Source organism: Nostoc favosum CHAB5714, from assembly GCF_020829495.1.
GTDB classification, from domain to species: domain Bacteria; phylum Cyanobacteriota; class Cyanobacteriia; order Cyanobacteriales; family Nostocaceae; genus Nostoc; species Nostoc favosum.
Window position 1 is genome coordinate 114,209 of the sequence record NZ_JAIVFQ010000006.1, and the last position, 57,671, is coordinate 171,879.

The 57,671-nt window shown below is 42.5% G+C and carries 52 protein-coding genes and 4 pseudogenes (1 of these 56 cut by a window edge); 19 read left to right on the forward strand and 37 right to left on the reverse strand.

Translation table 11 applies throughout. The features are described 5' to 3' along the window. Positions 1–152: 152 nt before the first annotated feature. The 6 genes from argB to LC586_RS06890 form a co-directional block, all read right to left on the reverse strand. Positions 153–1,046: an acetylglutamate kinase gene (argB, locus tag LC586_RS06865; RefSeq protein ID WP_229483844.1), complete on the reverse strand. Its 894-nt coding sequence runs from the start codon at positions 1,044–1,046 to the stop codon at positions 153–155. Between the two features lie 1,098 nt (positions 1,047–2,144). Beyond that, complete coding sequence (locus tag LC586_RS06870; RefSeq protein WP_229483845.1) at positions 2,145–4,391, reverse strand: TolC family protein; 2,247 nt, start codon at positions 4,389–4,391, stop codon at positions 2,145–2,147. Positions 4,392–4,494: 103 nt separating this feature from the next. Next, the gene (gene kaiC, locus LC586_RS06875) at positions 4,495–6,057 is read right to left on the reverse strand and encodes a circadian clock protein KaiC (RefSeq protein WP_229483846.1); all 1,563 of its coding nucleotides are present in this window, start codon (positions 6,055–6,057) and stop codon (positions 4,495–4,497) included. A 330-nt stretch (positions 6,058–6,387) separates the two neighbouring features. Beyond that, a complete protein-coding gene (gene kaiB, locus LC586_RS06880) occupies positions 6,388–6,714 on the reverse strand; it encodes a circadian clock protein KaiB (protein ID WP_229483847.1) in 327 nt (108 codons plus the stop codon). 82 nt (positions 6,715–6,796) lie between these two features. Further along, entirely contained in the window at positions 6,797–7,378 is a 582-nt protein-coding gene (locus tag LC586_RS06885; RefSeq protein ID WP_229483848.1) for a circadian clock protein KaiA, read from the reverse strand. After that, positions 7,347–7,550 (reverse strand): hypothetical protein, encoded by a 204-nt coding sequence (locus LC586_RS06890; RefSeq protein WP_229483849.1) that lies wholly within the window; start codon positions 7,548–7,550, stop codon positions 7,347–7,349. The genes LC586_RS06885 and LC586_RS06890 overlap by 32 nt, the downstream gene beginning before the upstream one ends. Positions 7,551–8,143: 593 nt before the next feature. Between LC586_RS06890 and LC586_RS06895 the strand changes: the two genes are divergently transcribed. Together LC586_RS06895 and LC586_RS06900 are read left to right on the forward strand one after the other, a co-directional pair. Beyond that, a complete protein-coding gene (locus LC586_RS06895) occupies positions 8,144–11,380 on the forward strand; it encodes a hybrid sensor histidine kinase/response regulator (protein WP_229483905.1) in 3,237 nt (1,078 codons plus the stop codon). Between the two features lie 27 nt (positions 11,381–11,407). Beyond that, a complete protein-coding gene (locus LC586_RS06900) occupies positions 11,408–11,566 on the forward strand; it encodes a hypothetical protein (protein WP_229483850.1) in 159 nt (52 codons plus the stop codon). 371 nt (positions 11,567–11,937) lie between these two features. Here the strand turns inward: LC586_RS06900 and LC586_RS40530 are convergent, their stop codons facing one another. The 4 genes from LC586_RS40530 to LC586_RS06920 form a co-directional block, all read right to left on the reverse strand. Next, positions 11,938–12,108: a GGDEF domain-containing protein gene (locus tag LC586_RS40530; protein WP_309143366.1), complete on the reverse strand. Its 171-nt coding sequence runs from the start codon at positions 12,106–12,108 to the stop codon at positions 11,938–11,940. Continuing rightward, positions 12,086–12,346 carry a hypothetical protein gene (locus LC586_RS06910; RefSeq protein ID WP_229483851.1) on the reverse strand — a complete coding sequence of 87 codons (261 nt, stop codon included), beginning with the start codon at positions 12,344–12,346 and terminating at the stop codon, positions 12,086–12,088. Before LC586_RS06910 ends, LC586_RS40530 begins: the two co-directional genes overlap by 23 nt. 240 nt (positions 12,347–12,586) lie before the next feature. After that, a complete protein-coding gene (locus tag LC586_RS06915) occupies positions 12,587–14,551 on the reverse strand; it encodes an ArnT family glycosyltransferase (protein ID WP_229483852.1) in 1,965 nt (654 codons plus the stop codon). Positions 14,552–15,283: 732 nt separating this feature from the next. After that, positions 15,284–15,910, reverse strand: a complete 627-nt coding sequence (locus LC586_RS06920) for a hypothetical protein (RefSeq protein WP_229483853.1) — start codon at positions 15,908–15,910, stop codon at positions 15,284–15,286. Positions 15,911–16,307: 397 nt separating this feature from the next. Here LC586_RS06920 and LC586_RS06925 point away from each other — a divergent pair, with 397 nt between their 5' ends. The 3 genes from LC586_RS06925 to LC586_RS06935 all read left to right on the forward strand — a co-directional run bounded on the left by LC586_RS06925 (position 16,308) and on the right by LC586_RS06935 (position 18,082). Then, the gene (locus LC586_RS06925) at positions 16,308–16,592 is read left to right on the forward strand and encodes a hypothetical protein (RefSeq protein WP_229483854.1); all 285 of its coding nucleotides are present in this window, start codon (positions 16,308–16,310) and stop codon (positions 16,590–16,592) included. A gap of 123 nt (positions 16,593–16,715) precedes the next feature. Further along, positions 16,716–17,048, forward strand: coding sequence for a DUF565 domain-containing protein (locus LC586_RS06930; protein ID WP_229483855.1), 333 nt, complete (start codon positions 16,716–16,718; stop codon positions 17,046–17,048). Between the two features lie 26 nt (positions 17,049–17,074). Next, entirely contained in the window at positions 17,075–18,082 is a 1,008-nt protein-coding gene (locus LC586_RS06935; protein WP_438822874.1) for a glycerate kinase, read from the forward strand. Positions 18,083–18,406: 324 nt separating this feature from the next. On the opposite strand, the gene LC586_RS06940 is transcribed toward LC586_RS06935, so the two are convergent. The 14 genes and pseudogenes from LC586_RS06940 to LC586_RS07005 form a co-directional block, all read right to left on the reverse strand. Continuing rightward, a complete protein-coding gene (locus LC586_RS06940; RefSeq protein WP_229483857.1) occupies positions 18,407–18,985 on the reverse strand; it encodes a tetratricopeptide repeat protein in 579 nt (192 codons plus the stop codon). 532 nt (positions 18,986–19,517) lie between these two features. After that, positions 19,518–20,153, reverse strand: a complete 636-nt coding sequence (locus LC586_RS06945) for a restriction endonuclease subunit R (RefSeq protein ID WP_229483858.1) — start codon at positions 20,151–20,153, stop codon at positions 19,518–19,520. A 128-nt stretch (positions 20,154–20,281) separates the two neighbouring features. Beyond that, entirely contained in the window at positions 20,282–21,670 is a 1,389-nt protein-coding gene (gene hisS, locus LC586_RS06950; protein WP_229483859.1) for a histidine--tRNA ligase, read from the reverse strand. Between the two features lie 126 nt (positions 21,671–21,796). Continuing rightward, on the reverse strand, positions 21,797–22,243 hold the full coding sequence (locus LC586_RS06955; protein ID WP_229483860.1) for a DUF3598 family protein: 447 nt from the start codon (positions 22,241–22,243) through the stop codon (positions 21,797–21,799). A 129-nt stretch (positions 22,244–22,372) separates the two neighbouring features. Continuing rightward, positions 22,373–22,522 (reverse strand): annotated as a pseudogene (locus LC586_RS06960) (carboxyvinyltransferase); the annotation flags it as partial. A gap of 36 nt (positions 22,523–22,558) precedes the next feature. Next, the gene (locus tag LC586_RS06965) at positions 22,559–22,720 is read right to left on the reverse strand and encodes a hypothetical protein (RefSeq protein ID WP_229483862.1); all 162 of its coding nucleotides are present in this window, start codon (positions 22,718–22,720) and stop codon (positions 22,559–22,561) included. Continuing rightward, positions 22,707–22,943, reverse strand: a complete 237-nt coding sequence (locus LC586_RS06970) for a type II toxin-antitoxin system VapB family antitoxin (protein ID WP_229483863.1) — start codon at positions 22,941–22,943, stop codon at positions 22,707–22,709. The genes LC586_RS06965 and LC586_RS06970 overlap by 14 nt, the downstream gene beginning before the upstream one ends. A 39-nt stretch (positions 22,944–22,982) precedes the next feature. After that, the gene (locus tag LC586_RS06975) at positions 22,983–23,327 is read right to left on the reverse strand and encodes a type II toxin-antitoxin system RelE family toxin (protein ID WP_229483864.1); all 345 of its coding nucleotides are present in this window, start codon (positions 23,325–23,327) and stop codon (positions 22,983–22,985) included. Next, positions 23,320–23,559: a type II toxin-antitoxin system RelN family antitoxin gene (locus LC586_RS06980; RefSeq protein WP_193921614.1), complete on the reverse strand. Its 240-nt coding sequence runs from the start codon at positions 23,557–23,559 to the stop codon at positions 23,320–23,322. The genes LC586_RS06975 and LC586_RS06980 overlap by 8 nt, the downstream gene beginning before the upstream one ends. 29 nt (positions 23,560–23,588) lie before the next feature. Next, a complete protein-coding gene (locus LC586_RS06985; RefSeq protein ID WP_229483865.1) occupies positions 23,589–23,873 on the reverse strand; it encodes a restriction endonuclease subunit S domain-containing protein in 285 nt (94 codons plus the stop codon). A 438-nt stretch (positions 23,874–24,311) separates the two neighbouring features. After that, positions 24,312–24,728 carry a hypothetical protein gene (locus tag LC586_RS06990; protein WP_229483866.1) on the reverse strand — a complete coding sequence of 139 codons (417 nt, stop codon included), beginning with the start codon at positions 24,726–24,728 and terminating at the stop codon, positions 24,312–24,314. Next, complete coding sequence (locus tag LC586_RS06995) at positions 24,718–26,136, reverse strand: aldehyde dehydrogenase family protein (protein WP_229483867.1); 1,419 nt, start codon at positions 26,134–26,136, stop codon at positions 24,718–24,720. Before LC586_RS06995 ends, LC586_RS06990 begins: the two co-directional genes overlap by 11 nt. A gap of 116 nt (positions 26,137–26,252) precedes the next feature. After that, complete coding sequence (locus tag LC586_RS07000) at positions 26,253–27,308, reverse strand: nitrilase-related carbon-nitrogen hydrolase (protein WP_229483868.1); 1,056 nt, start codon at positions 27,306–27,308, stop codon at positions 26,253–26,255. A 39-nt stretch (positions 27,309–27,347) separates the two neighbouring features. Beyond that, positions 27,348–28,121, reverse strand: a complete 774-nt coding sequence (locus tag LC586_RS07005) for a red chlorophyll catabolite reductase (RefSeq protein WP_229483869.1) — start codon at positions 28,119–28,121, stop codon at positions 27,348–27,350. A 196-nt stretch (positions 28,122–28,317) separates the two neighbouring features. On the opposite strand from LC586_RS07005, the gene LC586_RS07010 reads away from it, so the two are divergent. Continuing rightward, positions 28,318–29,247 (forward strand): NmrA family NAD(P)-binding protein, encoded by a 930-nt coding sequence (locus LC586_RS07010; RefSeq protein WP_229483870.1) that lies wholly within the window; start codon positions 28,318–28,320, stop codon positions 29,245–29,247. 331 nt (positions 29,248–29,578) lie between these two features. Here LC586_RS07010 and LC586_RS42530 read toward each other — a convergent pair whose 3' ends face one another. After that, positions 29,579–29,962, reverse strand: a complete 384-nt coding sequence (locus tag LC586_RS42530; protein WP_438822875.1) for a hypothetical protein — start codon at positions 29,960–29,962, stop codon at positions 29,579–29,581. 59 nt (positions 29,963–30,021) lie between these two features. Here LC586_RS42530 and LC586_RS42535 point away from each other — a divergent pair. After that, a pseudogene (locus LC586_RS42535) lies at positions 30,022–30,186 on the forward strand (alpha-2-macroglobulin family protein); the annotation flags it as partial. On the opposite strand, the gene LC586_RS07020 reads toward LC586_RS42535, so the two are convergent. Beyond that, a complete protein-coding gene (locus LC586_RS07020) occupies positions 30,133–30,354 on the reverse strand; it encodes a type II toxin-antitoxin system HicB family antitoxin (protein WP_229483871.1) in 222 nt (73 codons plus the stop codon). The pseudogene LC586_RS42535 and the gene LC586_RS07020 sit on opposite strands and share 54 nt — an antisense overlap. A gap of 175 nt (positions 30,355–30,529) precedes the next feature. On the opposite strand from LC586_RS07020, the gene LC586_RS41835 reads away from it, so the two are divergent. Continuing rightward, a complete protein-coding gene (locus tag LC586_RS41835; RefSeq protein ID WP_369010516.1) occupies positions 30,530–30,730 on the forward strand; it encodes a hypothetical protein in 201 nt (66 codons plus the stop codon). 104 nt (positions 30,731–30,834) lie between these two features. Here LC586_RS41835 and cbiE read toward each other — a convergent pair whose 3' ends face one another. After that, complete coding sequence (gene cbiE, locus LC586_RS07030) at positions 30,835–32,043, reverse strand: precorrin-6y C5,15-methyltransferase (decarboxylating) subunit CbiE (protein WP_229483873.1); 1,209 nt, start codon at positions 32,041–32,043, stop codon at positions 30,835–30,837. 119 nt (positions 32,044–32,162) lie between these two features. On the opposite strand from cbiE, the gene LC586_RS07035 reads away from it, so the two are divergent. Continuing rightward, positions 32,163–32,384, forward strand: a complete 222-nt coding sequence (locus LC586_RS07035) for a hypothetical protein (RefSeq protein WP_229483874.1) — start codon at positions 32,163–32,165, stop codon at positions 32,382–32,384. Beyond that, positions 32,362–32,607 carry a ParE family toxin-like protein gene (locus LC586_RS07040; protein ID WP_229483875.1) on the forward strand — a complete coding sequence of 82 codons (246 nt, stop codon included), beginning with the start codon at positions 32,362–32,364 and terminating at the stop codon, positions 32,605–32,607. The genes LC586_RS07035 and LC586_RS07040 overlap by 23 nt, the downstream gene beginning before the upstream one ends. Here LC586_RS07040 and LC586_RS07045 read toward each other — a convergent pair. Continuing rightward, complete coding sequence (locus tag LC586_RS07045) at positions 32,587–33,669, reverse strand: AAA-like domain-containing protein (RefSeq protein ID WP_229483876.1); 1,083 nt, start codon at positions 33,667–33,669, stop codon at positions 32,587–32,589. The genes LC586_RS07040 and LC586_RS07045 overlap by 21 nt on opposite strands. Positions 33,670–33,785: 116 nt before the next feature. On the opposite strand from LC586_RS07045, the gene LC586_RS07050 reads away from it, so the two are divergent. From LC586_RS07050 to LC586_RS07060, 3 genes are all read left to right on the forward strand, one after another. After that, a complete protein-coding gene (locus LC586_RS07050; protein WP_229483877.1) occupies positions 33,786–34,007 on the forward strand; it encodes a hypothetical protein in 222 nt (73 codons plus the stop codon). 884 nt (positions 34,008–34,891) lie between these two features. Then, entirely contained in the window at positions 34,892–35,503 is a 612-nt protein-coding gene (locus tag LC586_RS07055) for a S1 family peptidase (protein WP_229483878.1), read from the forward strand. After that, positions 35,398–36,078: a tetratricopeptide repeat protein gene (locus tag LC586_RS07060; protein WP_229483879.1), complete on the forward strand. Its 681-nt coding sequence runs from the start codon at positions 35,398–35,400 to the stop codon at positions 36,076–36,078. Before LC586_RS07055 ends, LC586_RS07060 begins: the two co-directional genes overlap by 106 nt. A 400-nt stretch (positions 36,079–36,478) precedes the next feature. On the opposite strand, the gene LC586_RS07065 is transcribed toward LC586_RS07060, so the two are convergent. Continuing rightward, the gene (locus LC586_RS07065; RefSeq protein WP_229483880.1) at positions 36,479–36,814 is read right to left on the reverse strand and encodes a XisI protein; all 336 of its coding nucleotides are present in this window, start codon (positions 36,812–36,814) and stop codon (positions 36,479–36,481) included. Beyond that, positions 36,802–37,218, reverse strand: a complete 417-nt coding sequence (locus tag LC586_RS07070) for a XisH family protein (protein WP_229483881.1) — start codon at positions 37,216–37,218, stop codon at positions 36,802–36,804. Before LC586_RS07070 ends, LC586_RS07065 begins: the two co-directional genes overlap by 13 nt. 416 nt (positions 37,219–37,634) lie before the next feature. Between LC586_RS07070 and LC586_RS07075 the strand changes: the two genes are divergently transcribed. Continuing rightward, the gene (locus LC586_RS07075) at positions 37,635–38,768 is read left to right on the forward strand and encodes a trypsin-like peptidase domain-containing protein (protein ID WP_229483882.1); all 1,134 of its coding nucleotides are present in this window, start codon (positions 37,635–37,637) and stop codon (positions 38,766–38,768) included. A 288-nt stretch (positions 38,769–39,056) separates the two neighbouring features. On the opposite strand, the gene LC586_RS07080 is transcribed toward LC586_RS07075, so the two are convergent. The 3 genes and pseudogenes from LC586_RS07080 to LC586_RS07090 form a co-directional block, all read right to left on the reverse strand. Continuing rightward, positions 39,057–40,265 carry a 4-hydroxy-3-methylbut-2-enyl diphosphate reductase gene (locus LC586_RS07080; RefSeq protein ID WP_229483883.1) on the reverse strand — a complete coding sequence of 403 codons (1,209 nt, stop codon included), beginning with the start codon at positions 40,263–40,265 and terminating at the stop codon, positions 39,057–39,059. Between the two features lie 602 nt (positions 40,266–40,867). Beyond that, entirely contained in the window at positions 40,868–41,701 is an 834-nt protein-coding gene (locus LC586_RS07085; protein WP_229483884.1) for an SGNH/GDSL hydrolase family protein, read from the reverse strand. 201 nt (positions 41,702–41,902) lie between these two features. Further along, a pseudogene (locus tag LC586_RS07090) lies at positions 41,903–42,166 on the reverse strand (ammonium transporter); the annotation flags it as partial. 237 nt (positions 42,167–42,403) lie between these two features. On the opposite strand from LC586_RS07090, the gene LC586_RS07095 reads away from it, so the two are divergent. Beyond that, positions 42,404–47,098 (forward strand): GAF domain-containing protein, encoded by a 4,695-nt coding sequence (locus LC586_RS07095; protein WP_229483885.1) that lies wholly within the window; start codon positions 42,404–42,406, stop codon positions 47,096–47,098. A gap of 110 nt (positions 47,099–47,208) precedes the next feature. Continuing rightward, positions 47,209–47,490 carry a peptidase gene (locus tag LC586_RS07100; RefSeq protein ID WP_229483886.1) on the forward strand — a complete coding sequence of 94 codons (282 nt, stop codon included), beginning with the start codon at positions 47,209–47,211 and terminating at the stop codon, positions 47,488–47,490. 149 nt (positions 47,491–47,639) lie between these two features. Here LC586_RS07100 and LC586_RS07105 read toward each other — a convergent pair whose 3' ends face one another. Beyond that, positions 47,640–50,903, reverse strand: a complete 3,264-nt coding sequence (locus LC586_RS07105; protein ID WP_229483887.1) for a beta strand repeat-containing protein — start codon at positions 50,901–50,903, stop codon at positions 47,640–47,642. A 463-nt stretch (positions 50,904–51,366) separates the two neighbouring features. Next, entirely contained in the window at positions 51,367–51,567 is a 201-nt protein-coding gene (locus tag LC586_RS07110; protein ID WP_229483888.1) for a hypothetical protein, read from the reverse strand. A gap of 147 nt (positions 51,568–51,714) precedes the next feature. Here LC586_RS07110 and LC586_RS42540 point away from each other — a divergent pair, with 147 nt between their 5' ends. Next, entirely contained in the window at positions 51,715–51,789 is a 75-nt protein-coding gene (locus tag LC586_RS42540) for a sigma-70 factor domain-containing protein (protein ID WP_229483907.1), read from the forward strand. A gap of 180 nt (positions 51,790–51,969) precedes the next feature. Here the strand turns inward: LC586_RS42540 and LC586_RS07120 are convergent. Both LC586_RS07120 and LC586_RS07125 read right to left on the reverse strand, forming a co-directional pair. After that, a pseudogene (locus LC586_RS07120) lies at positions 51,970–52,308 on the reverse strand (hypothetical protein); the annotation flags it as partial. A gap of 882 nt (positions 52,309–53,190) precedes the next feature. Continuing rightward, on the reverse strand, positions 53,191–53,913 hold the full coding sequence (locus tag LC586_RS07125; protein WP_229483889.1) for a cyclase family protein: 723 nt from the start codon (positions 53,911–53,913) through the stop codon (positions 53,191–53,193). Positions 53,914–54,371: 458 nt separating this feature from the next. Between LC586_RS07125 and LC586_RS07130 the strand changes: the two genes are divergently transcribed. Together LC586_RS07130 and LC586_RS07135 are read left to right on the forward strand one after the other, a co-directional pair. Beyond that, complete coding sequence (locus tag LC586_RS07130; protein ID WP_229483890.1) at positions 54,372–54,719, forward strand: hypothetical protein; 348 nt, start codon at positions 54,372–54,374, stop codon at positions 54,717–54,719. A 551-nt stretch (positions 54,720–55,270) separates the two neighbouring features. Continuing rightward, on the forward strand, positions 55,271–57,671 hold the 5' portion of the coding sequence (locus tag LC586_RS07135; protein WP_229483891.1) for a P-loop NTPase family protein. The gene runs 140 nt beyond the window's last position; 2,401 of the gene's 2,541 nt are visible here — the first part of the coding sequence; it begins with the start codon at positions 55,271–55,273; its stop codon lies beyond the right edge, outside the window.

Below are 57,671 nucleotides of genomic sequence, written 5' to 3' on the forward strand. Positions count from 1 at the left end.
ACGAAAAGACTTGTGTTCTGAACGAAAAGACTTGTGTTCTGAACGAAAGTACTTGTGTGTACACCGTAGGTAAAGAGATGAGGCAGATGAGGAAGAACTTTTTACTCCAAACTCTAAACTCCTAACTCCTCACTCCTCACTCCTAACTCTTACTACGTAAACTGCGAACCCAAAATCATTGTCCCAATTCCAACATCAGTAAAGATTTCGAGTAACAGGGCGTGGGGAATGCGACCATCGATGATGTGTGCTGCACGGACTCCTTGAGCAAGCGATCGCACACAACAACTGACTTTGGGAATCATCCCACCGCTAACTATACCATTGGCAATCAACTCGCGGGCTTCACGAATATCTACTTTTGGAATCAAAGTAGATGGGTCTTTGTAATCTTTTAAAATTCCACTGGTGTCAGTCAGTAAAATTAACTTTTCTGCTCCTAGTGCAGCAGCGATTTCTCCTGCTACAGTATCGGCGTTAATGTTATAAGCTTGCCCGGTTTCGTCTCCGGCGACGCTGGACACTACCGGAATATAGCCATTGCTAGCGAGGGTGTCCAAAATCTTGATATTCACATTGCTGACTTCCCCCACAAAACCGATGCCTTCTTGACCTTGGGGACGGGCTGTAAATAGATTACCGTCTTTACCGCAAAGTCCTACAGCCAATCCACCAGCTTGGTTAATTAGCGCGACAATTTCTTTGTTAACTCGACCAACTAAAACCATTTCTACCACATCCATTGTGGCAGCATCAGTGACTCGCAGACCATTCTTAAATTGTGGTTCAATTCCCAGCTTATCTAACCAACTGTTAATTTCTGGGCCACCGCCGTGTACTACAATTGGACGCAAGCCCACGCAGGATAAGAATACAATGTCGCGGATAACTTTGTCTTTGAGTGTGCTATCTTTCATCGCTGCGCCACCATATTTGACAACAACAGTGCGACCGGCGAATTGTTGAATATAAGGTAGTGCTTCGCTTAGTACACGCACACGAGTGGCTTCAGCTTGCCTGATGTATTCAGAATCGTTGACCGTCATGAGGAGCCGCCGTTAAGAGTTAAAACCTATTCCAGTCAGTGTAGAAGACTTTGTAACCTGTAACAATGTCTCATAGCTGCGAAAAGCAAAATAAGCTTTTTGTATAAATATTACTCACAAAAACCTACTTTTAAAATAGAAGATTAGGTGCGAAGTAATTGAACAAGGTTGCAAACAGGTTGTCTACTTACTGTTAGACATTCTGCGTAGGCGTAGCCCGCCGTAGGCATCGCTTTGTCAATTTTTCCCTCCCATGCTATCAACAGTATTAGGACTAGCCCTTTCAAGGTGGTATAACTTACGCATTGACAAAAAATACCAAATATGAATCAAGGTGAAAAACCATATCTTTCGTAAGGGCACAGCATTGCTCATTGGTGTCAACAAAAGCCTAGAAATAGGTTAACTGTTGGCTTCCTAACCCGCCTAGAACTAAAGTTCAAGGCTAATAGTTAAAGTCTACTGAAGTAGACTAAAGATTTTTGCGGATATTTAGTAATCTTTAGATTACTTTTGCTATTAGCAAGGAACTTAAGTTTCTTGCGGGACATAACTTTTACGTTAAGTTGACACGTATGAGCAATGCTGTGCCCCTACAGCATGGTCTATTTACGATCGCAGGATAATTAAGAAAAGCCTGAAAACTTCCTCAAGCTCGTTAATTCACATCAGAATGCATTTGTACAGTGCGTAAGTCCTAGGTGGGTAAAAATTTTGGTCAAAAAATTCCTTTTTAACTAGTTCGGTGGGTTTAAGTCCCCCGGTTCAATAAAAATTTTGTTTTGTGTTGGGGTTAAATCCCCATTACAAAACAAAATTTACGAACTTGTACTGAGCGACTTGTGCCGACTTGTGCCGAGCGACTTGTGCCGAGCGAAGCCGAGGTAAGTCGAGGTAGCGAAGCCGAGGTAAGCCGAAGTATTACGAATTACGTTAGCGTAGCGGTAGCGATAGCGCAGCGTTAGCGAGTCATCGAGCGTCGGAACGAGCGTCATTACGAATTACGAATTATTTAAGTCCCGTAGCTTTTTTACTAAAAAGCCTCATTGAAAAATGAGGCTTTTAGAATTTTTAATTTGAGAGATTAAGTCAGCAGTACTAGCGTAGTCCTCTGAGTGTAACAGACCGTTGTAACTGAGCTAAAGCACGGTTGTAATCCAAAATTGCTGTGACTCGATTACCTTCAGCTCTTGTGAGGTCGTTTTCAGAGTTAATGACATCAGTTTGAGTGCCTACACCAGCTTGGAATCGCAAACGCGCTAAACGTAGAGCTTCCCTAGCTTGTTCTAAAGCGGTATTAGCGGTTTGAACATTCTCCAAACTAGATTGCTGGGTAGAAAAAGCTTGTTCTACCTGAAAGCGAATTTGGTTGCGCTGTTCGGCAAATCGAGTTTCTGCGAGCGCAATATTAGCTCTTGACTGATCTGCTCTTGCTCTTGCTGCTCCTCCATCAAACAAATTTAGGCTTGCCCTAACTCCCAATGAATAACCATCAGTAATGCTGACACCATCATCGAACTGATCTAGTAGGTTGTAGCTGGCTACCAAACTAACTTGAGGGCCTAGCTCCCCAAGGGCTTGCCTACGTTGTTGTTCGCTGATATTACGTTGTGCCAAAAACTGTTGCAGTTCGGGACGATTTTGAAAAGCTAACACAATACTTTGTTCTAGCGTTGGGTTCCAAAGACCAGCCAATTGTACAGGGTCAGCGGCACTGATATTCACCGCTTGTGCCAAACTCAACCGAGTTGCTAAACGACGACGGGCTATTGCCTGCTGGGATCTAGCAAGGGTTAGGTCTTGTTGGGCATTTGCTAAATTAACCTGCGATCGCAACACATCAAACCGTGTACCAACCCCAGCTCGCTCTAATGCTTCTGCATCACGCAAACTAGCCTCAGAGTTCTGCACAGCCGATTCAGCGATACGTACTTGTTCATCTGCTTGTTGCAAATTGTAGTAGTCTGTGGCAACATTCAGGCGGATTTCCTCAGACTGAGTTTCTACAGCCAACTCATTGAAACGTACCTGTTCTTCAGCCGCTCTGATGTTAGCTTGTACTCTCCCAGAAGTGTAGATGTTATATGACAGTTCTGCTTGACCAGAAAAAGATGTACCAGCTTCATCTCCTGGCTGTGGTATGCCCGTCTGTTGTTCTCTTTGTTCCAACTGAAGCTGAGTATTAGCAGACTGAGTGCGAGTAATATCCGAACTAAGATTAAGAGTGGGTAATAAGGCAGCTTGCGCCTCCCGTAGGGCAGCTCGATTGCGTTCTAGCTCCAATAGAGACACCTGTAAATCCCGATTATTCTGCCGTGCTAGCTCCAAAGCCTGTGCCAAAGTAATCGGCTGATTTGCTTGAAGTGTCACTTCCGCCGGTTTGGTAGGAAATTGCAGGGGATTTGAGCTAGGAATCAGGTTCTGTGGAATTTGCACCGGCCCTGACGGCGCAGGAGTTACGGTTCTCGGCACAGTGGAAGGTTGCACCGAACCCCCTGGCACAGGAATTATGGTTTCCGGCACTGTGGTCGGTTGCACTGAACCCTCTGGTGCAGGAGTTACGGTTTCCGGTGCAGTGGGAGTTGGCGTTGATTCTGTCGGAATCGGGTTATTACTCTGAGCAATGCGTAAGCCAGCAGCATTTTGTTGTAAGCAGGTACTTGAGGCCAGTAGCAAAGCGGCTGAGGAATCAGTTTTGCTTTTCCCTAACTCCTGTGGACATTGTTGCGCTGACAACAGTTTTGCTGATCCTACACCTGTAGCTGAAGTTTGTAAAAATGTCCGCGACTGAGTAACAGTATTTATCTTTTGAACCACTGGCTGCTGTGCAGAAGACAGGGACAAAATTTCTTTTTGGACAGAAGAGGGTTTTAAAGTGTAGTTGGGAACTACTATGCTCTTTGATTCCTGCCCATAAGCATTTGAATTACTGTTTTTTTGGTTATTTTGAGCAGAACGGCTGACAGCAAGCTGTTGGGAAGAATTAGAGGTAGGTGTCAAACTGAAAAATCTACCTTCATTTTTCTTAAGTACTTGTTTTATCGGCACAACAGTATTTTCAGCCGTAAACACTGGAATACTGTTATTACTTAAAGGCTTCATACTAAGTTTAGTGAAACCGAAAGCAGGTACTAGGGTTGGAACACTAACATTTGCACCGTTATGCAGTTGCGTATTCATGATGCCCCCAACTAAGTCTTGACCATAAGTGGAAGTCAAAACACTAGGAGAAGAGGCCAGCCGTACCCCAGTTAGTTTTACAGTCCCAGCCCAAGTCGGCTGAGTTGTTAAGACTGCTGCTGTCACACCAGGCAATAAGCTATGGAATAATTGCTGTCCTTTCACCGCATCCCTCACACGAAAATCAATCTAGCGGCAGAAAACCTTTCTTCACCACAGAATATAGCACGATACTAAATTTAGGAAAGAATATACTACGATACTAAATTTAGGGTTCGGAACTCTGTTTGTCTTCAAAACGTCTAACAATGCGAGAAAGTTCCGCCTTTTCATCGATACTAACGCGAGTAGGAGCACCGCTAATAATCCGTTCGTAGTTTCGGAATGAATCTTTGATATCGGGCCCGTCAGCAGTAATATTATACTCACGAATGCCCTTATCGTGCCAAGAGCCTCTCATTTTAAATACGTTAATTGCCCGCGACATTTCTCCCCGAATTTCTACGTACTGGAGCATCAAAATTGTATCGGTGATCGTGGAAATATGAGAGTCAGTAATGGAATGCGCTCCCAGAAATTGATCGGTTGTGTTAGTAAAGAAACCAGTAATTTCTTCTTGTTTAGCATAACCCGTCACACCAATCACAAACTGCCGAAATGCATTATTGCTCACTCCTCTCGCTAGTGCTGAGAGTGAATCAATGGCGATGCGGGCTGGTTTGAAGACAGCAATTTCTGATTTAATAATTTGTAAGTGGTCTTCTAAACCAGTTGATTCGGGATAGGTACAAATTATTTTGAGTAAACCTTGATCTTCTAATTCCTCAAAATCAATTCCCCAAGAGGAAGCATTTCGAGATAGTTGGGCGCGTGATTCTTCGTAAGCAAATAATATTGCCTGTTCTCCATTGAGACAGCCATCTTGAATAAACTTACTTACTAACAGGGTTTTGCCAGTCCCTGTAGCTCCTGTTGCCAAAATAATCGAATCTTTAAAGAAACCACCACCGCACATTTCATCTAAAGTTTTGACACCAGAAGATACCCTGACATTAGAAGATCGTTGAGTCAAGCGCATTGCTCCCAGTGGGAAGATGTTAACCCCTTCATTAGTAATCGTGAAGGGATATTCGCCTTTCATGTGAGTTGTGCCGCGCAACTTGAGAATTTCAGTTGTGCGACGGCGGCGTTCTCCTTCTAAAACGTTGCGAACAATTACTACATTATCGGAAACAAATTCTTCCACTCCAAAAGAGGCAACGGGGCCATATTCTTCGCTACGTTCAGTTGTAATAATAGTGGTGACATTGAGTAGTTTCAGACGGGCTACTAGGCGAAAAATCTCGCGCCGGACTACTCCCATCGCTTCATACTGCTGAAATACTGCTGTTATTGAGTCGATTGAAACTCGTTTAGCTTTGTATTTGCGAATCGCATATTGCAATCGCTCAATTAGTGCAGACAGGTCAAAATTCCCAACTATATCCTGTCCTTCAGGATCGGGAGATGCATCAAGAATAAACAACTTGCCTTCCTCAATTAGGCGTGGCAGGTTCCACCCAAAAACATGAGCATTTTTAATAATATCACTGGGTGATTCTTCAAAAGTAACAAATACTCCTGGTTCGTCAAAGTAGGTGATGCCGTTATAGAGAAACTGAAGAGAGAATAAAGTTTTGCCTGTACCGGAAGTGCCACTTATCAAGGTAGTTCTACCAATTGGTAAACCACCATGACTAATATCGTCAAACCCTTCGATCATCGTGCGAATTTTTTCTACACCTCCAATTTTCGGTGTCTTTTTTGGTTTTAGTTGCTCGGTTTCACTCATTGTTTGATAACAAAAGGGTATTAAATAATTCGTAATGACGCTCGTTCCTCGCTACCGCTACGCTAACGTAATTCGTAATGGGCTTCTCTTCGAGACGCTAAACGCGAACGCCCCGCAACGCTTTCGTCAATTTTGTTTTGTATTAGCGAAGCGTTAGCGAGTCCGCGAGCGTCTGGGGATTTAACGCCAACACAAAACAAAATTTTTATTGAACCGGGGGACTTAAACCCACGGAACTAGTTAAAAACTGTTTTTTATGACTAAATTTTTGACTCTATTTTGGCGAGGCTATTTGTAAACATGGCTCCCCTACATAGTTAAAACTTTCGCTCATTCATTATTTTCCTCTTCAAAATCTCCTTCACTCAGTTCTTCATAAAGCAAATCTAACCCAATCAATACTCTTTCCCTATCTGAAAGATCCCCGATAATTTTGCGAACGGGTGGAGGCAAAATTTTAGATAATGTTGGCGTCGCCAATATTTTATCTTCTTCTGCCAGTTGCGGGCTTTTCAGTACATCGATCACTTTTAAAGCATAAACACCTTTAAACTCCTGCTCTAAAATATTTTTGAGTGTTTTTAATGCCCGGACTGAATTAGGGGTATTCCCTGCTACGTAAAGTTTGAGAACGTAGGTTTTTCTGGCTTTATCCATATACTTACAAGCTAGTCATGAGAATATAAATACAATATTTGTTTGCCCATTGTCGGTGGCTAACAACATCGATAAGTTTAATTTATCTAGAAATTGAACTTCTATAGAGTTCGCACAGGTGAGCGAGGATATCTATCAACGTTAGACGGTAATCAAGTAACGCTTCATTGCTCCTTCCTTCTAATTTTAGCTGGTTAGAAAATTCTTCAATTACCTCCATGTGAATTTCAATGATTTGAGGCACAGGAATATTCGCATAAAATATAGTATTGATAAATTTATCAATTTTTTCTTTGAGTGTTTTATCTGTGGTAAAATAGTTTATAAGAATCAGGCTATAATCTGATTTAAGGTGTCTTAATAATCCTTGCCTTTCTGCTGGAGTCATCTCCTGGAAATGCTGTTGGCTTTTTTGGGTGTGACTGGCAAATACATAAATGTACTTGTCAGTGGATGCTTGATTTGGATTTTGTTGGAGCCAATTTGGTAAATAGTTTATTTTTCCAGAGGTAGTTGCAGCAACGGGTAGATAGCAAAACTGAGCAATAATCGCGTCAATAACTTTCCATACCCATCTGCTCCAACCTTTTTGGTTGTCTAAGTCAACTAGATTATTTAAATATTTCTTAACATCAGGTTGCAGAATCAATATCGGTAATAACATTTATTCTTAAATCTATCTCATTGATCGCCTTGACCAAGAAACGTGGGCTGATCAGTTTGGCTAACGCTTCTAAGGGAATACTAGGTGTGCAGTAAACTGGTGATTCCACCCCAAAATAAGGCTCTATGTTAACAGGTAGTGCTAGCACCGCAAGGCGGAAGTCAAAAGTCAAAAGTCAAAAGTCAAAACTTTTGTATATCAAGGCTTTTACTTGTTTAAAATGGTAGCTTGATTTACGCCTTGCGGTGCTAGCCACTCAACAACTAAGTGCAGCAACTGAGTAATTGGACTTAGTAGGTCTTTGATGATGAGGTATCTGTCGGCATAGCAAGACACAGTAGCTGATTTATTATTTGCATATTTACGTATGTAAATAGATAGATTTTTTTATTTTGCTCCTTGATAAGATACTTAAACGAACTTAAAGGATTGTCCCATTCTAAATCATTATAATTCCTCAAGGTTCTAAAGCGATTCTTTGGGGCCATAATTGTTTTAGCTGTCGCTATCGATGAGGAGTTTAAATACCAGTAAGACACTGGGGAGGCTAGTTGCTAGAACTTAGAAACGTCGCCTCTTGGAAAAATATAAAGGACGCAAAAGTGCCCGTGAGGGGAAATTCCGTTTTTTTTTAATGGCGTTGAAATAACCAGAGTTGCTTATATGAGTCTTCTTAGAGGATATGGCTTCAGGCGAAAACACCATCAACAGTTGACAGATGGAAATGCCGGAGGGTTCCACAGGAAGAATGACCCCAAAAGCCCTATGTTAATGCTAGATTACCCGCTTTATGACTTTCAGGCAACCGTACCTAGCTGCTCCCAAACAAGTTCTCTGGCAGTGGTGTTGGAGATTTTTGAGCAAGAGCAGTGCGATCGCTTGGTAGTATTGAATCAACAGCAATCCCCCATCGGATTGCTGTATTCTGCCCGTTTAATCCAAAAATTATTAGTACATAGTGACGATAAAAATCTAAATTTACATCAATCACTCTCTATCTGGGGTCAAGGTTTAATTGAGCCAATACAGACAATATCAGCTTCTGAGCGTGTAGAGCAATTAGGCTTGCACTTGTGTTATGCACAAGCCGAAAAACAGCAGAACTTAGATTGGGCGCTGATTGACTCTGATGGTCAATATTTGGGGCTGCTGGATAGTTCACGCCTGTTGCGATCGCTGGCTAAGGAACGCATGGCTGGGTTACAAAGTTCAGCCATCGAGAGGTCGTCTGGTGAGCAGCCGCCAAATGAACCCAAGTCATTGGGACACCAGCCACTGGTACAGTTGCTAGAAAGACTGCCTTGGCCTTTGATGTTGCAAACGGGGACTGGCGAGGTAGTAGCACGAAATCCCGCCTGGTGGGAGCAATTAGGAGCCTTGAAAGATCCAGAAGGAGTTAGGCAACAGGTGGAGGCAATACTTGTCCCTAAGCTTTCCGAAAAACCAGAATATGTCAGCCAACGAGCAATCAAGGTTTATCCCAATGGTAGGGAGAATGGGCATGGTGGTGAAGAGGAACTGACCCAGCAAGAAGCATCACCAGATGCTGTATACAGTCGCTGCTATTTGGATAGTCAAGTAGGTACTTGTACTTGCGTTGTCGAAGTGCAAAATGGTCAGGAGCGAATCTGGCAATTTGCCAAAATTCCCTTAGATAGTCCTGAGTTTCAAGTCATGAGTGCTGAAGCTGAGGTTGCACTCAGCGAGGATTTGTGGTTAGTTTTAGCTACTGATGTGACTGAGCAGCAGCAGCTTTGCAAAGAATTGGCAGCAAAGAATGCTGATTTAATTCAACTAAATCGGTTGAAGGATGAGTTTTTAGCTTGTATTAGTCATGAACTCAAAACTCCCTTAACTGCCGTTTTAGGATTATCGCGGTTGCTGGTGGATCAGCAGTTGGGAGAACTCAACGAGCGTCAAGCCCGTTATGCAGGACTGATTCATCAAAGCGGACGCCACCTGATGAGCGTGGTTAATGACATTTTAGATTTGACCCGGATGGAAACGGGACAAATGGATTTGACGCTAACTCCGGTGAAAATTCAGGCTGTGTGCGATCGCGCCTTATCAGATGCTAAAGCTATCCACACTCAAACTACCAAAACTACATCTGCCTCGCCAACTCAAAACGCCCGTTCATCTGCTCCCCAATTCTGTCTTTCCATTGAACTAGGTTTAGACCAGATAGTGGCAGATGAATTGCGCTTGCGCCAGATGCTAGTACACCTACTTTCCAACGCCTTTAAATTCACCGAAATATCTGGTGAAATCGGGCTACGGGTGAGTCGTTGGGAAGGATGGATTGCCTTTACGGTTTGGGATACAGGCATTGGGATTCCTGAACACCAGCAACACTTAATCTTTCAAAAATTTCAACAACTAGAAAATCCCCTCACCCGCCAATTTGAAGGCACTGGTTTGGGGCTGGTATTAACCCGGGCCTTGGCTCGTCTCCACGGAGGAGATGTCAGCTTCTTATCGCGTGAAGGAAAAGGTAGCCAGTTTACACTACTTCTGCCGCCCAGTCCCCCGAAAACAGGCTTTTCGGAACCAGATATGGGAATCAAAGAAGAGGAAGAAACGCGACACCAATCGACACGGGAAAACTCAGCCGCCGCTCGTTTGCATGTTACTACGTCCACACAGCATCATCCCGCCAGTTCGCAACGGTTGGTTTTGGTAGTCGAGGCAGTAGCCAGATATATTGAAGACTTGACCGAACAACTCAAAGGTTTAGGATATCGGGTAGTAATTGCGCGATCGGGGACAGAAGCAGTCGAAAAAGCTCGGCGTTTGCAACCAATCGCCATATTTTTGAATCCGTTACTACCCCTGCTATCAGGCTGGGATGTGCTGACTTTACTGAAATCTGACACCGCAACCCGTCATATATCTGTAATTGTGACAGCGACGGCAGCCGAAAAGGAGCAAGCATTTGCTAACCGAGCCGATGGTTTCTTAAGCTTACCAGTAGAGAATCACCTTTTAGCACCAGTTCTCGAAAAATTATGTACTTCACCAGCAGTTTTGCCGCAAGGGTTAAACAACAGCGCAATTATCCCAACTAAAACCCCACTGCGAATTCTCAGGTTGGTGAATCCCCAGTTGGAATCGGTCAATCCCCACCCCTCACTTCGAGAACACCGGGTGATTGAAGTAGATGACCTAGATCAAGCAGAACTTTTGGCGCGGGTATGGCAGTTTGATGTTATTTTGCTAGATGTCGAAAGTACCACCGCCCAAATTTATCTGCAAGAACTAATTCAGCACCCACGTTTGGCGGCTATCCCACTAGTTACTTGCGATGTCGCAACCACCCTAATAGCTTCAAAAATACCAGAGTTATCTGTATTTCCTTACTTAACACCATTTGCTAAGGACAACAGCAGTCGCACTGAGAAAGCAGATGCCTTACTATCAGTATTGGAAATTGCTTCTGGGATTTGCTGTCCTGCTAACATCTTGGTAGTGGATTTAACAATGCTGCGTGATTTACCACAGGTAAGACGCAAGCAAGTTAAGGCTTCTCGGACAGCAAAAAATTGCTCAATTAGCAGTGAAACTGCTGAACGGGGGTCTGAGTGGTTCCAAGCTTTAATTCAGTACCTACAAACAGCAGGCTTCAAAGCGGCGATGAGTCCCTGTTGGGCAGAAGTGTTACAACAAATTCGCCACCAAAGCGTTGACTTACTGCTAATTTGTTTAGGAGAATCCGCTATCCACAAAGACGTACTAAAAGCACTGAAAACATTGGGAGATTCGCCTGACAAATTACCACCAATTTTAGTACTGAATCAGCGATTAAATCATCCAGAAACCAGTTTCCAGCCTGGGGTAGCTTATAAGGAAATTGATAAGCAGAAGAAGAATGGTTTGGAATCTATAGAAACTGTTGTTGGTGCGATCGCTACTCAAATATTACCGCGATCCATATCAATGGAAGACCTCTTAAACCAGATCAATCACGCTTTAGCTGTCAACGGTTACAATCACAAATGTTAATGATTATTGAGAAGAAAATTGGTGGCGATGTCTACGACGGTCACTGAGCCAAGTCGTTGGCGCAGCCTAAGAAGAGAAGTGCGGGCTATGACGCTCGATGACTCGCTACCGCTACGCTATCGGCGTCGCTATAATTTCTGTTGCTGGGTGGTAAATATCCAATGTGCTAAAAAAGCAATACCTTGACCAAATAATTACTAATATCATGTCCGCTTGATTACTTATTAAACCTGAAGAACCCCACCCCGCCAAAGCTGTGCTTTGTCTCCCCTCCCCGCAGGCTCTTAGGGGTTGGGGGTGGGGTTGTTTTATTATGGGTAATTATCCGAACTTGATATAATTCGTAATTCGTAATTCGTAATTAAATGGGTATAGCAGCCCACACTGAAATCAAAGATTTCAGTGGTCAACAATCAGTGGAGGATACAGAGCCAACACTGATTGTAACTACGAATTACGTTAGCGAACGCGAGTGCGTCTCGTAGAGAAGCGTTAGCGACGTTCGCGTAGCGTCTCGCAGAGAAGGAGCGTCATTATCAATTACGAATTATTTTGACTCAGTTACTTACAGAATATCGATCTCGTCCCTGCTGTTTCGCAGCATAAAGGGCTTTATCTGTCAAGGCAATCAGTGTATCTGGTAAATTTTCCGGTATCGGAATGGTACTGGCAACCCCAAGACTGACGGTTACAATCTCACTTACATCAGAGCTTGAGCCTCTGTATATCGGTTACACTGACCTGGGAATCCCGATCAACAGCTGCCTTTAAGCGAACGATACTCTCACGAACTTCTGGATCAAACAGAAATGTGCCTAAATGTCCAATGTCTTTGAGTCGCCCTGTCATTTGGTGCATAATCAGTTGAGAGGTTGTGGAGTAGAAGTAATACACACTCGCACTGGTCACACCCACAGATAGCGCTGCGATCGCTAGACCCAGCTTGACTCCAAATAACATTTTCATAAACAGGTATCTATCTGCTCTTGATGTTAGATTATAGTTCCCCCAATTGCCATAAAACTTGCGAAGCTGTCAACCTAATTCATAATTAATAATTACTAATTCATAATTGCAATTATGAAGGGGCATAAAAGGGCGCACTGATTGTAGACCACTGAAATCTTTGAATGAGCGTGCTTGCTCTGAACCCATAAAATTTATGAATTATGAATTATGAATTAATAATTATTTGGTCATTTGCCGTTATGATATGTCTATTTTTTCACTTTTCTTTTTCTTAAAAGGAACTCGAACCAAGTTATAAGCACCCTTGGTTGATAAATTCTTGTAATCATCTGGCTGTAAGTCCATTTGTAAAAACTTTTTCTGTTCAGCCAACAGCAGCACCGAGGCAGGTTTTAGTCCTTTGGCAGCCTGGTTTTTGATATGCTCTATAGCCTCTTGGGGAAGTCCTAAATAATTTACATGAATGTGGCTGTAAAATACCACACTAGGCTTTTTGAAGCCAAGCATGATCAATTCTTCATTTGGTTGTTTTGCTTCTAGAATGACCGCAGACAACTCCCTTAAGGGTAATTGACGTTCTCGATCAATAAAAAACGAAGCAGGCGTTAAGACAAAAATTAAAAACGCCACAAACCCTATTAAATTAATACCGAGAACCTGGTTCCATTGGCGATTTAGTAATAAACCTGCAACTAAAACGGCACAAACCAGCCACATTACCCCGGCTATTACTGGTAAACCAGTTCGTTGAATTAGTTCGTGGAAGTTACTTATAGCTGGATCAGTACCTAATATGTGGGTTATGTTAAACAGTGCTGTAGCTAGAACTGATAAAAAGACTACATTCACCCAACCACTCACCCGGAGAAAAGAGGGTGAGATGGGAGGAGTGGGAGAGGAGGAAACAGGAATTGTTTGCCTAGCCTCTGTATCCTGGAAAAAGTCGCTCCACAATAGGGCTACTAGGATGGCTGCTGCTGGCATTAAAGGCAACACATAGCTAGGGAGTTTGGTAACAGCAATGCTGAAAAAACCAAAAATGCTAGCAAACCAGAACCAGGCGAATAAACCAAATTGCTGAAAACGTTCAAGGGATCGCCAGTGCGATCGCTGCCAAAACTTTAATCTTACTATAGAGAGTGGTAAATACACTGAGTAAGGCGCAAAACCCAGCAGCACTACTAAAAAGTAAAAATACCAAGGTGCTGAGTGACCATTAACGACTTCTGTAAAGCGTTCTAGGTTGTGATAACCAAAAAAGGCATTAATATAATTCCAGCCATTGCGCCAAATTACTAAAGCATACCAGGGCACTGATAAACCTAAAATTATCAATACACCCACGAGAAGGCGCATTTCTCGCAACACCTCTCGAAATTTTCCCACATAAAGCAAAAATACGGCAACAATTAACCCTGGTAACACAATTCCCACTGGGCCTTTAGTCAAAATTGCGCCAGCAATCAGCACATAAAAAGCTAAATACCACTTATTAGGGAATGGGGCATGGGGCATTGGGGATTGGGCATTGGTTATTCTTTCTCCCCCTGCTCCCCCTGCTCCCCCTGCTTTCCCTGCTCCCCCTGCTCCCTCATCTCCCCCCACTCCCCACTCCCTACTCCCTCCCTTACCTGCGTAGCCTAGAAAGAAACATAACAAAGCTGATGCGATACATCCGGTGAGCAGCATATCAGAGACACCGGTTCTCGCCCAAATAATAGTTTCGGGATTGAGTGCCATGAGCGCTGCTGCTATAAAAGATGTTAAATAGCGGCGAGTAGGACGTGAAACTTGCTCTAATTCGTCTTGTTTAGCGAAATACCACTGTATGGTGTAAAAAGCTAAACAAACTAAGGCGAATGCTGCGATCGCTGAAGGAAGGCGTACTGCCCACTCATTCACCCCTATAATTGCGTAAGCGATCGCTTGACACCAGTAAATTAAAGCAGGTTTATCGAAACGAGTGTCACCATTGAAAAATGGGGTAATCCAATCACCTGTGACGAACATCTGGCGGGAAGCTTCGGCAAAAAGCGGCTCTGTCTCATCAATCAAGCCAATATTGCCCAAATTCCACCCAAAAGCTGTCCAGCCAATCACTATCAACCACAAAATCGACACAGTTCTACCAAGGGCTGGATTCTTTGCTATTTTGTTGAACCACTGATCAACAGTGTGCTTAACACTCAATTTCATGCTCATTAGTCAATAGTCAACAATCACTACTCAATAGTCGTTGGTTATCTATCTTTTGTTCTTGGAAGTTTTCAATTCAACAATTTTCCTCTCCTCAGTACTCTACACTTTTTCTTGTTCAGTAACGTTAGTTGCTCTAATTCACCAAAGAAACTTCTCCAACACGTTAGTACACTGTGTTGAAAGTTTACCTAACAAAGGCAGAGGGCAGGGGAAAGAAAATATATTTTTTGCTCTCTGCCACAGGGTTTAGAGCAAGTAAATTGATTATTTATGACTTACGTACTGTACAAATGCATCGTGATGTGCATTACCTATATTGAGGAAGTTTTCAGGCTTTTCTTAATTATCCTGCGATCGTCAATAGACCATGCTGTAGGGGCTAAGCTTTTGCTGTGCCCTTACGAAAGATATGGTTTTTAACCTTGCTCCATATTTTGTATTTCTTGTCAATGCGTAAGTCCTAATTTATAAAAAACAAAAAAATATGTATTCATCAAGTAGGCGCAATAAATACGGTGCAAAGCCTTTTTGCCTCCAGTCCTTCTTAAATCCTCTAAATTTATTTATCGGAAATTAAAGGGTTTAAGACCCCAACCATTACACGTAGCGCAGTTTCAGTTGGGGTTTAAATCCCCATCTGAAAATGTCTAAAATGCTTGAATTTTGAATGCGTGAATTTTGAATTGTTAAGAGGATTCCTCTTGCCTCCTGCCTCCTGCCTTCTGCTTCCTTGGACTATGGACTCAGCACTAGTTGCCATTCTCTGGTTTGGGAATTCCATTTAGGTAATTGAGTTTCGCCGACAACATAGGGGCCCCAGTAACGACGGGAACCATCTTGTGCGAAAGCAACTAAAATATCTCCCTTCTCCAGCTTTAAATTATTCTGAGGTAGGGATAAAATCAGTCCCTTCTCACTACCTTCTTGGGGAGCAAAATCCCAATGTGCCGGTACATCATAGTTAGCCTGTTTAGTCCCAGAGCCTTTTGCGAGCGACTGTCGCGCCAATAAGGCCAACCGTACAGGCTGATTTGTTTGATTGCTCATTCGCAAAGTTCCTTGATTGTTGCCTTTGCTTGCTGATTTATCACGCTCTGCCAAGACAGGATAAGTATTCTCTCTAATACTATGTTCTACTTCATTGGTTGGGGTATTTACTGGAGTAGATAGACTAGCAGAAATACCTTTTTGAGGTAAAACAGAAGTTGTCTCCCACTGGGTAGTTTCAGTTGGCAGTTGTGAAGATGTATCTGGGTTTGTGGACTCAAAGGATACATTCACTCCAAAGTATCCCACCAGAGCAATAAGCAGTCCCAAGCAAGAAGCTGTAATACCGACGTTACGATATACTGAAGATTTCATATTGATAGTTATTAGAAATAAATATTTTGTCTAGGCTTGACCAAATAGTAGCCTATTATCACAAAAAGCAATCATAGAAAGTAGCCTAATATAGACTTTCCTCAAATTGGGGATACCAATGTATTATTATAAGTATCATTTTGATTAGAAAATATTTGGAGAAAATTATTTCTTTGATGTTTGATAAACTTGGGGTACAAACACCCATTGCTTTTTGTCTTGACACTAGACTTAGATAAAAACAAAAAAATTAGATACCGAGCCAGCCAATTCATTTGAATAAAAAATAAAAGTTTCCTGAAACCGCTAACGGACTCAACAAGGCGTCTTTTGCCAAACTTAGATAAATCTAACTGGTATATTTTATCTCTCACTATCCAGAAGCCACCTTAAGAGAATGTTTGGAAAGTCTTTGGATATCGTCAATCCCCGCCAGTTTGCACAATTGGAAGGCAGCACGGTGAGTCCAGGTAAAGGAGGCGAGTTTCCTAAGGTAGGGAACTGGCTTTTCCGTTGGCTCTTGGGTAACTACCTCAAGCGAGTGTTTACCCTCAAAAAAGGGAACTTTGAGTCATTTTCCCCCTTTTTAAGGCTAGCTTGGGGCATCAAACTAAATATTTATATCCAAATATCCTCTAAGAAACTGTACTTCCCTGAAGATGATAAAATTGGCAAAATTTGAATAAACACTGGAATCCCAGTAAGTATCTACAATATTAACAAACAAGCTGATGCTAAAACCAATATCCTCTTTAATATAAGAGATATTTCAAGATATCTTGACTTTTCCCCAGAAGCCCTTGTAATGCAAAACACTCGTCTCAATAACTTATTCGATGCCATTGGTACACGCTTGGGGCAATGGTTTTTAAATCCTTGGCGGCGACTATCGTTGCAAATCATTAGTTTTTTGTTTGGTTTTTTTCTGGGAAACGCAGTTTCCACTACAGCCGGTCAAGAGGGTGTGTTGGATATTGTGGTAGCTGCTTTTTTAGTACTGTTGACGGAAGTTACCAGTAGGATATTTTATAGTCCCAGGTTTTTGTCAAGGCGATCGCTCTTGGTAGACTCACTAAATCTCCTGAAAGTGGGTTTCATCTACAGCCTGTTTCTCGAAGCCTTTAAGCTGGGATCGTAGGATGGGAGATGAGGGAGATGAGGAAGATGGAGAAGCAGGAAGCAAGAGAAGCGGCGTTAGCAGATGGGTTGAGGGCAAAAGCTTTTGGAATCACGCCGGAAAATGTCGATGAGGTGATAGAAAAGCGATCGCATTTACTAAAATCTGTTCTCCCAGCTTTTAGTCAATTATGCCAAACTACTTTTCAAATCGAACCCAAGGAAATGTTACAAGTATTGTGGGACTTGTGGCTGCCTTTGGGAATCAAACTAGCATCGCAGCGCCAACAGTTAGAACGTCCTCTGATTCAAGGAATATTGGGAGGACAAGGCACTGGTAAAACCACAATGTCTAAAGTTCTCAGCTTGATTCTCGATCATTTGGGATATCGGACTGTGAGTTTGTCTTTAGATGACTTGTATAAAACTTACAGCGATCGCTTACTTTTAACCCAGCAAGATCCCCGTTTAATTTGGCGCGGCCCACCAGGAACCCACGATGTAGATTTAGGCTTAAATGTACTAGATCAAATCCGCCAGTTGCAAAATCCTGTGATGGTTCCCCGCTTTGATAAATCTGCTTTTGGAGGTGCTGGCGATCGCACTACTTCCGAAATGGTGACAAATGTAGATATTGTACTATTTGAAGGTTGGTTTGTAGGTGTGCGACCAATCAGCGCAAATATATTTGATACTGCACCGCCGCCAATTGTCACAGATGAAGATAAAGCATTTGCCCATGATATGAATCGTCGCCTCCACGATTATTTACCATTGTGGGAGAGATTAGACAGCTTAATTGTGCTATACCCAACTGATTATCGCTGTTCTTTGGAGTGGCGCAAACAGGCGGAACAGCAGATGATTGCTGCGGGTAAGTCGGGAATGAGCAATGCAGAGATAGAGCAATTTGTCAATTATTTTTGGCGATCGCTTCACCCGGAATTATTCATCAAGCCGTTGGTAAAAGATGCAACAGCAGTTGATATGGTGATTGAGATTCATGCTGATCATAGCTTTGGTGAAGTGTATTGCGGATTAATTCGTAATTCGTAATTCTTAACTTCTTAGGACTTACGCACGAGTTACGGAATAACGAACCGCAGAGGCGCAGAGAAGCCAGTGCGCCCTTGCGGTTAAGAGACTTGTTCGCGCAGCGTCTCCCCTTGGGAGAAGCAACTGGCGCGACACGGAGAAATCAGAGTTTGAGAGAGTTTTTGCGTAAGTCCTACTTCTAACTCTTAACTCTTAACTCCTAACTCCTAACAAAGTCTGGGGGTTTAACTCCCCCGCTTCGTCATCGGCAAGTTTCGCGGCTCTTGTCTTTATCCCCGTTGCAAAACTTAATTACGAATTACGAATTACGAATTACGAATTATTTTAACGGCTATGGTTTTGACGCAGATTTAGAAGCGTTACTAATTTCTTCTGCTCCCCTAGGGCAATGCCGAGATTAATGTAAGCAAAAGCATATTTGGCATCTAGTTGAATTGCTTTTTGATATGCTGCGATCGCAGCATCTAATTTCTTTTGGTTACTCAGCACATTGCCTAGACCGTTGTAAGCAGTAGCCGAGTTAGGCTTGAGTTGCAAGGCTTTTCGGTGAGATGCTAATGCCTCCTCTTGTTTACCTTGAGCATTTAGCACGTTCCCTATACCAACGTAAGCTTCTGCATCATTAGGGTTGAGTTGTAATGCTTTTTGGTGCGCTGCTAATGCTTCATCTATTTTCCCCTGTCGTCGCAAAGCATTCCCCAAATTGTTATAAGCTTTGCCATTATTGGGTTCAATTTGTAAAACTTGACGCCAAATTGTCTCCGCTTGGGAGTTGTTACCCACTGTTTCGGCAGCTTCGCCTTGTTGAAATAGCTGTTCGACACTGTTTTGAGCAACTACAAACTGGGGTGTTGTAGCCAGAGATAGAGTTAAAAATAAAGTAGTAAATATACGGTTGTGCATAATCATGCTAATAAGTTCTCAGATTTTATCAGGACTCACGGAAAAATCGTCAAAAACCGGATGAATCTTTAATACATAATTGTGAGCGAGTGTTTGATACTCGCGGACGAGTCTTTAATACTCGTGAACGCGGTTTGCAGTTGAGTTCAATATAGACCTAACCCGCAGTCCTTTCGCTTGTAGGGCTTGTCATTACCCAGATTTTTTGTAACAGTCAAAGTATTGCGCTGACCCATATCCCGCCCAGAACTTAAGTTCTGGGCTAATAGCTCAAGTCCACTCAAGTGGACTAAAATTTTTGTTGAGTCCTCTTGAGAGGACTTAAGCTATTAGCCTTGGAATTCTATTCCAAGGCGGGATAGCAACGAAGTAAGAGATTAAAAAAATGTTGGTAATCACAAACCCTACTAGCGTTGGGGAGTAAGGCTCAAAGCCTCTCTCTTTGTAGGAGACAGGAATGGAAGTGAGGTCAAAGTCTATTACATACAAAAGCGATCGCTTAAATAATTCTTACCATGCGATATACTTTTTCTTAAAGCTGACAAATTGTTTTTAAAACTTGTAGCAACTGACTTGAACGCTCTCTTTCCATTAAATTTAATTCTGGCAACAGGTAATAAATCGGGGGATTTCCTTGTTCGATATAGACAAACTGATAACTTCTACCATTAGTCGTTAATCCCCAAACTGATTTTTGATTATCTAAATTTTTATAAGAGTATGTGAGTAGCTGAGGTAAACCTGTTGATATATCAATCTGACTATTTTTAGATTCAATTAACAGTACCCAAAAATATGTTTTAGGTTTTGTCTGTTTAGCTTTACTAATAGCTAAAATATCAAATCTTCCTTTAATTCTAATATCTTCATCTTCAACTTCAATATCAGCAATATTCTCCTCTAAAAGAATCTCGATAGGATAGCGATAAAAACCAGCTAATCTTAGCAAAGGGGCAACTGCAAGAAACTTTACCTGACCTTCAGAAACTTTACCTGCTGTAAGATAGCGTCGAAAGTCATTTCTAATTTGCAGAAGTTCCTGCTGTTCTGCTTCCGTGAGAGGTTCCAGAGATAAGTAGTTAGAAAATGAATCACTGTATTGTTCTTGAAAGTCAAACAGACGCTGAACTTCTTCTAAGGATAAATTACGAGCGTTGAGAATTGTCATATATTTTTGCTTGATTATTGATCTAGTGATTGAGATTCATGCTAATCATAGCTTTGGTGAAGTGTAGTGCGATCGCACTTAAGAACGTGGATTTAAATTTTTGCAGTTTATCTTATTATCAACGTTTATTAGGCAAGCCTTCTTTTAACTTCTTCAGCCAAATCTACTAGTAGCACTTCTACTTGCTCACCTGTTTTCAAATCTTTCAGCGAGGACTTTTGCGCTGCTGCTTCCTCGGAACCAATAATTACACAAAATTGAATTCCTTGTTTATCGGCTAGCTGAAATTGTTTACCCAAGGGACGCTTATCAAAGTTAGTGATGACATTAATTCCAGCCTGACGCAGATGTTGCGAAACTTTTAAATAAGTTGGCATTAAATCTTCTTGCATATTCACTACCATCACCTGGGCTGGTGTAGCAGCTAAGGTACTAAGAATACCAGCTTTTAACAAGCGACTAATTAAGCGAGTTAATCCTATAGAAATACCTACACCAGGCATTTTCTCACCCAAGAATACCCCAACTAATTCTTCATATCTCCCGCCAGAACAGATACTACCTAAGGCTTCATGTCCTAATAAGGTTGTTTCGTAAACTGTACCAGTATAGTAATCAAGTCCACGGGCAATGGATAAATCAATACAGAAACGATTTTCGGCAACTCCGAGATTACGCACGCCTGCAATTACCGTTTCTAATTCGCTAACTCCCAGGCTTAATTGCTCGGTTTCTGATAAGTTTTGGGCGAGATACTTAAGTTTATCTAATACTTCATCAACGGAACCATCTATTTTAATAAAATCAATAATTTTTTGAGTCTGTTCTCCTGAAACTCCCTCTTTTTCTAACTCTTGTTTTACTTTATTCTCACCAATTTTCTCTAAATTATCAACAATACAAATACACGATTTAATTTTATCTTCAGTAATTCCTACTGACTTAAAAAACCCTGTAAGAACTTTCCGATTATTGATGCGAATCAAAAAATCACCAATATTTATTGCTTCAAATATCTCAGTGATAATTGCAGGCATCTGAGCATCATAGAGCAAGCTGAGTTCACGACGAGCAACTACATCAATATCGCACTGGCGAAACTGACGAAAACGCCCATCTTTCGCCCGTTCACCCCGAAAAACTACATCCATTTGGTAGCGGGCAAAGGGAAAGGTTAATTCATTTAGGTGACGGGCAATATAAGCCGCTAAAGGAACTGTTTGATCAAATTTTAAAGCTCTTGCTTCCGAACCAGTTTCACCCGATTTATCTCTCTCGGCTTGCCGATTTGGTGGCAGGATGGGGTCAATGCCATAGATGATATTGTCGCCTTGATTTCCTTTAGCTTGCAGCACTTCTAAACGTTCTACAGCAGGTGTTTCGATGGGCGTAAATCCATAGCTTTCAAAAACTCTACGGATGATATCTAGCAAATATAATTCTAGACGCTTTTCGCTAGGCAGAAATTCTGGGAAACCACTAGGAGTAGAAAAGTTTATTTTGTCACCTTTTGCCATGCGTGTACCTTACTAAGTTGAAATTTGAGATGAAAGCTTAACTACTGGAAGCCGTGGCTACACAAACTTTCGTCCGCCTGCGCGGACTGGAGAATAATGAATGATTATCTCTGAGCGAATAAATTACTATCTTACCCGTTCTTCTTGAATTAAGGTGCGTTGAAAGATTTGATTGTTCTTAAACCAATGCCAAGTGCGGGCACGGTTGTTATTGTCAGGACTAATGTAGATCATTTCGTATAAGCTCATTTCTGGGTTTGTTTTATAACTAAACCACAAAATAACAATCGAATCATCGGCTTCCCAGGCTTTTCCGTCTATGCGATCGGTGTCAAACCAAAGTTTATTATCTTTATAGATTCCTGGAAATTCATATTCTTCTCGTTTCCCATCAGACCATTTGTAGCGATTAATCTGGTAGTAGGGATGAGGGCCATTTTCTGGAAATTGACAAGTTAAGTGAGACTCATACTTGTCGAGGATTTTTCCGGTTGTATCAATTACTGTATAAGTTCCTACCCAATCTCCTTCATGACGGACAAGCACGGGCATTCCTTCTCGAATATTTGACATTGCAATTCACCTTTTATTGTTCTAACATCTGGAAAAATCGAGTAAAGTAATCGGGAAAAGTTTTCGCTGTACAACCAGGGTCTTTTATTACAATGCCTGGAACCTTTAAGCCAGTGACAGCAAATGCCAGTCTTCACTAAATAAGGCATTTTCTAAAATCGAGTCACCTGGCGCTAAGGCCGCGACGAGTAATGCCCGATTGGTAATACTTTTAGAAACAGGAATCTCTACCGTGGCATCTACTGGGCGATTCAGAACAGGGATTGCAATGGTATCCATTTTAAATCTCTGTGCAGATAGTCAGCTACAACTTAATTATGTTCGCATATTATGAGTGGGGACTGGGAAGGTTGTCAAAGACGGCTTTAATGATTGCTGACCTAACTTGACGCGAAGCATAACGAATTCCGTTTGTAGCACTTGCCCGTTGCGATCGCGGAAGACGACTATCCAAACTGATGTATCAATCAGCAGCATGACGAGTCTCGCGCAGAGCTTTGTGGTCAAAGTCTGGGGCAAACTGAATTTGTCCAGCGAGGTCGAAAAGGTTTTTTTTGCGGCGCGATGCTTCAGAGGAGCCACTTCGTGAACGCACAAGTTCTTGCAGAGCAAAATTCACTAGTTCTTCTTGAGTAGTGAAGTTGGTGAGTTGTAAGGCTTCGTTAAGGAGAGATTCATCAAGGTTAAGGGTAATTTGCATAAATATGAGTTGAGATAAACACAATATTCTGCTCACATTTTAATCCGATTCTGTAATGATGCTCTGAATGTCATTTGCGGCAATATCGACTTGTTCAGATTTTGCATAAATAGTCAGCAAAATAATTCCCGTTGCTGTCTTGACATAGTAAATCAGACGATAGCCACCGCTTTTACCTTTTTGAGTGTCGCTATTTCGGACTCTTAACTTGAAGACCGCATAACCAACACCAGGTATTTGATCTCCTGGCAACTCTCCCTGTTCAAGTTGTTCGATGACGGGTTGTATATCATTCCGAATACTGCGATACTTCTTGGCAAGAGCGCGTAGATTTCGGTTGAATGTTGGCGAAGCTTCAACTTGAATGAAAGGCTGTTCAGTCATTTTCAAGCCCTTCCCAAAGTTGAGCCACCGGGATAGTTTGCCCAGTCATGGCTTCGTGCCAAGCTTGCCGGAAATCTGCTAAGACTTCTGCTTGAGATTGATCGTTCAGAACTTCCTCTTCTGGAATTAGAATAATAACTTCTACGCGGCTGTTTTTATCTGTTATGAGAGGATGATCTAAAGTTAGTTGTCCTTGCTCATTAATCGTTGCCATGACTTTAACTGCTTTCATTGCTAATCCAAGATATTAAGTAGTAGTGGTTAGGTTAATTTCCAACCAATAAGGCTATTGAGGTAAATTGACAGATAAACCGGGTCAAGTAAATCAGTTCTAAGAATAGTGACGTGGTTATCTGGCAAAGTTTCTTGTTCGTAGAGATAAGGCGCACAGCGTCCAATTGTGCCAATACCTGTACCGTTGATTAGAACATCATCAGTTTGAATTGTAAGCGGATTATTGGTTTCTTGTAGATAAGCATAGCGATTGTCTGTCAGGATTACTTCACCTTCTCGAACGTGCTTGGAGTTAACAACAAGTAAACCCAACTCATGCTCGTCTTCGTTCTCGATATATTGAGGTTGTTTTCCTCGTTGATTGAGGGTGAGTAAATCACCGAGGGGCGTTAGTTCAACTTTCTCTTCAAGTCGTTCAATGAGTTGATCAAATTTTGGCTGGTAATACTCCTTCCCTGCGTTCGCGCAGCGTCTCGTTGGCGAAGCCTCTCGTAGAGAAGAGAGGGAAGGGGAGTGAGCATGAAAGCCTTTCTCTTTTTAGGAGCTACGGTGTACACACAAGTGTTCTAGAGTTGCCCCACAGCGTTTAGATCCCCCCAACCCCCTTAAAAAGGGGGGCAAAAGCCCTTCAAAGTCCCCCTTTTTAAGGGGGATTTAGGGGGATCTTCGACGATTTTGTTTTTCTACCAAGATGTGTGTACACCGTAGCCTTTTAGGAGAAAGGTCATTTCAACGAATGGACTCGTGTTTTCAACGAATGGACTTGTGTTCTGAACGAATGGACTCGTGTTCTGAACGAATGGACTCGTGTTCTGAACGAATGGACTCGTGTTCTGAACGAATGGACTCGTGTTCTGAACGAATGGACTCGTGTTCTGAACGAATGGACTTGTGTTCTGAACGAATGGACTTGTGTTCTGAACGAATGGACTTGTGTTCTGAACGAATGGACTTGTGTTCTGAACCAAAACTATGAAAATTCTTCCAGGTGCTTTGGTTATCGTAGACGAAACTGTGGCAGAAGCGATCGCCTCTGGTAAAACAAATATTTTGAACAGAATGAGAATGCGATGCCAACTCTTGGAGACGCTTTGCGAACGGCGGCAAGCTACGCCATTGGTTACGGTAATGAGTTGCATAGTGATGATGGCATTGCTCATTCCCCATTCTCAAACCACCAAGGGTCATTAGTAGCGTTAGTTTTAATCAAAATAGCTTTTTTTCGCATGAACCGTTTCAGCGCTGCTGCACCCATGCGTGACCCTCCCAAACCGGAGAATTTGAAGGCGTTTTTCTCTCCCTCGTGCATGATAGCGGTGAGTGCAGCATCGTTGATACTAATAGCACCTGCATCTATCTGTTGGGCAATTTCTAAGGCTTCGGCTTCCGAGGCAAAGACAGCAGCACTCAATCCATAAATTGAGTCGTTCGCTAAAGACACTGCTTCCTCTACTGTGGAAAAAGGCATGATTGGCATAATGGGGCCGAATGTCTCTTCGGTCATGACTTTCATGGAATGATTAACCTGGGTGAGAACTGTCGGACGACACCACCAACCCCCACCTAAGTCTTCAATGACACCGCCGCAGTGAATTACTGCTCCCTTTTCCACTGCATCTAGGAGATGGTCGCTAATAATTGCTGCTTGTCTTTCGGCGATGATGGGGCCAATTTCTCCACTTTCGACTGTGGGGTAGGCTAGCCCAAGGCGATGGGCTTTGGCTACTAGTTGATGGTAAAACTTGTCAAATATTGATTCAGCAACATAAATTCGCTCAATTGATAAGCACGACTGTCCGGTGTTGACGACGGAACCCCACAAGATTGCTGAGGTTGCTAATTCTAAATTGGCTGATTCTAAAACGATCGCAGGGTCTTTTCCTCCTAATTCCAAAAAAGCCGGTATAAACCGTTTAGCAGCCGCTTCTGCTACTTTTCGCCCTGTTGCAACACTGCCTGTAAAGCATACCAAATCTACATTCTCAATCAAAGCAGATCCAGTTTCGCCTGCTCCTTCAACAAAAGTTAATACGTCGCGCAATTCAGGAACGGCGCTGATTGCTATTTTCAGTGGTGCTACGAAGCGGGGAGCAATTTCACTGGGTTTAACAATGACAGCACAACCCGCCAGTAATGCCGGAATGGTATCAATGGTAGACAGCAACAGGGGAAAATTCCACGGGCTAATTATCCCAACTAGGGGGTAAGGAACGGATGTTTGTTGCAGTGCGATAAAGGGAATTGCTGTGTTTTTTGCAGAGTCTTGCAGCAAGTCCGGCGCTAACTTACACCAGCGATCGATGCTAGAGAGGAAGGAGTCTATTTCTAATACTGAGGTCGATAATCTTCCTGTATCATTTACCAAAGCCTCCGTTAAGCGATCGCGTCCTGATAATATCGCTTTTTTCCACTGCTGTAAGGCTTCAATTCTCCCCTCTAAACCCAGTTGCTGCCAGCGAACTTGCGCTCTGCGGGTGCGCTTACATTGCTGTGCCAGCAGCCTTGGGGGCGGCGGGATAATTACGTAGTCAAATTTGCCAGTTCGAGGATTGCGGACTTCTATTGGTTTTGTCATTTGTCATTGGTCATTGGTCATTAGTCATTTGTCAATAATTAATAGTTATTCTTCCCCTGCTCCCCCTGCTCCCCCTGCTCCCCCTACTCCCCATGCCCAATGCCCCATTCCCTGATTCAAATTATCCCCAGTTTGGCTAAGCGCTCAATGGTGGCTTGCTGCGTTTGGAGGAAGTGTTTGCGGTCTACTTCTCCCTCCAGCATAGTATTAGCTGGGTAAAAGTGTGATTGGCGATAACTTTCGGCGTATAGTTCAAATCGTTGGCGTGAAAGTAAATTATTTAACCCCGGTCGGCGGCGATCGCGCCGTAATGCTCCTAAATCAATCTCTGCAAATGCTGCCATGCTCTCACCTGCACCTGTTTCTGCTAATACTATTCCACGATGGTCAATGATTTTAGAACCACCATCAGCCGAAGCAATGGGGATAGCAATATTAGCGATACCTGCGGTATTAGCTGAAACTACATAAGCCATATTTTCGACGGCGCGAGTGATTTTTGCCGCATCTTTGGGTGTGAGGTTTTTGTTATATACTTCCGAGGTGGAATGGACAAAAATCTCCGCCCCTCGCATCGCCAGACACCGCGCCACTTCTGGATACAAAATTTCTTCTGATGCTAAAGCTGCCAAATTACCGATCTCCGTTTTGGCTACGGGGAAAACTCCCTCTAAACCATAGCAGTCAAGATATTTATCCCAAACATCATGGGGTGTGGGAGCAAATAAGGAATTTAGCCGCCGATATCGTAAGACAATTGAGCCAGAGGGGTCAAGAATAAAGCAGGTTTGGAAGTACAATCCGGGAAAATTGGGGTCAACTTCGTAGGCGTTACCAGCCAAAAAGATTTTATGCTTTTGGGCAATTTTACCCAGTGCTTCATACTCAGCACCAGCCATTTCTATACAAGCTTTTTCTGCCCATCCTAAGAGAGAATCTCCCATTGGGAAACCAGTCAGGAAATATTCTGGCAGTACAATTAAACGACAATCGAAGCCGATGAAAGCGATACTGGCAGCAATTTGTTGAGCTAGGCGGTTGATGGAGTTTTGCATGAGCGATGCCTTCGGCGGGCTACGCCTACGCGCTTCGTGGCGATCATTTGTTTGGTTGACTGCATGACAGGTAACTTGCAGTGCTAAAGCGCGGTAGGATTCTGGATTAATGGGCATGGGGCATGGGACTAAGGACAAATGACCAATGACAAATGACTAATGACTAATTTGATCGCCACCCCAGAGCGATCGCACAATTTTATCTGCCAACTCAGATCCAAGTATCTGTGCGACAAATTTATTACCTGGATCACGTTCAGCGCTGGTACGGCGTAGCGCCAAATCACGAGATGCTAAAGCGGTGCGTGCATCTTCTGGCACAGGTTCAGCTGCATCTATCCAAGTTAGCCAGCGATCGAGTGTTTCGTGTGCAAGTGTGCGAGTTAGTTCGAGGGTATCAAAAGTAGGTGCGCCTGTGTAGCACAATTTAACAGGCGATTGAAATAATCGAAGATACAGACTTTTGCTGGTAAATACCTTGAGGCGCGAATCTTCCTGTAACTTTAAGAATGTTTGATTAACTGGCTCATAGTAGCGATCGAGATATGCCAAATCGGTTAAAAGCTCAGTTCGGGCAATGTAATCTATATAAAATAAGATATTTCCATTTGGAAGTGTGCCAAACTCAAAGGCCAAATGAGGAACTTGAATATGCGACTTCAACCAAGTGGTGAGACGCATAGTACTAAAGTTTGATTTTTCAGGGTTTCGTAGCCACGAATGCACTAGCCAGTCAATTTCTTTCCCGGAAAAAGCGGTGAGCGAACCCTTCATATTGCCATCGAGACTGCTGTATTGCTGTAAATTTTCTACAGAAGGGTCTGGATGTAATTCAAAACGAGCGTCTATTTTCTGACGGAGTTCGTTTGTCAAACCCCACAATTGTTCAGATAAGTCTGTACTGTCTACATTAGGTTGCTGCTCAAACACTGTTTGTATGTACCCTTTTTAGATAATGAATACAAACAAAGCATAATGTCAAAACAAAACAAAACACAAGCATCTAGCTTCTGTCCAGACGGATGTATTCTGACTTCTGAATTCTGAATTCTTCTTCAATTATTGTTTGCTTTTCCTGTCTTTGGATAAACTTAGTTTAAATAAATAACTCTAGGTAGAAGAGAGAATGTCAAATTTCCCCGATCGCACAGAGTCAAACACTGATAAAGTTTTACTCATCGGAGTTACTGGCGGCACAGGTGGAAATGTCGTTAAGGGATTTCTCGAACAAGGAGTTACAAAGATGCGAGTCATCACTAGAGAGATTGACCTTAATCGTCCAACTCTTGCAAAACTCAACGATGCCGGAGTTGAACTGGTAAAAGCCAACCTCGACGATGAAATCTCCCTCATAGAAGCCTTTACAGGAATTTCGGCTGTTTACTGCCACGCTACTTCTGCGGACTCCGCTAAAATTGACCCCCTAGAGGTGGAGAGAGCAAGGCGAGTTGCACAAGTAGCTAAACAGACTGACATTAAGCACTTTGTCTACAATGGAGCAGGTGGGGCAGACAGGAATTCAGGAATCCCCCGCATTGAGCAAAAGTACCAAGTGGAGCAAATTCTCAAAGAAGCTGGCTTACCGACTACCATGTTGCGAGCTTGCTTGTTTATGGAGGAGTTTTGGAAGAAGTACACCCGACCTTCCATCCTCAAAGGTAGTTTCCCATTTTCCATTCAGCCATACAAGCCCCTTCATCTAATTACAACGAAGGACATGGGCCGCGTTGCTGCTTACGTAATTAAACATTCCACCAAGTATATTGGTCAAGAAATTGAGCTAGCTGGCGATGTGCTGACTCCTCTTGAGATGGCAGAGGCATTCTCCCAAGCGCAGGGGATGAAAGTTGTCTACAAAGAGACACCCGCCTGGATTTTCTTACTCTTGCTGCAAAAGGAATTGTTCGATTTGATTCAGTGGTATCGCAAGCAAGGTTATCAAGCCGATGTCCAGCGTTTACGAGAAGAGGAGTTTCCTGGAATTCTGACCACATTTAGGGAATTTTTGGCAGAAACCAACTGGGCAAATGCGGAACTCACCTACGAGAGTCTGTGATCGGATTAGTACATTGTGGCAATTTGCCTACCTTTAACGGCGTTGCAGAACAGTGGGATGAATTGAGGCAAGCTCTTGAGGCAGGGGGAGCAGGGGCAATACGGTTCAGTTAAGCAAATTTATCTGTTAAGGCAGGCAGGGGGAGCAGGGGAGGCAGAGGAAGCAGGGGGAGAAAAAAAGCTTAACTGAACTGTATTGGGAGCAGGGGAAGAATAACTATTAATTATTTGACCAATACTTCGGCTTACCTCGGCTTACTTCGACTAGCGAGCGTACAAGTCGCTCGGCACAAGTGCGAGAGTACAAGTGACCAATGACCAATGACTAATGACTAATGACTAATTCGATCGCCACCCCAGAGTGATCGTACAAGTTTATCTGTCAATTCAGTCCCAAGCATCTGTGCGGCAAATTTATTACCTGGATCACGTTCAGCACTGGTACGGCGTATCAACAAATCACGAGCCGCTAAAGCCTCCCGTGCATCTTCTGGCACAGGTTCAGCTGCATCTACCCAGGTTAGCCAGCGATCGAGGGTTTCATGTGCAAGTGTGCGAGTCAGTTCAAGGGTATCAAAAGTTGGTGCGCCGGGAATGGCATAATGGGCGGGTACATCTAATGGTAAACCATTGCGATCGCTAAATTGCATTGCCAACTGATTTTGGGCAATGTCTGCGGTATGAATGGGTGCAAAATAAGGCAGCAAGCGTACCACCAGGCAGATTAGCAGCCCAGCTAGGATAATTTTACTAGTGTGCTTAATTTTGAGTAGCGACCTTTAAACTCCCGGATGACTTAACTACGTGGCGGGTGATGGCTGTGGCCACCGATGGAAATCTGCGTTTCGGGAATGGAGACGCGACGTTTATCACCACAAAGCCACTGCTAACTAATGCCATCTTGCCACAGTTTGCCCGTCCAGGCGATCGCATTATCGCCTACGCCGGCCACATCTTCCAATGGTTCAAGGTAAAGTTCTATTGCTTCTTGGATATTCTCTAATGCTTCTTCCACAGTTTCTCCTTCACTGATACAGCCAGGAAGTGAGGGAACATGGACGGTGTATCCGCCTTCGTCACTGGGTTCTAATACAACTTTAAATTTCATAACTTGACAATGAACCTACTTTTCTATTTTTAATGATTTATGGCGATGCCTGCGGCGGGCTGCGCCTACGCATTGTAATTAAAGTTCTAAGAATTGAAAGGGGCGATGCCTACGGCGGGCTACTCGGCGTCGCATTATCGCCTACGCCGGCCACCTGGAACCAGGAGTTTATAGTCTGCATTACTTAGTCCGTTCTGTCACTCCTGGTACATTTTCTTGGCCAGGTGCAGAAGTTCGCTTGCAATATGCACCAGAAGAATTTGGGCGTACTGCTGAGTCTACATTAATTTCGAGCAGCAGAACGTTTGATTGCGATCGCCTAATCAGGAAATCCACCCCAAGAAATTGCCCAAGAACTAAAAGATTTATTCATTAAAATAAATTTACGCCCATATTTAGAACGTCATGGGCTTAGTTTTGATGAAGAAAAGTTGAGGAATCTAATAGTAGATAAACAGGGTAGTTGAAAGACAGGCGATTTTATTTGACAACTACCCATTGCGTCACAGCCGCCATTCCTCGCCAGCCCAAAAATTTACCAATAGGTTCCGCCCGTTGAATGGCAATACGAGTTAAATCACCACCGACTCGTTCATGCCATTGAAATAAAGTTTGCTCACCCTCTACCGTCACCACATTTGCCACCAAACGCCCACCCGGCCGCAGTGCTTCCCAACAAACATCAAAAAGTCCCGTTGCTGTCACGCCACCACCAATAAAAATGGCATCTGGTGTAGGCAAGTCTTTCAGGGCATGAGGCGCTTTACCTTCAATGATTTGCAGATTTGGAGTACCGAGAGTAGCGGCATTATCGGCAATATATATTAGTCTAGAAGAATTTTGTTCGATCGCGATCGCTCGACACCGAGCATTACTCCGCATCCATTCAATAGAAATTGAGCCGCAACCCGCGCCAACATCCCACAACAATTCTCCCGGTGTGGGAGCCAAAGCTGCTAGGGTGATTGCCCTGACTTCACGCTTCGTTAACTGTCCATCGTGGTGGTAGGCGTTATCTGGTAATCCTGGTAATCTTGGTAAAGGGATAACGCCAGGATCAGCAATACAATAAACTGCGATCGCATTCAAAGCCGCAACTTCAGTTTCATTCCAGGATGCAGCCGTACCTTCCACAATTCTTTCATGAGCGCCGCCCATGCGCTCCAACACGGTAATTTTACTGCCACCATAGCCGCGATTTGTCAAAATTTCGGCAACAATGGCGGGTGTGTCCTTTCCTTCGCTCAAAATCAACAGCCGCGCTTTTGGATAAATATAAGACTGGAGTAGAGAGAATGGACGACCATTCAAACTCAAGGTTTCCACCTCAGTTAAAGACCATCCAACCCTGGCACAGGCGAGGCTGAAGGCTGAAGGTGCGGGGATAATCGTCATTTGGGAGACGGGAATTCGCCGCATCAAGGTGACACCAATGCCGTAACACATAGGATCGCCACTTGCAAGTACGCAGATTGACTCACCCCGACGCTGGATGATTTCCTCAACTGAGTCACTAATGGGGGATGTCCAGACTAGTTTCTCACGTTGGTCATCTGTAGGGAGCATTGCTAAATGGCGATCGCCTCCTACAATTACTTTAGCTTGAGTGATTAGGGAAAGAGCGATCGGGCTTAACCCCTGTAATCCATCTTCCCCAATGCCCACGATAGAAAGCCATTTCTGTGTCATGCTAATTCATGATTAATAATTACTACTTCATAATTAAGATTTGACGCTAATTCTAATTCTGAATTATTCCGTCAATTTTGGTAGTATAGAGTGCATAGTGCTGGATTGAGGATAACTGGATGAACTCACTCCCAGAAATCGAAGCTGCTATTATGCAATTGTCTGAAGATGAAATACGGGATCTATCGAACTGGCTCCAAGAATATCTCAATGATGCCTGGGACACGCAAATTGAAACAGATGCAAAATCTGGTCGATTAGATCAGTTAATCCAGCGTGCCAAATCAGATATTGATGCTAATCGTGTGAAACCGTTAGATGAAGTCCTTAACAACCCCTGATTTTTGGCGCTCATATTCTGCACTTTCATCTGAAATTAAAGAGCAAGCTAGAAAAGCATATCGCCTTTGGATTAATAATCAATTTCATCCGTCTTTGCATTTCAAAAAAGTAGGAAATGATTTGTGGTCAGTCAGAATTAGTGGTGGATATCGGGCACTAGCACTTAAGAACGGCGAGGATTATTACTGGATCTGGATTGGGTCAACCGAAGGTTTTAATTAAAGTTCCGTCCGACTTCAAAAGTTTAATAGATCCTTTATCGGTACCAAAAGCAATTATTTCTTGATGAGGATTGAAACTAACACTTGCTACCCCTTTGTACTCAGTCAGAGGATGAATTAGAGTACCATCAAGCTGGAAAATTTTAGCAATTAGTTGATTGGTACTAATGGCAATAGTTCTATTATCAGGGCTGAAACTGATACTATTTACCCAACCTTGATGTCCTGTGAGGTTAGCAATTAAAGTTCCATTTTGCTGCCATAGTTTCACAGTACCATCGTCACCGCCATTTTCTGTTTCTTGCACAATTAAACTGCATAACTTTTGAGTAAGAAATGGTTGTCCAGCAGTCCAATTTAACACATCTTGTAACACCGCTTCCGGCTGCTCTACCTTGTCGGCTAATCCCGGAATTAACGCATCTTTTGCTTCTGCAAAGCTAAACCCAGTTAATTCTATTGAACTACCAATATTAAACGGCGTGCGTTCTCTTTCTTGAATCAAATCTCCTGGTGTAGCTACCCCAAGCAAACAAAAAGTTAGACGCTCATATTTTGAAGATTCAGCGCGGAGATTATAACAAGCGCGAATTAAAGCAAAAAAATCATCTTTAAATTTACTTTTGATTAGGCTATCAATTTCATCAATAAAAATGATAATATTTGAGGAAAGTTTATTTAACAACAATGACTCTATAAGTAAGTTTAATTTCTGTACCTCTGTCCAAGAGTCATGCTGTAACCACCAGCTATTAAAGTCTACGTCATCTATTTCAAAACTAGATAATAACTGATTAGCAAATCCTTTGTACCATTTTTCTGGGCTGATATGACTACCAAGAATAGTTAAATCAATAGAAGCACATTTAATTCCTATCGCTTTTAGTTTTTTGATTGTTTGGACTCGCAAACTAGATTTACCCATTTGACGCGAGTTAAATACAAAACAATATTCTCCAGCTTTTAGCAGTTCAAAAATTTGTGCATCTGCCTTTCGGACTACATAAGTGCGATGATTAGCATTTAAACTACCACCGACTTTATAATAGTTATTAAATTCCATTTAACCTCCGCGCCCTTGGCGTCTTGGCGGTTCGTTTAGATTTAATTACAAGCGATAGCCAAAATATTCATGATACAATCTACAGCGTGACATCACAAAATTATTGCTATGAATGAATGTTAAGCACTGCCCACCCTACAAAAATTGCTGATTATCTTGGTAGATTTGCAAAATTGGGATGCTCCCTTGAATTCGGGCAGTCGTTTATTGAATTCGGGCAGTCGTTTATTGAATTCGGGCAGTCGTTTATTGAATTCGGGCAGTCGTTTATTGAATTCGGGCAGTCGTTTATTGAATTCGGGCAGTCGTTTATTGAATTCGGGCAGTCGTTTATTTGAATTCGGGCAACCCCCAAGAATTTATATAAAGCCATTAGACCTCTTGCAAAAGTCCCTAACACCCCACCCCCAACCCCTCCCCGCAAGCGGGGAGGGGAGCGTTTGCGTCAGCAAATGCGGGGTGGGGTTCTTTATTTTTGATTTATGCAAGAGGTCTATTCAATAGGTGCTCATGGGGAAACCCCCTTCTTTACGAGACGCTGCGCGAAGGCGCTAGCCTCTCCCTTTGGGAGAAGACCGCACTTGCTTGGCTATACAGACAAAACCCACGGAGGTGGGTTAGAAACCCTTGGTTTTATCGTGCTGACTTACTTAACACAGCCTAGTACCGCAAGGCGGAAGTCAAAAGTCAAAAGTCAAAAGTCAAAAAGCTTAGAAAGATCAATTTTGGCTAAATAAAACTCTGCGTACCCTCTGCGTTGACCTTTGCTACCTGAAGCGTTTCAAAATAAACCCTCAATATACTGAAATTTGGCGTTGCTGATTGAAGGTATGAAAAACTCACGCAGAGACGCAAAGAAAAATTTAGGCGTTGCTGATTAAGAGTATGATTTTATTCTCGCGCAAAGGCGAGCCAGTGCGTTGGGCGGCTCTACCGACTTGAAGCAACTGGCGTCGCAAAGACGCAAAGGCAAGAGTTTTAAACACCAATACGGTTCAGTTAGAGCTAAAAACCTGATTTTGCGTAGGTTGGGTTGAGGAACGAAACCCAACATTCTCTCGGCTTTGTTGGGTTTCGCAAAGCCTCAACCCAACCTACAATTATCCTTAACTGAACCGTATTGTTTTAAACACTAGATTTTGGAATTTCATACTTCAATTCAGCAACGCCGAAAAATTTATATTCCTATTCAGAAATGTCGTAATTTTATCTCAATACAAAAATGAACCAATTCAATTCGTTGATTATCGCAATATTAAGCACTTGCTTCCTACTACCTATCACCGACGCGGCGACATCCCAGCAAGTAGCTAATCAACCTACTTCTCTATTGGCAAGTACCTTATCCGCCGAAAAAATTCGTCAACTAGCTCAAGCTGTCACTATCAAAGTTTTAAGTAATCATAAAGGTGGAAGTGGAGTATTAATCAACAAACAAGGGACAACTTACACCGTCCTCACCAACGCTCATGTTATTAGCAATAAAGAAAGCCATAGAATTCAAACACCTGATGGGAAAATATATACAGCTACAGTCATTAGTCAAGGTGATTCTTTAAAAGGTAATGATTTAGCCGTCTTGCAGTTTCAATCTCAAGAAAACTATCAAATCGTCGCTTTAGCCATCACCTCAGAAGTATCAGAAAATCAATCAGTATTTACTGCTGGGTTTCCTGAAGATAGGATGCTAATGGCTATCAAACACGGGGTCTTTTTTATTCTTGGTATTTGTCAAATTATCAAGCAGCACTGGCAGATTATAATCAAGCGATTAAGCTTGAACCTGATGATGCTGATGGCTATAGATTACGGGATAATGTTTATTTTCAGTTAAAAGATTATCAAGCAGCATTAGCAGATTATAATCAAGCAATTAAGATTCAACCTGATAATGCCAACGCCTATTTAGTGCGGGGCAATGTTTATTCAAAGTTAAAAGATTATCAAGCAGCACTTGCAGATTATAATCAAGCAATTAAGATTCAACCTGATAATGCCAACGCCTACTTTTACCGGGGCGTTATCTACCAAAAGCAAGGAAGCGATCGCGCCGCATTAGCAGATTACAATCAGGCGATCGCTAAAGATGGAAAATTAGTAGCAGCTATTATCAACATTGGCTGCATCAAATACGAAAATGGAGATGTAGAAGGGGCGATTGGGCAATGGCAAAAAGCAGTTCAAATTAATGGTAGTGTAGCAGAACCACAAATGGCATTAGCTGTTGCTTTCTATGCCAAAGGTGAGCAACAAAAAGCTCTAAATATGGCACAAGCCGCCTTGCGTTTAGATAAAAGCTTTGCTGATGTCGAGGTTCTCAAAGAAAATCTTTGGGGGACGCGCTTGGTTGCAGAAGCACAAAAACTCTTTTCCCATCCTACTATCCAAGCATTGCGAACAAAGCAGTAGTTTGTGTTTCTAGCAGATTGATATTTTTTGACACAATTGAGGAAAAAAACCAAACAAATTAATAACAGTAATAGACATCTCCGGAAATCAATAAAAGACCCCTCTCCAAACCTCTCCCCGAAACGGAGAGAGGCTTTAAAGCCCCCCTTCCCTCACAGGGAAGGGGGGTAGGGGGATTAGGTCTGCGTATAATTAATTTTGTGGTATCTAAATCTTTTCTGGAGATGTCTAATATCATGTCCGCTTGATTACTTATTAAACCCGAAGAACCCCAAAGAGCCAAAGCTATGCTTTGTCTCCCCTCCCCGCTCTTCGGGAGGGGTTGGGGGTGGGGTGCAATGACTGTGGGAATCATAACTATTTATCCGGACATGATATAACAGGCAGTGGTTTAGCCTTTTTAACCCACACCAAATTCCGTGTATTGCCTTACCAAGGGTTCCTGAAATGCCAAAACAATATCTTCCTTTGGGACTCCTAACTTTACTAAATCATTAGCAATGCCAATCTCAGTTCCATCATATTGTATCCAAATCTTCCCATCTTTTATATCGAGATGCAAAACACAGCCATATTGCCGTCGTCGATTTTTCCAGCCTACGTATACTAATTGATAGTGATCGTGAATAGTATCAAAAATGACTTGTTTTTCTATTTCACTTTTTGACGAACCTCGATTAGCATAAGCTGTCAATAATTGTTGAATATAACCTCGATATTGCTCTAATTTTTCCATTCTACAATCACCTCATTCACTGGATCGTAAACGATTAACTTTAGTTGAGAGCGTTGAATCACAATTTGAATAAATTGCAATGCGAAAAAGCTGGTATAAGTTCCTAAAGGAACAGCCAAGTATAAAACTCGTTCTGGTTCTTGAATCTCTAGAGCAATTTTATAGTTGAAACATTGACCCAATGCTGTATGAAATTCATAAATATTTGATGCGCCAAGAAAACTCTTAATCTCAACTGCTATTTTATCTCCTGCTTTCTCAGCTACTAATATCCTCTCTGCACCCAAATCAATGTACATTTCAACTCCGCCGACTTCAATTTCTAGAGGATCATCTGTAATCACCCAACCTTCTTTCTCTAGCCCTTTTCTAACAGCATCATGAAAAATATCTCTTGCAGCCATTCAAATATAACTTTCTTAATTACGTGGACGTGCCAAGTGCAGTTTACCGCAGAGTATTACGAATTGGTATTGTCTTTAAATATAACACTGGTAAAGTCAATGCATGACCTCATCGATATTCTCGGTATTCCTGAACTCTGGATACTACTTCAGTCTATTAGCGAAGCTGATAGTGTTGAAAAAAACTTCACTCAAATAGTGTAATATCTAGCATTAGTGAATTTATTTTCAAATTCGGAGTTGGTTTGGGGAATCAGAATAAGATACTGATTAGTTCAAGATTTTATGTCTCACGCATTCGCCTTTAGGCGTTCTTGCAGGGTAGGCGCAAAGGCGCAAAGAAGAGATTTGAAGTATAGTTTACGCGGATTTGTGTTGTTAATATGGTTATTTCATTTATTAAGGATGGTTGGAAAATGAACAGGAAAGTTTTAACAACTGTGATTGGGGGAATTTTTGTTAGTAGTTTATTCAGTTGTCAACTAACTGCTAGTGCTAATAAGTATCAGATAAATGAGCAAAATTTGCTGGGTGAAAAGACTAAAGAAATAAAATCAGCAGTTAATATAGCAGACAGTTCTGAAGAACAAAAACGGATTCAGCTATATGAAAAAGCTAGTCAATCTGTAGTTGCGATCGCCACTGATTTTGGACATGGTAGTGGTTTTATTGTCAGTCCAGATGGTCTAGTTTTAACTAATGCTCACGTTGTCGAGGATAGGTCTAAAGCTGTTGCAGTAGTACTGGCTAATCGCACACAAGTCTTAGCTGATGTGGTTGGTTTTGCATCTGGGGGTTTAGATTTAGCCGCACTCAAGATTCGCAATCAAAAAAATCTGCCTTATCTGCGTTTAGCTACTCCTGGTTCAGCACGAGTAGGTCAATCTGTCTATGCTATTGGTACTCCCCTGAGTCTGGAATTGCAAAATACTTTGACCTATGGTATTATCAGTCGCATTGATACAAAATTGGCCTTAATCCAACATGATGCAGCAGTGAATCCCGGCAATTCTGGAGGCCCACTGCTCAACTCTAATGGGCAAGTAATTGGTGTCAATAGTGCCATTTTTAATGATACCGAAATTAAAAGATTTATTGGCATTAGTTTTGCAATCCCTACAGAATTAATTCAGCCTTTTTTAGTAGCTGTAGAACAAGGTAATGCTCAGTTAGCAAGTGGGCGTCAACAACCCAATAATAGTCAAGATACGGATTTACCGTTGAATGGTCAAGTTTTACAAGCGAGCTTGAAAAATGGCGATCGCACTTTACCAAATAATAGCTATTCTCACACTTATGTGTTTGAAGGTAAAGCAGGTCAACAGATAACTATTGAGATGGATAGTCAGCAAATAGACTCTCACTTATACTTACTGCTTCCTGCTAAAGAACGACTGATAGCACAGAATGACGACATTTCCCCAAAGGATTTTAATGCTCGATTGACTGTTACCTTACCAGAAAATGGTATCTACTATCTGTTGGCTAACACTTTTGAAGCAGGAGAATCTGGTAGTTACAGTTTACGCGCAGCGATATCTCAGCAGTAATTTAATGTAAGTTCGACGGGTATAAAGAACCCCTCTCCAAACCTCTCCCCGCAACGGGAAGAGGCTTTGAAACCTTGATTTTTTCGTTCAAAACTCGAAAGATTTCTGCCCCTCTCCGACACGGAGAGGGGTTGGGGAGAGGTTCATCGAACTCACGTTAATTTATTTTTAGTTGGTGAACTATTGGGTATAAATAAACATACTCATATCCCCGACTTATTTGATAAGTCGGGGATCTATTTGCTGAGTATTTTATGTTTAATTAGGTTGCTATACACCCCCTAAAATTTAAACTACTGCTGCTGTTGCTTTCATGGCAAAAATTTTCTCAATCACATCTTCTACTACCTTATCTGGCGTGGAAGCACCAGAAGTAATTCCCACAACAATTTCTCCATTTGGTAACCAGTTTTTTGTAGTTATTAACTGCCCATTTAATTGCCGATGTTCAATGGAATATCCTGATTTAATCCGTTCAACAGTATCAATATGATAAGAAGGAATTCCCCGCTCAAAAGCAATTTGTTGCAATTGAGTAGTATTCGAGGAATTAAACCCACCAATTACTACCATCAAATCTAAATTTTGTTCTACTAACTCCAACATTGCATCTTGGCGTTCTTGAGTGGCATCACAAATAGTATTGAAGCTTTGGAAATGCTGATTTAACTCGGTGGGGCCATACTTCTGTAACATAGTCCGCTCAAAAAGCTTGCCGATTTGCTCAGTTTCGCCTTTCAGCATAGTAGTTTGGTTGGCAATACCAACTCTTGCTAAATCTTGATCGGGGTCAAATCCTGCTGAACAAGCTTTAGCAAATTTTGTCAGAAATTCTTCACGGTTCCCACCATTGATAATATAGCTAGCAACATATTCTGCTTCTTGCAAATTCAACACAATTAAATACTTGCCAGCAAAAGAACTAGTAGCAACTGTTTCCTCGTGCTTATATTTACCGTGAATTATTGATGTATAATCGATTTTTTTGTGCTTTTCTACTGTATTCCAAACTTTAGATACCCAAGGACAAGTTGTATCAACAATTTTGCAACCTTTATCGTGAAGTATCTGCATTTCTTGAACGCTAGCCCCAAAAGCGGGTAATATCACTACATCACCAGTACCAACAACAGAAAAGTCTTTATTCTTTCCTTCAATGGGAATAAATTCTACTTCCATCTCCTGCATACGCTGATTGACAGAAGGGTTGTGGATAATCTCGTTAGTAATCCAGATTTGTTCTGTGGGGAAGTGCTGGCGGGTTTCGTAGGCCATGGCCACAGCGCGTTCTACACCCCAGCAAAAGCCAAAGGCTTGTGCTAGTCGGATTGTCACATCACCCCGTTGTAGAGTGTAATTGCGATCGCGAATTTCCTGAATCAAATTACTTTGATACTCAGATTGCAACTGGGTGGCAACTTCTGCTTGATGACCAAACCCTTTGCGATTGTAATTTTCGGAATGTTGCAGGCTGCGCTTAAAAGCTTTTGTATCCATTAGAGTTGTCTATTTAAACCACTATTTCTTATTTTCTCGCGCCCAGACGCGATTTATAAGAAAAATGCTGAAAACCCCTGAGAAAAAGCAACGCAGTTGCTTTTTCCGTACTTGAGACGCTTGGGTTGAAAGCTAGCTGCACTATGCAAGGGTGCCTTGATGTTAATATAGTTTCAACAGGTAGGGTAATCAACCTGTATAAAAACCCGATGTTGCCTAACGGCTCTACGCTGTACCTTCTCCCAATGGGAGACGCTAACGCGTTGGCGTAGCCTCTCGTAGAGAAGACAATTGAAAATATGGGGTTCTATTCCATAGTTCTAGCTCCTTTCCAGGAATAGGTAAAATTTTCATGGAGACTAGACGACCAGCCTTTTACATACATAAAACAAATTTTGGAGTCATCCAACTACGGTAGGGCATACCGAAAGTTAACGCTTGAGGAGAGAACCACAAGGAGGCTTAGATACCGCAAGGGGTCTAGGTTAAGTGGACTCGTTGAACCAAGAATTTCCGTGGCTTTAGCCCGGAGAGTGTCAAACAGAGTTGTATTCAAAGATATTACTTCTTTTTGTACTTTACCCTTTTTCCCTTGAAGGACGTTAACGCTGTGGTTTTAATTCGATCTCGCCATAAATCTGCAATGCAGAACGCCAAACTATATAGCCTTCAGGACTTAAGTGCAAGCCATCAGTAGTAAATTCGCGGCGGAGATTACCTTGTTTGTTGGTAAACAGGGGACATAAATCGAGATATTTGACACCTTTTTTGGCAGAAATACTTTGTAGTTGCTGATTTAACTCACGAATGCGATTATTGGCAATAGCCAGAAGTTTCTCTCGTCCTTTCCAGGTTGCTGACTCTGCGCCATGTGGCAAAATCGATTGGACAACAATTTGCGCTGTGGGATGCTTATTTCGTAGGTAATTGATAATTTGACGCTGATTATCTAAAATTACCCCATCGCTCATCCCCCGAATTAGGTCATTAATGCCAATCATCACAAAAATCACCTCTGGCTGGGTGCGGTCAAATATCTTCAATCTTTTCAAGAGACCATTGCTGGTTTCGCCAGAAATTCCTTGATTGAGCCAGTTTTTACCTTCGGGTAATAACTCAGGCGGAAACCACAAACTCAGAGAATCTCCCACCAAGATGCTTAAATGCGGAGGACGTTGGTCTGCGGCTACCTTGGCTTCTTGCGTGAGGATGTCTACCCACTGCTGGTAAGTGAGCTGGTGACGACGACCTAAATCAGGTGTAGCAATTTGGGGTGAGTTGTTCAGGCTGATTGGCTCTGGGGATGTTATTATCCCAAAAAAAGCGGACAATCTCTGCTGTTGCCAAATTAGCAGGATGACCGCCAACATTAGGATGCCGTTGGTTAACAGCGAGAAAAATGCCCAGATAGGAAAGGTTTTTGCAGATGTAGACACGACTAGCGAAATTTACCAATTATTTGAATCAAATTTTAACGCTAGCGATCGCAAATTACCCAATTTTAAACTGGGGAGTAGGGAATGGGGAGTGGGGAGTGGGGGAAGCAAGGAAAGCAAACAGAAAGTTCTTCCCTTCTAACTCCAAACTCCAAACTCCAAACTCCTAACTCCAAACTCCTAACTCCTAACTCAGCACTACTAAGTGGGACGATCGCCAAACTCGGAATTGTAACCTTCTTCACCGTGTTCGTTGATATCCAAACCTTGCAATTCAGCTTCCTCTTTGACTCGCAGCCCGACTGTAGCATCGATAATCTTGAGAATAATCCACGTACCAACACCTGCGATCGCATAAGCAATGGCAATTGCTGCTAGTTCAACTCCCAATTCACCAAAATTACCACGTAACACTCCGTCTTTACCTCCTCCGTTGACTTGAGTCGTGGCAAATACGGCCGTTAAATCATTTAATAAATTTTTAATAAGGTCGAACTCAGTGAAATTACGCTAACGCTTTTAACTAAACTGTTGTCATTAATTAAAGTAAGTTTGTTGAACTGGGCATTGGGCATTGGAAAGAGGCAGAGGGGCACAAAGCTTGGAACAGAGGGGAAAGAGGTAATTTTTATTCTCCCCCTTACCCCCTGCCCCCTGCTCCCCCTGCCTCCCCAGTCCCTAGAATGTAGATAAGGCTCAAGGATGAAAGCACCATTACCTGATAACGAAGCACAGAGAATCGAGACGCTTTTGGAGTATAAGATTCTCGACACCCCATCTGAAGCCGCTTTTGACGACCTCACCCGTTTAGCCTCGTATATTTGTCAGACTCCCATTGCTTTAATTAGCTTAATTGATACAAATCGTCAGTGGTTCAAGTCAAAAGTCGGTTTAGATGCCCTAGAAACACATCGAGATTTTGCATTCTGTGCCCATGCTATTCTACAGCCTGATGTTTTTATTGTGCCTGATGCAACAGATGACGAAAGGTTCGCCACCAACCCACTGGTAACATCTGGCCCAAAGATTCGGTTTTATGCTGGTGTACCTCTGACTAATCCTGAGGGATATGCACTAGGAACCCTATGTGTAATTGACTACGTACCACGAGAACTTACACCAGAACAAGTGGAGGCATTACGAACTTTAGGTCGTCAAGTCATCAAGCAACTGGAATTACGGCGAAATTTAGCAAGTTTGGTACTTGTAACCAAGAAAAGCAAGCAGGCGCAGAAGGTACGCAAGCAATTTTTCAAAAAGATTGCAGCAGGTTTTGGTTTAGCATCGGCAATTTTAGTTTTGATTGGTGTGGTTTCTTATCAAAATACAAAAGTATCTACTAATAATCGCAGTATAGTAAAAAACACTTATGAAAAAATCAACAGTCTAGAAAAACTACTGTCCCACCTCAAGGATGTTGAGACTAGACAAAGTGGTTACATCTTCACTGGAAAACAAATTTATCTCAAACCTTATCAAGCAGCACTTGCTAACGTCGATCAAGAAATTGCCAAGATCAAGAGGTTAACAGCAGATCAAACGAATCAACAAAAGCAAATTGCAACCCTTGAATTTCTAATAACGGCTAAATTTACTCAACTAAAACAGACTATTGACTTGCGCCAAAACAAGGGATTGGAGGCGGCATTGCAAGTACTAGTGAGAAATGATCAACAAAATCTCATGGATGATATCCGCAAGGCGATCAATGAGATGGAAAACGAGGAAAGGGGACGACTCCAACAGCAGTCACAAGCAAGAAAAGCCAGGAGTCGCAACACAATTCTGACACTTGCGATCGCCATCTGCCTGAGTTTTATCGTTCTTGCTGTAGTCTACTACTTCATCTATCGTCAGGTCATTGAGCGCAAGAGAACAGAAGAAGCCTTAAACCAAGAACGCAACTTTATCTCAGCAGTCCTGGATACAGCCAGCGCCTTAGTAGTAGTTGCCGACTCCCAAGGGCAAATTGTTCGCTTCAATCAAGCTTGTGAGCAAACAACAGGTTACTCCTTCGATGAGGTGAGGGGTAGGTATTTCTGGAACTTGTTCTTACTTCCTGAAGAGGTAGAGTCAGTCAAAGCAGTTTTTGAGCAATTGCTAACTGGTAGAGGCTTCCTAGAACACGAAAACTATTGGGTAATGAAGGATGGCAGCCGCCGACTGATTGCCTGGTCGAATACCTTCTTAAAAGACTATGAAGGATCAGTGGAATACATTGTTGCCACTGGTATTGACATCACCCATGTCTCCGACGAGCTTCGCAAACGCTTACGCGCACAACAGCATCTGACTGCTCAATATGTTGCAACTCGCGTTTTAGCAGAGTCCGCCACGATTAGCGAAGCTACTCGCCAAACCCTGCAAGGTATCTGCGAGAGTTTGGCATGGGATTTGGGTGAAATTTGGATGGTGGATAAACAAGCAAATGTGCTGCGTTTTCTCGATATGTGGCATAAAGCATCCTTTGAGGTGCAAGAGTTTGAAGCACTGAATCGGCAAACCACCTTTGCACCAGGAATTGGACTACCTGGCCGGGTTTGGGCTAGTTCTGAACCTGTTTGGATCGCTGATATCGTTAAAGAACTCAGTTTCTCCCGCTTCAAAATCAGCGCTGAAGTACAACTACACGCAGCTTTTGGTTTTCCGATCCGCAGCGGTCACAAAATTCTTGGTGTAATTACCTGCTTTAACTGTGAGATCCAACCGCCTGACCAAGATTTGATCAAAACGATGAATTCTATCGGTGAGCAAGTGGGGCAATTTATCCAGCGTAAACAGGCTGAAGAAGAAATACAACGGCAAAACTTGCGATCGCAATTATTTACCGAAATCACCCTTAAGATTCGCCAGTCTTTGCAAATCAAAGAAATTCTGCAAATCACTGTCGAGGAGGTACAAAAAATTCTCCAGACTGACCGAGTTTTGATCTATCAGCTTTTGCCAGATGAATCTGCACCCACCGTTATTGAAGCAGTAGTTTCTGGCTTACCAACAATTAAAGAGCAAAACATCAGCGCCCCCTACTTTCGAGCCGAATATCTACAGCAGTACTATCTACAGCAGTACCGTCAAGGACAGATTTTAGGGCTAGCTAACTTCGATCTACCAGAAGTCGAACAAAACCATCTAGAATTAATCCAACATTTTGGGGTCAAAGTCAATTTGGTTGTGCCTATTCTTGTCAAAGAAGAACTTCGTGGTTTGCTCATAGTTCATCAGTGTGACGATTCCCACCAGTGGTCTAGCTTTGAAACTCATCTTTTGCGGCAAATAGCCGACCAAGTAGGTATTGCCTTAGCCCAAGCCCAACTATTAGCAGCAGAAACTCGTCAGCGACAAGAACTTGAAATTGCCCGTCGCCAAGCCGAATTAGCTTCTCATGCTAAAAGTGCCTTTTTGGCAAATATAAGTCATGAAATTCGTACTCCGATGAACGCTGTATTGGGAATGACCAGTTTGGTATTAGATACTCCCTTAGACCCAGAACAGCGAGATTTTATTGAAATAATTCGTAGTAGTGGAGACGCCCTTTTAAGTTTAATCAACGAGATTTTGGATCTTTCCAAACTTGAGGCTGGAGAGATGGCTCTCGAAACTCTAGATTTTGACCTATCCATTTGTCTGGAAGAAGTAGTGGAATTATTGGCTCCCTCAGCCCATAACAAGGGATTAGAAATTGCCGCACTGATTGAGCATAACGTCCCCACCCAGATCAAAGGAGATGCTGGTAGGCTGCGGCAAATTCTCATGAATTTAATCAGCAACGCTATCAAGTTCACCAGCGCTGGCGAAGTATTAGTGCAAGCCGAATTGCGATCGCTTACCTCTACTACAGCCACCATTCATTTTGCCATCACAGATACAGGTCTTGGCATTAGCCCCGAAGATCAACGCAAACTCTTTATGCCATTTACCCAAGTGGATGCTTCGACCACTCGCAAGTATGGTGGTACCGGTTTGGGATTAGCCATCTGTAAACAACTGGTGACCTTGATGGGAGGAGTGATTGGGGTAGAAAGTCAGATGGAGAAAGGATCTAAGTTTTGGTTTGAGGTGCTTTTTACAAAGCTTGTTGAGCCTGTTTTGCCAAAATGCGAACGCGGACTTTTGAACAATCGCCGCTTGTTATTGGTGGATAACAACGCTACTAATTACAAAATTATCTCCCATCAAGCCAGTCATTGGGGAATGGAGGTAGATAAAGCTGATAGTATTGCTGCTGCCCTGAAAGTTATTCAGAAAGCTTATGAGCAGGGGAAATCTTATGATGTTGCCTTGGTTGATATAAAAAATGACATGACAATAGAAGAACAAATTAAAGCCAATTCTGCAATTGCTGAAATACCTTTGATTATGCTCACCTCTACTAATCAACGGGATGAAGTGCAGCAGGCGCTCAAAATCGGATTTGCTGCTTATTTGGTCAAACCCATTAAGCCATCACGACTCCTCGATGCCATTATGAATATTTTAGAAACTCAGTCGGAATCAGAACAAGGGGCTAAAGGCTCTTTGCTAAAGCCTACTCAAGAAATCCAGAGTCCAGATTCAGGCATTCTTACCTCCTCTTCCCCTAACCCCGCTGCTAAATTCAAGTTAAGAATTCTCTTAGCTGAAGATAATTTGGTGAATCAAAAAGTAGCCTTGAAGCAACTCGATAGTTTGGGCTACAAAGCCGATGTCGTTGCTAATGGCAAGGAAGTTTTGGAGCTATTAGAAAAAATTCCTTACGATTTGATTCTAATGGATTGCCAAATGCCAATTCTCGACGGTTTAGAAACCACAAAAGAAATTCATCGTTGGCAAGAGGATACTTTTGCTCTACGTCGTCGTCCTGTAGTGATTGCGATGACCGCTAATGCGATGAAAGAAGATCGAGAAATGTGTCTCAATGCCGGAATGGATGACTATCTGACTAAGCCAGTGTTTAAAGAAAAATTGGCTGCAACCCTAGAGCATTGGACAAGTGTGATCTTTTCAAAACAACAGGCAGTTGTATATGAGCAGACAGTTACCACTGGTTTAGCAATTGATTGGGAACACTTGCATCGAATATCGGGAAATGACACAGAATTTGAATTAAATCTATTGCTTGTATGCGTTGAAGATATAAAACCCCGTTTAGAGATAATTAAAGCAGCGATCGCATCTCATGACTTTGGGCAAATTGCGCGAGAAGCTCATCACCTTAAAGGTGCTAGTACCAACATTGGAGCCACAGCTATGTACCTAGCAGCGGACAAACTAGAACGATTGGCTTACCATCAAGACCTTAGAGATACTACTAACTTAATTTTAGAGTTAAAAGAATTTGTTAACTGCATTCAAGATTTTTTAATCAGAAACCAGGTAACAAATCGCACCTTGTTACCAATCAAAAATGATCGAGTATAAACCCGTAACTAACATACAAAAACAGCCTTGATGCACCCGTGTAGTCTTTATATCTGGCTTTGAACAAGTAGCAAAGTACTATAGTTTGTTTCCATTGGAGATTTTGGATAATGCGTTCATTTCGCAAGTACCACCGGACTCTGGCGATTATTTTGGCTTTACCGCTTGCTGTAACATTGTTAACTGGAATTGCAGCTACGCTGGTAGGTGAGTGGTCAGCTAACCTGGGAGTAGGGCGTAGTCTACTGCTTTCGATTCATCGTGGTGAAATATTTGGTTTACAAGGAATCTACCCGATTTTGAACGGAGTAGGACTATTGGGATTGTTGGTTACTGGATTAAGTATGACTAGTTTGTTTGGTAGAAAAAGGCCAAAATCCGAGAAGGATTAGAAAAGACATACAGCACATTTCAAGGAAAGTGTTGTACACAAGCTGAGTTTCAAAGCCAATGACTTGCATTGAGCACTATCGTTTGAGAGATGCTAAAAATAGCACCTCGCAAACTGTATCGCTTGGTAATAGCAGAGCGCTAATAAAGATTAAACAACCACAAAATTCTTTTCGGTTACTGATAATCCAGCAGATAATTGTGCAAATTGTACCTGAGTAAACCCAGACGCACTGCCATCAAGGTCAAAGAACAATCCACCAGTAGCGCTGTTGTAGATAAATCGCTCTTCGCTAGTAGTTGCAGATGTTCCGAGGGTCAACTGACTTGTCTCAAGTGTACCTGATGAGAACCCGCCACCAAAGCCAGCAGCCGATATCTGAATCAGTTCATTAGTCGCGTTGAAGTCATAAATAGTATCAATACCTTCATTGAAACTATTGAAAGCAAAGGTGTCAGTACCAGCTCCTCCAATTAGGCTATCATTACCTTTGCCACCTGTGAGGGTATCATTGCCATTACCACCTGTGAGTGTGTTCTTACCAGACGCACCAGAAGCTGTAAGAGAATCATTGCCATCGCCACCAGAGAGGAGATTATCGCCTGTTGAATAGTCAACAATTAAGCGATCGTTACCTGCACCACCGTCGAGCGTGTTATTACCAGAGACAGTATAAACTCCGTATGAGGAGTATAAAGAGGCTGAACCAGAGGCATTAAGAGAATCATTCCCATCGCCCCCAGAGAGTAGGTTATTGCCTGATGAATAGTTAGTTACTAAGTTATCATCACCAGCGCCACCATTGAGGGTGTTATTGCCAGAGACAGCATCAAGATAAAACTCGCCTCGATAGTCGTTGTAGTCACCAGAGGTATTAAGAGAATCATTTCCATCGTCGCCAAAGAGCAGATTATTACCATTTGAATAGTAAGCACTCAAGTAATCTTTACCTGCACCGCCAAAAATCGTATTATTCCCACCTGCGCCATTTATCGTATCGTTACCATTGCTCCCCACAATCAAGTCATCGTACTCTGTACATGAGATATTTAATTGTTCGATATTCTTGTAATTAACGTGACTCGTGCCTGCTGTTACCCTGCCAGTGTTAGTAGCAGCATCGAATGTCGAAGTAATTCCGTCGCTAGTAGTATAGTTATACAACGACAACAAATCGTCACCTATCCCTCCATCGATGGTATCGTTGCCGCTATTGCCCCCGTGGAGCGAATCGTTGCCATTGCTCCCCACAATCAAGTCGTCGTAGTCTGTAGCATAAATATTTAATCCTTCGATATTCTTGTAAGTAACGTGACTCGTGCCTGCTGTTATCGAGCCAGTGTTAGTAGCAACATCGAATGTCGAAGTGATGCTCTGGGTTGCACTATAGTAAGAGAACGATAAGTAATCGTCACCAGCGCCCCCATCTATTGTATCTTTTCCACTAACGCTCCCATCTATTTTATCATTGCCATTGCTCCCCACAATCAAGTCATCGTACTCTGTACCTGAGATATTTAATTGTTCGATATTCTTGTAACTAACCTGATTCTTGCCTGCTGTTATCGAGCCAGTCTTAGTAGCAGCATCGAATGTCGAAGTAATTCCCCCAGTAGTATAGATACACGAGACTTCCAATAAATCGTCACCTGTCCCTCCATCTACTGTTTGAGTTACTAAGTCAGAGGGGAAAGTATATAGAACCAAAGAGAAGGAATCATTGCCATCCCCTCCAGATAGTAGGTTATTGCCAAACGCGCCATCAAACCTTCCAGAGTAGTCGTAGTAGCTAGAGACAAAGAGAGAATCATTGCCATCGCCTCCAAACAACAGGTTATCGCCTGTTGAATAGTTAGCAATTAAAGTATCGTCACCAGCACCACCGTCGAGGGTGTTATTGCCAGAGGTGTCAAATCCGTACCTGTCAGAAGCGTAGCTAGAGGCACTAAGAGAATCATTGCCATCGCCTCCAAACAACAGGTTATCGCCTGTTGAATAGTCAGCACTTAAGTTATCATCACCAGCACCACCGTTGAGGGTGTTATTGCCAGAGGCGGCATTGGTATTTCCCCCGTCGTAGTCGATGTGAGTCCCAGAAGTGGAGAGATTATCATTGCCATCGTCCCCAGAGAGCAGGTTATTACCTGTTGAAGAGGTAGCACTCAATTGATCGTTACCAACACCACCATTCAGGATGTTATTGCTTGTTGAATAATCAACACTCAAGTAATCGTAACCTTCACCGCCAAAAATCGTATCATTACCATAACTTGGATCATTTCCACTACTGCCGCCAAAAAGATAATCGTTGCCATTAGTCCCCACAATCAAGTCATCGTAGGTTGTACCTCTGATCTCTAATCGTTCTATATTTTTGTAGTTAACCCGATTCGTGCCTGCTGTAATCGAACCAATGTTAGTGGTTGCATTGAATGTCGAAGTCATTCTCCCCGTAGCATTGGTATAATAAGCTTGTAAAAAATCATCACCAATACCTCCATCTACTGTTTGAGTTACTAAGAAAGAGGGGGCAGTAGATGAAGCCCTCAAAGAAAAGCTGTCATTGCCATCCCCACCAGAAAGCAGGTTATTGCCTGTTGAACCCTCAACACTCAAGTAATCTTTACCAGCACCACCGTTAAGGGTGCTATTGCCTGTTGAATCCTCAGCATTCAATACATCGTCACCAGTACCACCAACCAGGGAGTTATTGCCCGTACTACCAATTAGGGTATCTTTCCCTGCACCACCAATGAGAGTATCATTTCCCGTACCACCCCGCAGTAAGTCGCTGCCACTTTTGCCGTCGATTTTGTCATTACCGCCCTGACCATTAACAACATCATCTGAGTCATCTTTTCCCGTAATGTTGTTGGATAGGTCATTGAGGAAAGTTACCGTGTTTTTGATGCCCAGCTTAGTTTCAGTGGAGTTGGCATCAAAGACATCAAAGCTGTCGGTGATACTAGTTTGCCCATTAAACAGGATATTGCCAAGAGCTGGTGTTGCACCAGTTGCTTTCTGGTTCTCCAAGTTTTCTAATTTGAAGTTTTGCAGAATGACTATGGGTTCACCTACCCCTTCAAACGCAATTTCCAAATTGCTGCCATTCTGGGTAAGCAGCAAATTTTCGGCACGAAAGAAGTCATAGCCCTCGAATTTTAGGGTGTCCACTTCCGCAGTGACTGCTGCTGTTGGGTTTGTTCCTTTACCGACGCCACCGAAATCGGTGATGGTATCAGTGCCGTTGAACACGTCAACGAATTTAAACTTATCCTTGCCGCCACCACCAGTCAAAGTGTCGTTGCCATTAGTAGCTGTGATGGTATCGTTGCCTGCAAGACCATTAATCGTGTCCGCTAACTCGCTGCCGACTAGCGTATCATTACCCTTGGTTCCAATTATATTTGCCATAACTTTTACTATTTAAATCAATTTTTTCAGTAACTTCAGTTGTCAATTTGCTATAAGCGCTATTTTCGGGCACAAAAATTCGCCTCAAGGGTGATGCTTTCGGCATATTTTACTGCGCTAATTTTGCGACTCACTTCAAGTTTTGGTTTCGGTTTAGGAGTGTTATTGAGCCAACGCTCTTGCATTTAACAGAGGTTAATTGAGGAATTATGCAAGAGCCGAAGAATGGTTTCTTCTTAGAGGATGTTTGAAAAGTTTTAGGGAGTCAAAAATTAAGCCAGTCGCCTCACCATAATACGGATCATAGCTATAAGCTTTGCAGTATAAGCACTACAGCTTTTAAAGCTATTGAACAGTGTCGGGATGGGGCAGGGGATTGTCCTTGGTGCAGTGCAGCGTAGCTTGCCGCCGTAGGCATCGCTGCAAACAAAGTTGAGCGCCCTGTGCAATGGCTTATCCTTCTCTAAGAAACCGCATTTGCTTGGGGTTGGGGAATAAGCTCAAAACCCAATTGCTGTGCCCTTTTGTGGAGATTGTTGACTGTTCGCTCACGATAGCACTGTTCATAATCTGTGCAAAAATCGGAAAACCCTCTTTCCCCAAGCTTTGTGCCCCCACCAAGAACTGCCTCTTCGTTGAAATCCGCTGGAATTTGGACAGACATAACTTTTTCAATTCTTTGACAAGCTCCTGTCACATCAAGCTCTTAACTTAAAAAATATTAGTGTGGCGAAATAATTATATGTGACAACAACCAGAAAATTTAGAAGGAAGTAATGAAAATGATAAACCTTTATCTGCTGCTGATTCAGTGCGTACTTATCTGCGCGAGATTGGACGTATACCTTTATTAAATCATGAGCAAGAGATTAATTGGCGTTGCTGAATCATGGGATAATTTTGCTCAATTTGGAACGAGTTTTCAATGGTTTAAAACGCCAATTCATCGGGAGCATCCCAATTTTGCACGAAGGTGTTTGTCATTGCGTTCGCCCCTGGCGTTCCCGAAGGGTATGAAGCGGTAGCGTAGTGAGGCAATCCAATATCTTGCGATTGCTTCACTCCACATTGAACCAGACTTGTCCACCAGTAAGTCGGTTGCACGAGCGATCGCACCGCGCCGCTTCACCTGCTCGTTTGTCACCTTTTCCAGTCGAGCAACGGTGTCTGCGTCAAAATCTGCTGCGTCTGTTGCAATCTGTGCTTTGAATGCTGAGACACGCCCACTCTTAGAAGCTTCTTCCAACTTGGAGTCAATCAGCTTCTTGACTTCTGGGTGAGCCATTGCACTCCTAGTCTGGAGAGACTTGAGGTTGTTGATCGCTTCTTGTGGAGACATGCTGTTGATTAACGCCACCAATACAACTGGTGTGAGTTGCTTGATTGCACCAATTGCGATCGTGTAAGCTTTTTCTGTTAGGGCACAAGTGACATCCGGGATCTCTACCGTTAGAGCTACAGACCCAAGGAAAGCATGATTGCGATGCTCTAATTGAGGTTATTGCAACCTTCAATAGAAGTCAAAGCAAATGGAGCCGTCGGGAATTGAACCCGAATCCTGCAACCGTCCGTTTGTTGGCTTCGGAGCAGTCGAACACCAATCGCGGCCCCAAAACTGGGTACTGCTGAAGGAAGTTGCTAAACTAATCCCTAAAAACTAGCATCTATGCAATTGTCCAGGTTCCGAGAGGTTTTAGTTTTGCCTTTTGAGGAGGCTTTTTTCTTGATATTAGAACTTACGCATTGACAAAAAATACCAAATATGAGTCAAGGTTAAAAACCATATCTTTCGTAAGGGCACAGCATTGCTGTGCCCCTACAGCATGGTCTATTTACGATCGCAGGATAATTAAGAAAAGCCTGAAAACTTCCTCAAGCTCGTTAATGCACATCAGAATGCATTTGTACAGTGCGTAAGTCCTAGATATTACAAATGTAATTTATATATTACATAGTGTCAAGGGGATACTACAAATTTCGCATTCCGATGCGTGTCATTTAGATTTCCTTGTTGCGAAAGTTCCTATTAATAAGGGTTATACGATTTCGGTGTAATAATGATACAAATACGTTGGTAAGGGCATGGCATTGCCATGCCCCTACGAGAAATCTATCCCTACAGCACTCAACCATTGACCGTCTATATAATTGCGGCAAGATAGCGGAGTTGTCATCTTGAAAATCTCCGGCTGATGATCCACTGAAACTTGTGTACTAAGTTTGCTTGCTTTCTAGGTTATCCTCAAGTTTAGAAAATTGGCGTGAGATAGAAATATCGATATAAAAATTAAGGCACGAACGCTAACACCCCCACAGGAGAACCAGAACCACCACGCAACCTGAGAATGCCGATCGCTAGAGTAGTACCTTTAGGTGGCAATTGATCCAAATTGGTGAGATTTTCCAATACAATGCGCGGTTTCTCCAACACCAAGTGGTTAATAGCAAAACTGTTATCCTGTCCGGGGTCTACACCATGAGTATCAATTCCTACCCCTACTATTTGCCGTTCATCCAGTAATAATTGAGTCGCATCGCTGCCAAAGCCTGGAAAGTGGGCAATTCCTTGAGAATCATGATTTAGGAATGCACTTTTATCAAACCACTTTTTTTGCCAACCAGTATTCAGTATAACTACGCAGCCGCCAGAAATTTCACCGTATTGTTCTTCCCAAGCCAGAACATCAGCAATAGTCAGGGCATAATCAGGATTAACTGCTGTGGCTTGGCGAATATCTATGACCACCGCAGGTACAACCAAAGACTGGGCGGGGTATTGGTCAATTCCCACAGCATAACTATGAAAACTGTTAGGGGCGTTGATATGAGTAGCGCTATGTTCCCCCAAGGAGAAACGTCGCAGGTAATAGCTATCATTATTCAGTTCAGCCACAGTTTCAAATTCTACTGGAGGGTCGCCAGACCATTGGGGAATATCTATGTCAATTACATGACTTAAGTGGATAACGCGTGTATAGGTGATACTATTTTGACTTTGGGGTTGTATCATAATTCTTCTCTCCCCCTGCTTCTCTTCCCGAACTGCCTCAACCAAGAAATATCCTGAACCGAATGGTATTGGGGCTACACCTACGCAAAGATAATACTACCATTACAACGTTTTTTAAACGATTCAACTGCAACATTTCTAGTCCTACTTCCCTGTATTAGAAGAAATAATCCCCCAATTCCTGTAAATTTCAGGTTGTTGGGGGGGTTCAAATGTTGCAGCAAAAAGTGAATTAATCTTAGTTAACAACCAATAGATTAACTTTTGATTAAATTTTGATTAAATTTATATAATATCTACGAATCGGGTTGCTGCTTGAATGGAATCACGATCGCAAACTCGGCACCTTCTCCTGGTGCTGAAATACACTGAATTTGTCCGCCATGTTTTTTGACAACAATTTGGTAACTAATTGACGCCTAATGTGAATTAGGAAAAAAGGCGGGAGAAGTAAGAAGATGAAAGTTACCAGCTTTTCAACTCAGACTTCCCCCATGACTAGCATAGACTTTGGAACGTTAATCACAACAATCTTTGTCGATGAGAGAATTGCTGCTGAGGGTGTCTTAGAGACTGTTAAATATAGTCATATTTACGCAGACAAAGGATTTATTTCTGCCGATTGGCTCTTCCCGCGATGCCTACGGCGGGCTTCGCCTACGCTCGTCGCACGCTTTTATCGCATCTGGACACTCACCCGCGAGAACCAGCATCTTCAACATTCTGATGATTTGAAGCGTTTTATTAGTCGTGTTCGCCAGCGTGTAGAAGGTGTTTTTCACGAAATTCACGCATACTGGTCGTAAGGAAAGAACGCTTACTCAACAAAACTGTTGACGGCTTTTGTGTACATATTGCTGCCAAAATTGCATCTCACACACTACGTTTGTTGCTTCGCCGACATTTTGGCATTAATGTTCTCACTTTCCAGTCTCAACCTCTTTAATTCACATTAGGCGTAATTTTTAATTTTTTATGTTTTCCGCGTAGGTAGACAATGCTAATGTAGTAGCGAATTATATTCACCTAAGACTTTTTGGACATCCTGTGAAAATAAAGGGTATAAAAGGGTTTAATACCGACATCTATATTAAGGAGTCTCTAGTCAAATTGTGGTATAAAACTCTACTTTCTTCATTGTGGCTCCTGAATTCTGACTTCTAAATTCTTCTTCAATTTTCCAATTCAAACCCGATTTCTCAAAATTGTCTTGACCGTTCAAAACGCCTCATACGAAAATCGCAAATTAAATGAGAGAAATGCTAAATGTAATATCAACACGTTGCAACAATGGCTGGTAATCGCATTTTATATGTTATAAAGCTCACAGAAATTAATGTTAGGCGGAAACTACTTTATGGAACCAGATAAACTGGGCCGTTTTAAGGAGTACGGCGAATTCATCCTCCGAAAGATAGATTCTGTGCCCCAGTACCCTTCAAAACAAGAAGATTGGGTTCCAGCTAGTCTTGATGACTGTCTCCTGCGTCTGCGGTCAGCTGCCCAGAAAACTGTAGACCTTGCAACTTCACCTGTCAAAATTGGTGTGATGGGGGAATTCAGTAGTGGGAAAACTTTACTTTTAGGCAGTCTAATTGGATATGCTGATGCTTTGCCGGTCAGCGAAAACCCTACTACAGGTAATGTTACCGCCATACACATCATACCGCAAGATGACTTTGCCACTACACAATTAAGTAATTTTACTGTAAATTATCTTTCTCATGAAGGAGTACATGAGTGTCTACGCTTCATGCTAGGAGAGGCCAATAAACGAACAACAGCAGCAGGGCTTCCTCCTATACCAGTATCGAAACTCAACTCTGGCACAGATATTATTGGCTGGTGTGAAGAAGCATGGAATAGCAGTAACAATTTAGAGCTACGTTATTTACTCCGAGAGTTGGTATTATTCCTGCGGGCTTATCAAGCTTATGGGGAAGTTATGTGTGGTGGGCGTTACCAGATTGATGCTACCACCGCCCGCGAAGGGCTACAGCTAGTCGAACAGCCAATGGCAATCCAAACTCTGAAATTTGAAGATTTACCTCCAGCGCATATCCGATTACCGAGTCCACCCCAGAGGCTACCAACGAAGTTATTACAAAACAGCTTCCCACTGATCCGCCGCGTAGATATCGATGTGAAAATCTCACGGGAAATTTGGGATTTTACAGGCGCAGCCAAATTTATTCTCATTGACTTTCCGGGATTAGGGGCTGCTAATTCGGGGGCTAGGGATACCTTTTTGTCACTGCGAGAATTGGCAGAAGTACAAACAATTTTGGTATTGCTAAATGGTAAATCTCCTGGGAGCGATCGCGCGAATAAAATCTTCACTATGATGCAGCAGCAGCGACCGGGACAAGACCTGAAAGATTTAATTCTCGTAGGTGTGGGTCGCTTCGATCAACTACCCCTAGACAGTGAAGGTGGTGAAAGAGAACTTGACCAACTGATTGAAGATAGCCATTTACAAGAAGAAACCGTTTTCCAAAAACTCAAAGTTCTGCAAACTACCATTGACGGTGCAGAAGCGTTTACAACTCAAAAAGACCGCATCGTTTTACTGTCGCCACTGTTGGGACTAGCTGAATTGGCAAAACGTTCTAGTACTGTGAAAGCAGGCTCAACAGAGTTTTTGGCTAACTTAGACTATCCTGATTATCTAGATCGGTCTAAACGGCTACAAGACAAATGGGAGCTATTAAGTGAACGGTTGTTAGACGCTGATCCCCGCAGTTATTTGGGCAGACAGCTAGGTTACTTTAGTCAAGATGGGGGACTTAGTAAGCTGCGGGAATTGATTCAAACCCACGTAGCGACTCATGGTCTAAAGCAACTGTATGAAGATACTCGGAGATCGGCTGATGTGGTGAGTCAGCAACAAGATCACTTGAAGGACATCATAGATGAAATTCACGAGCAAGGTATCCCTACAGGCGATAGTCCCGCCTTTATCGAGTTGCGCTTTGTGGTCGAAAGCTTGGATAAAATCTATAGGAATTTTCAAAAAGATTTAGGGAAAGAACCACTCAAAGATCGGCGCGGTGTTGTCGTCAGCGATGTAGTAAAAGACGAACTCACTTTTAGAATACTGAATTGGAACCAGTGGACTTTACTCTTTAACAAAGCCAACAATGGAGCGATCGCTCTGGCAGAATCTAAAGGTGCAGCCGGGAAATTATTTGATCGGGGAAATCGTGTCAATAGTTCTCTTCCAACTAAGAGTGACGATTTTTATCCAGTCTTTGAGAAAACCGTTAAAGAAGTAGAAGATTTTGCCCGCGATCGCATCCATCAAGCAGTGGTAGATTTGTTGAATCAATTGTCAAATTATGTAGCCCCAGAACGCGAACAATTGCAGGCATTTTTCCATCCAGATATGGAGCAAGAAATCGAAGAAAAATTTGGTTTTGAAGATGCCGATCTCTTTTACAAATTATTACTAGGATGCGATCCTAACGAATGGAAAGAAGCAATTATCTCTGAAATCACTAGTAAAAACAAAACCGTTGCGCCCGAAATCATCTTTCCCCTAGCGCGTCAAGACGAGAAACACAACGTTGGTCAAATCTTTGACTGGGCACCAGAAAAAAGCCAAGGTTTACCTAGATCGAGCAATCATCAACTTTTAGTATTGCGGCTGCGAGATGAAATCACTGCTAGCGCCAGCCTCCATCTTGTGCAGTATGTTAGCGAAGTTAATCAGCAAATAAATTCCGAACTTGAAGGTATTTTGGATCAAATTATTCCTA

Excerpts from the sequence above, each read along its gene's own strand:
- LC586_RS06930 (WP_229483855.1), top strand. The coding sequence starts at position 16,716 with ATGCAAAACACTCGTCTCAATAACTTATTCGATGCCATTGGTACACGC.
- LC586_RS06980 (WP_193921614.1), bottom strand. The coding sequence starts at position 23,559 with ATGAAAGCAGTTAAAGTCATGGCAACGATTAATGAGCAAGGACAACTA.
- LC586_RS07020 (WP_229483871.1), bottom strand. The coding sequence starts at position 30,354 with ATGAAATTTAAAGTTGTATTAGAACCCAGTGACGAAGGCGGATACACC.
- cbiE (WP_229483873.1), bottom strand. The coding sequence starts at position 32,043 with ATGACACAGAAATGGCTTTCTATCGTGGGCATTGGGGAAGATGGATTA.
- LC586_RS06965 (WP_229483862.1), bottom strand. The coding sequence starts at position 22,720 with ATGCTGCTGATTGATACATCAGTTTGGATAGTCGTCTTCCGCGATCGC.
- LC586_RS06940 (WP_229483857.1), bottom strand. The coding sequence starts at position 18,985 with ATGCACAACCGTATATTTACTACTTTATTTTTAACTCTATCTCTGGCT.
- LC586_RS06955 (WP_229483860.1), bottom strand. The coding sequence starts at position 22,243 with ATGTCAAATATTCGAGAAGGAATGCCCGTGCTTGTCCGTCATGAAGGA.
- argB (WP_229483844.1), bottom strand. The coding sequence starts at position 1,046 with ATGACGGTCAACGATTCTGAATACATCAGGCAAGCTGAAGCCACTCGT.
- LC586_RS07010 (WP_229483870.1), top strand. The coding sequence starts at position 28,318 with ATGTCAAATTTCCCCGATCGCACAGAGTCAAACACTGATAAAGTTTTA.
- LC586_RS06910 (WP_229483851.1), bottom strand. The coding sequence starts at position 12,346 with ATGAAAATGTTATTTGGAGTCAAGCTGGGTCTAGCGATCGCAGCGCTA.
- LC586_RS06915 (WP_229483852.1), bottom strand. The coding sequence starts at position 14,551 with ATGAGCATGAAATTGAGTGTTAAGCACACTGTTGATCAGTGGTTCAAC.
- LC586_RS07065 (WP_229483880.1), bottom strand. The coding sequence starts at position 36,814 with ATGGAAAAATTAGAGCAATATCGAGGTTATATTCAACAATTATTGACA.
- LC586_RS07045 (WP_229483876.1), bottom strand. The coding sequence starts at position 33,669 with ATGGAATTTAATAACTATTATAAAGTCGGTGGTAGTTTAAATGCTAAT.
- hisS (WP_229483859.1), bottom strand. The coding sequence starts at position 21,670 with ATGGCAAAAGGTGACAAAATAAACTTTTCTACTCCTAGTGGTTTCCCA.
- LC586_RS06990 (WP_229483866.1), bottom strand. The coding sequence starts at position 24,728 with ATGGGGAATGAGCAATGCCATCATCACTATGCAACTCATTACCGTAAC.
- LC586_RS06925 (WP_229483854.1), top strand. The coding sequence starts at position 16,308 with ATGTTTGGAAAGTCTTTGGATATCGTCAATCCCCGCCAGTTTGCACAA.
- LC586_RS06895 (WP_229483905.1), top strand. The coding sequence starts at position 8,144 with ATGTTAATGCTAGATTACCCGCTTTATGACTTTCAGGCAACCGTACCT.
- LC586_RS07040 (WP_229483875.1), top strand. The coding sequence starts at position 32,362 with ATGAAGTCCTTAACAACCCCTGATTTTTGGCGCTCATATTCTGCACTT.
- LC586_RS06945 (WP_229483858.1), bottom strand. The coding sequence starts at position 20,153 with ATGACAATTCTCAACGCTCGTAATTTATCCTTAGAAGAAGTTCAGCGT.
- LC586_RS06920 (WP_229483853.1), bottom strand. The coding sequence starts at position 15,910 with ATGAAATCTTCAGTATATCGTAACGTCGGTATTACAGCTTCTTGCTTG.
- LC586_RS06900 (WP_229483850.1), top strand. The coding sequence starts at position 11,408 with ATGTCTACGACGGTCACTGAGCCAAGTCGTTGGCGCAGCCTAAGAAGA.
- LC586_RS07050 (WP_229483877.1), top strand. The coding sequence starts at position 33,786 with ATGTTAAGCACTGCCCACCCTACAAAAATTGCTGATTATCTTGGTAGA.
- LC586_RS06935 (WP_438822874.1), top strand. The coding sequence starts at position 17,075 with ATGGAGAAGCAGGAAGCAAGAGAAGCGGCGTTAGCAGATGGGTTGAGG.
- LC586_RS07125 (WP_229483889.1), bottom strand. The coding sequence starts at position 53,913 with ATGATACAACCCCAAAGTCAAAATAGTATCACCTATACACGCGTTATC.
- kaiB (WP_229483847.1), bottom strand. The coding sequence starts at position 6,714 with ATGGATAAAGCCAGAAAAACCTACGTTCTCAAACTTTACGTAGCAGGG.
- LC586_RS07100 (WP_229483886.1), top strand. The coding sequence starts at position 47,209 with ATGCGTTCATTTCGCAAGTACCACCGGACTCTGGCGATTATTTTGGCT.
- kaiC (WP_229483846.1), bottom strand. The coding sequence starts at position 6,057 with ATGAGTGAAACCGAGCAACTAAAACCAAAAAAGACACCGAAAATTGGA.
- LC586_RS07075 (WP_229483882.1), top strand. The coding sequence starts at position 37,635 with ATGAACAGGAAAGTTTTAACAACTGTGATTGGGGGAATTTTTGTTAGT.
- LC586_RS07035 (WP_229483874.1), top strand. The coding sequence starts at position 32,163 with ATGAACTCACTCCCAGAAATCGAAGCTGCTATTATGCAATTGTCTGAA.
- LC586_RS06975 (WP_229483864.1), bottom strand. The coding sequence starts at position 23,327 with ATGACTGAACAGCCTTTCATTCAAGTTGAAGCTTCGCCAACATTCAAC.
- LC586_RS07070 (WP_229483881.1), bottom strand. The coding sequence starts at position 37,218 with ATGGCTGCAAGAGATATTTTTCATGATGCTGTTAGAAAAGGGCTAGAG.
- LC586_RS07000 (WP_229483868.1), bottom strand. The coding sequence starts at position 27,308 with ATGCCCATTAATCCAGAATCCTACCGCGCTTTAGCACTGCAAGTTACC.
- LC586_RS07105 (WP_229483887.1), bottom strand. The coding sequence starts at position 50,903 with ATGGCAAATATAATTGGAACCAAGGGTAATGATACGCTAGTCGGCAGC.
- LC586_RS07095 (WP_229483885.1), top strand. The coding sequence starts at position 42,404 with ATGAAAGCACCATTACCTGATAACGAAGCACAGAGAATCGAGACGCTT.
- LC586_RS07055 (WP_229483878.1), top strand. The coding sequence starts at position 34,892 with ATGAACCAATTCAATTCGTTGATTATCGCAATATTAAGCACTTGCTTC.
- LC586_RS06970 (WP_229483863.1), bottom strand. The coding sequence starts at position 22,943 with ATGCAAATTACCCTTAACCTTGATGAATCTCTCCTTAACGAAGCCTTA.
- LC586_RS07080 (WP_229483883.1), bottom strand. The coding sequence starts at position 40,265 with ATGGATACAAAAGCTTTTAAGCGCAGCCTGCAACATTCCGAAAATTAC.
- LC586_RS07130 (WP_229483890.1), top strand. The coding sequence starts at position 54,372 with ATGAAAGTTACCAGCTTTTCAACTCAGACTTCCCCCATGACTAGCATA.
- LC586_RS07110 (WP_229483888.1), bottom strand. The coding sequence starts at position 51,567 with ATGTCTGTCCAAATTCCAGCGGATTTCAACGAAGAGGCAGTTCTTGGT.
- LC586_RS06995 (WP_229483867.1), bottom strand. The coding sequence starts at position 26,136 with ATGACAAAACCAATAGAAGTCCGCAATCCTCGAACTGGCAAATTTGAC.
- LC586_RS06885 (WP_229483848.1), bottom strand. The coding sequence starts at position 7,378 with ATGTTATTACCGATATTGATTCTGCAACCTGATGTTAAGAAATATTTA.